Below are 48,389 nucleotides of genomic sequence, written 5' to 3' on the forward strand. Positions count from 1 at the left end.
TCCACAAATAAAACCCGGCGAAAGCCGGGTTTTTTGTTTTCACAGGTGTAATGGGAATCCATCACAGATGTATCTGTATTGGGGGACAACCACGGAATAAATTTATTTTGGGCCAATGAAGGCTTTGATTTCCCCTGTTGTTCGCGCCAATCGCACTGCACTTATTGCGCTGACAACGGTCAGTGCAGTGGTGTTGTCGATCATTGCGACTGTCCCAGTGATGGCATCACCTGAGGTCGGTGGCGTCATCACCACAGTGACGAGTATTCCGGACAAGTGCGATCCGGCTACTGCTCGGCCGATAGTCACTCCTTCAGCTTCAGGAAGTGCTACCCCGACAAGTTCTGCCAGTGCTACCCCAATTTCATCAAACGCCTCCCCTTCAGCATCGGTCAGTAGTTCTTCTTCAGCGACCTCGTCGCCACCATCTTCTGCAACACCAACAGCGACTGCAACGTTCACTGCGAGCCCAACTGCTTCAAGTTCGGCCTCTCCTTCATCACCAACGAGCAGCGCAAGTGCATCACCTACTCCCACTACGTCATCATCAGTGACATCACGTACGGGAACGATTGATCCAACACCGACTTCGAGCGCGTCACGCGAATCAGCGAGTGCAAGTCCAACATCGGCATCAACAACGCCGTCAATCCCGGCGCCAACAAGTAGTGCATCAGCAAGCACAAGTCCATCGTCTTCTTCAAGTTCTTCAGCAACGACAACGCCATCCACATCGGCGAGCGCAACTCCTAATTCAACGAGTTCGGCAACTGCCGCACCAACCACGTCACCAACGGCATCTCCAACTGCTTCACCCACGACAACCAAAACTCGCGTAACTGGAATGTGCCCAGCAACGGCGACAAACGTGAAAGCAGAGGCTGGCAACAACTCTGTGACCTTGACATGGGATGAACCAACGAATCCAGTCCCATTGTCGTATTACGTCAACGTCACACCGGACGATCGCATCCTGAATATCACGGCACCGATTTCATCAATGGTGATTTCAGGTCTGAAGAATGGTGTGGAGTACTCATTCCAGTTGTATTCCGCAACTGAATTGGGCACCAGCGCTCCAGCTGCAATTGTGAAAGCAACGCCAACAACAGGAACCGAAGGTGAAGTTGCCGGGTTGATTGTGGGCTTTGCTCCGCAAATCGCGATAGCCGATCATCAAGGTGATGTTCCCGGTGAAGAACGCGTCACTCAGGTTGGGCTCTCTGTTGACTCCAAGATCAGTGAAGGTGTGCACACTGTTGATTTCACGGAAGCTGTTTCATTGCCAGAAGCGAAAGTCATTGCGGCTGAACTCCAGGGTGATCCAAAGGTCGCATGGGCTGAACCAGATCAATTTGTCTACACCTCATCGGTAACCCCAGCACCAAATGATGAGCAGTACGCAACGAATCAGTGGAATCTCTGGGATACCTACGGCGTAGGCCTTGGAAACAACAACACGACGATGTCGCGTGCCTACACCCCAACTGCGGGAACTGGCACAGTTGTTGCAGTCATTGATACTGGCATTACTTCGCATCCTGATTTAGATGGATCGTTAGTTCCTGGTTATGACTTTGTCTCGAACCCAGAAACACTTGCTGCCCAACGCATGCCAGGTGGCAATGACGAACCTTTCGATGCAGACTCAGCAGATCCCTCTTCATACGGACCGTTGGGTTGGGATGCGAATCCCGCAGATCCAGGTGATTGGCGCAGCGTTTCGCCAAGCCGCTATTCAACGTGGCACGGCACGCATATCGCTGGTGTGATCGCAGCCGCTGCAAATAACGCACAAGGTGTTGTTGGTGTTGTTCCTGGCGCGAAGATTCAGCCAATCCGCGCGCTGTCATGGCGCGGCGGATTGATGTCAGATATTGCGGCATCGATCACTTGGGCGTCCGGTGGCCATGTTGACGGTGTCCCTGATAACCAGACTCCGGCAAATGTCATCAATATGTCGTTCGCCGTCAACTCAACTTGTTCGGTTGCTTTACAAAGCGCAATTGATGGTGCATACGCACGTGGATCTGTGTTGGTTGCAGCTGCCGGCAATGCGAACGACGATGTCGCCAACTACGCACCTGCGAACTGCAATCACGTCATTGCAGTTGGCGCGACGGAACGCGAAGGTCAACGCGCGCAATACTCAAACTTCGGTTCAGGCATTGATATTTCAGCTCCTGGTGGATCAGGAACAAGTGCCGGTGGTGTGACCTCAACGGTGAACCTGGGAGCAGCAGCTCCTGCAGGCCCAGGGTATGGAGCACAAGAAGGAACCTCTGTCGCGGCGGCACATGTTTCGTCAGCAGTCGCCTATCTCAAGGCGCTTAATCCAACCGCAACGCCTAGTGAAATAACGCGGACAATTACTGGCCGCAATGCGGTTCGCGCTTTCTCTGCTACAACATGTGATCCAGACCCAACAAAAACATGTGGTCCTGGCATCTTGAACTTCGCTCAAATTGCATCTGCTGGAACACCGGGTGTTGACGTTGCGGTCACCGTCGGTGGCAATCTCGTCGCTGATGGATCCACCATCGGTGTGGGTTCAACCATTGGACTAGGAACCTCAGGCTTGCTCAGCCCAGGAACAGGATCTCGAACCTTGAGAACCGTGCTGCATACAGGAACGGTGTATCAATCAGGGAGCGCGGTCGCTCCTGAAGGTTGGGCCGTGCAATACAGCACCGACGGAACCAACTGGGTGAGCAGTGAGCCATCCCCTGCATCAGGCGTGAAGCAAGTGAAAGCCACGGCAACAGTTTCAGCTGGTCTCATTGACGGAAACTCACAGATCTACTCAACTGAAACTTCGGCCTCCGTACCGTCAAGCACATTCACGGCGAGCACAGGTGGCGACGGTTGGGATGTCTTCTTCTCGGACAACTATGTCTTCAATATTTTCCATCATTCTGACGCAATCGTGTTGGACTGCCATTTGAAAACGACTGGTGCCCGTTGCGCTGGGTACACAAAGACCTTCAACGGATATCGAGCCAGTATGCGTTCAGGTGGTTGGGTTGACTCAACTACAGGCAAGTTATACGCCTTCACATCAAGTACGAGCACCAACCGACCTGGCGTGCTGTGCATTGACATCACTGTTGCAGGAGTAGCACCAACAAGTTGTGGCTTTATCACCTTGTCCACAACGATCTCCAGCAGCAACTACAACTATTTAACCGAAGCTGAGTCTGTTGGCCGGCGTATTTTCGGGGTAGCAACTGATGGCACGAATGGACAGTTGGTGTGTTTCGATGCAGTCACTAATGCTCAGTGTGTCGGAACACCAATCAACATTGATGGAGCTGGCTACGCTCAGGAGTCAACAGCCAACGTTCGCCCATTAAAGGTTGGCGACAAAATCGTCGTGAAAACTTCGACTCGGGTGTACTGCTACATAGCTGCAACCATGGCTCAGTGTTCTGGTTCGTGGCCGGCAACCATTAACTCTGGCACCAAAACTCCACTAGCACCGCACACAACAAGCAGCGGTTCACTTGATGGTGTCTGTTACGAAAACGGGTGTGTGAACCTCAGCGGTGTCGTACAAGCTGGCTGGACCACTCCGTTCACGTTGGGTTACAGCAACTGGGCGATGCATGCGGTTGTCGGAACTCTCTCGGGAACTCGGTACATGTGGGCGGCAGAACCATTGACGGTTCGCTGCTTTGATTACGCGACTAATGCCGCCTGTTCCGGAGCCTTTCCCAAGGATTTTTCGGGATATAACTTGCTCTATTCCATTCGCGTAGATCCGGAAAATGAATCCTGTCTTTGGGTGAATAGCGATGCTGGACGAATCAGTAACTTTGATGCGCTGACTGGTAATAACGGCTGCACTTCGAATCCGGTAATCACGTTGCAACCTTCGCAGTTCGCTCCACGGTATGTCTGTTCCACGAATGTAGGAATCACTCAATGGAATGAACTTCGTTTGGTCTCGTTGGCCGGAGGTGGCACGGCGTCAACCGTTCGTCTCACCGTGCGTGATGCGACCGGTGCTGTGGTCACAGGTTGGTCCAACAAGCCATTCACCATTACTCCAGGAGCAACACCACTTGGCACGCTTGATATGACAGGGCTCGATGTTGCGCTTTCTGGTTCACGGCCAACGTTCAGCTTTGCCTTCTCGGGAATTACCGGCTCAATCACCACGGCCGTGATTGCCCTGGATTACAAGGGCAAGGGTCCTGAATTATGTGTGAACACCACTGCGACGGCGCCGTCGCCACCGCTGGCGGCACTCGTCACGGGATACCTCACGGAGACCGTAGGTGTTTCTGAAACCTTTATGGCCACGCGCTCGTTCACGATCGGATCTTCGGCTGCGATAGTCACCCAAACAGTTCCCACCGCTCCACGAGGAATGAGCGGAACTGGCCTGAATACGTCAGCAACCGTGAGATTCCAAGCTCCAGCCTCTGATGGTGGAACTCCCATCACTGGTTACCAGATTTCGCTCGATGGCGGTTCTTCATGGACTGATGCTTCAGTTGTCGACAATGGTGATGGCACGTATAGCTCCTCACTGACCGGCTTGACCGCGGGAACTACGTACGACATTCGTGCAGCAGCGGTGAATGCGATTGGTCGCGGTGCTACTGCATCCATCTCAGTGACTGCGCAGCTACTTTCCATCAGTACCTTGCTTGATACGCCTATAAATCAAGGCCCAATTCTCCTTGCAGCAACAACTGGTGGGGGCCTGCCACTGACCTATACCTCTTCGACAAGCGCCGTGTGCACGGTCAGTGTTCGTACGGTCACTCTTGTTACACAAGGTGTGTGTAATCTCGTTGCTTATCAAGCAGGCGATGCAACGGCGTCTCCAGTGATCTTGCCGGCAACAACGCCGGGCTCATTCACGGTGTTGCCGCCGTACTACACACCTACAGTTCCAGGTGTTCCAACAAGTGTGGTGTTGACTCCGGGTAACACTCAGGTTTCCATGGCCTGGATCGCGCCAGTTGATGATGGTCACTCGACGATCACTGACTACAGCATTCAATACAAGTCAGGTTCGTCATGGATTCCATTCATTGACGGCGTCAGTACGAATACATCAGTCATCGTTACGGGCTTAACTAACGGCACCTTGTATTCCTTCCGAGTTGCCGCGGTGAACGCAATTGGAACTGGCACGTACACCTCGACAAGCACAAGTACTCCCGCAACTATTCCGGGAGCGCCAACAAGCTTGAGTGCTTCTCGTTCAAGTACTAATGGAACATTGACCTGGACCGCACCCGCTTCAGATGGCGGCTCTGCTGTGACTGATTACTTGGTTGCATACAAACTCAGTACTGATGCGGACTGGACAGTGTTCAACGACGGTGTTCGCACCGCAACGGGAGCAACGGTAACTGGGCTCACAACTGGGGCGAACTACGACTTCCAGGTCATCACAGTGAATCTCGTGGGCAGTAGTTCCGCGACGAGTACCGTGAACCTGACAGCAACACCTTCAGCGGGACAGGTTGCATTAGCTTGGAATGCACCCGCAAGTCCAGGTGGAACGATCGCTGACTACGAAATGCAATACCGAGTGTCAGGCGATTCGACGTGGGTGACATTCACAGATGCAATAGGCACTGCCACTGGCGGAACTGTCAGTGGTTTGACCAACGGTACGGCTTACAACTTCCGCGTCGCCACGATTTTGACGACCACCGTGGTGAGTAGTTACACCTCCGTTGTGACCTCGACTCCACGCACAAGTCCAAGTGTGGTGACCGATCTCGCTGCTGCCCCTGGTAACCGCCAGATTGCATTGACGTGGACTGCGCCAATTGATGGTGGTTCGGCGATCACTGACTACGCGATTCAATTTAAGGCGTCAGCTGATGCGAGTTGGACGACGTTTACTGATCCGGTTATTGGTACGACGGGTGCAACGGTCACCGGTTTGCTCAATGCGACTTCGTACGACTTCCGTGTTGCCACGACAAACGTTGTGGGCACAAGTGGGTATTCAAGTGCGGTCAGTGGAACTCCGCGTACTACGCCTGGTGTGCCAACCTCGATCACTGCAACACCAACAAGTGGTCAAGTGTCTTTGAGTTGGACAGCTCCTTCAAGTAATGGTGGTTCGCCGATCACTGACTATGTGATTGAACTGAAAACTGCGAGTGCCTTTACCTGGACCACTATCGCTGATGGACTCAACACGAGCACTTCACTTGTGGTGACTGGTCTAGCAAATGACACGGCATATAACTTCAGGATTGCCGCAGCAAATAGTGCAGGCCAAGGAAGTTACGCCACGCCAGTTGCCAGCACGCCTTTTGGCCCGATCTCTGCTCCACGATCGCTGGTTGCAACAGCACCAAGCACAAGTTTGATCCTGAATTGGCTCGCCCCATTGTCCAGTGGTGCATCGGCAATCAGCGACTACTTGATTCAGTACCGCGTCAGTGGTGCTAGTGCTTGGACAACATGGAGTCATAGCGCGAGCACGGCAACAAGTGCGACCATTACTGGATTGACAGGCCTTGCAAGTGGCACCGTGTATGAAGCACGCGTCGCAGCAGTGAATGCAACAGACACCAGCTCATACGCGTCGGTGACCTACCCACTGGTGAGCCCATCAGGCACTGGTGGAGGTACGACTCCGGTCACAAGTACAACGCAACCAATCGCGTTGCCTACTGATCTACCTTCGATCACACCGATCACACCACCCGTGATTCCAAGCAACGCCAAGGGTGTACTGCTCGTTGGAGGTGTGCCCGTCAGCATGAATATTTCCGCTCCAACATCTACGAGCGCACCATGGCGTGTTTCTGGTCTAGACTTCAACATGTCCTTCCTACCCAGGACTTCCGATAGTTCGACAAGCACGTCATCGAGTACTCCTTCGCAAAACCCAGCAAACCCAAGTTTGTCGGCTGGACCAGGTGGCTGGATCAAAATTGAGGGCGACGGGAACATGCCAAGCTCCACAGTTAAAGCGTTCCTAGTGCCGAGTTCGATGGCAGCTCGAATGAGTTATCGAGTGTCTCAAACAATTTCATATCTGGGTGAAGTGGACGTAACCAAGATTGGTTCATTCGACATCACCGTCAATATTCCAAATGACGCAGAACCAGGCGAATATGTATTGCAGATCAACGGCGTTAACTTGAAGGCTCAGGTGCGCTCAGTGAATATGGCTATCTCAATTACTGGAGCCCCGTTAGTACTTGCACCACGGTCAGCGAAGAAGACGAAGTTCTTTACATCCGGAAAATCGACTCTCACCAGCTATGGTCGAGTTCGCCTGCTATCCATAGCGCGATCTATCCCAAGAAATGCCACCAATGTTCAGCTCTCCATTACAGGTGCTTCAGGTGGTTTGAAATCGATGGATGCCAACTACCGGTTGGCCATGCGTCGCGCAAAAGTATTGATTGGCTTTCTCAAGGAGCGTGGCGTGAGCGGTACATACACGTTGACTTTGAAAACATCGCTTGGATTCGGAGGCGAAAGTGGCGCTAACTCGCAGGTCAGCAGATTGCCACTCAGCGTGGTGAATGCCAGTTTCAAGGCGCCTTCGGTCGCGAAGAAGTAATCATTAAGAAGCGACTAGGGTTCAATACTATGGCTCGACAAACGCGCGTGATGTATGTGGAAAATGATCCAACACTGCGTGGAATCATTTCGCGCAATCTTGAAGCGAGTGATCAGATCGAGTTGGTCTCATCGCATGCATCTTCGGTTGAAGCTCTCGACGATCCGGCATTGTTGAAAATTGACGTAGCGTTGTTAGATTTAGCGCTAGGCCCAGATTCCCTAAATGGAACTGAGCTTGGGATCGCAATTCGATCGAAGAATCCCAATGCGGGCATTGTCATTTTCACGCAACACATGGTTCCGGATTTTCTAGCGCAGTTGCCAGAGGAATTTCAGTGGGGATGGTCATGTATTGAAAAGCGCGCGGATCTCGAGGTCGACTATTTGGTAGATGTGCTTCGAGCAACAGCACGTGGACTCAATGTTGTTGACCCAAAGATGCAACTGGCGCGCGCGGCAATGGAACCTAGTCCGATCGATCGTTTATCTGTCCGACAACGCGAGGTGATGGCTCTGGCTGCGAGTGGTCTCGATGCCCCAGCAATTGCCGAAGCAATGTCATTGGCGGCCGTCACCGTGCGTCAGGACTTGTCAAAGGCTTATGCGGTTCTCGTCCCAAGTCCAAAAGCAGGAACGGACTTGCGCACCAGCGCAGTGTTGAAGTACCTGAAGGAAACTCGGTTGTATGCCGATGAATTCCAAATCTAAATTACACAGATTTTTTTCAGACGCTATTCGAGTCGCGTTTGGCCCTTGGCAAATCCGTCCGTGGGTTGTGGGAATTCTGTTAGCGATTCTCTTCAACTACTCATCGGTAGAAATTTTTAAGGTTGAGCGCGGCACGGAAGTCGATGGCCTTCAATGGCTAGTGCAGGTTCCCAATGCGCTGTTCGTCGGCATGATGTACGTCCTTCCTGCTCTCGCATGGAATTTCCTTGCAACATCTGTTTTCAAACTGCGACCCAACCGCTGGAATTACCTGGGAGCAGTAATTGGGCTTGCGTTACTAGGGACTGCGGGCAGGGCATATTTAATGCCGTGGTGGGATTTCAACTATCTCGATTCTCCGTCACAGATTTTTGCGATGGCGTTTCGTATTGCGGCAGGGCAATTGATTGTTTTTGCGCTGCTCGGACTGAACGACAGGCGTTTAAAGCAGCAAATTGCCCGGACTGAACGAGCACTAGCTGAAGTCCGTGACCAACGAACAGTCATGATCAATAATGAAGAGAATCTGCGCAGTTCTATATCGGCCTACCTGCATGACAATGTGCAGGCCAGCTTGGTGGCACTGGCGATGCAGTTGAATCTCGTGGCCAAACGCGCCGATACTCAACTTTCTGCAGAAATTTCATCGATTGTTGATGGTCTAGAAGAAGTGCGCAGTTCTGAAGTTCGTAAGGCGTCTCATCGCTTGAGCCCAGATATTTCATTCCATGGGCTTCCATCCGCAATCAGAGAACTTGCTGTCACCTATGAGCCATGGATGTTGACAACCGTGAATGTCACAGAAGAGTGGGCCCCTGGCGATGCAGTTCCAGAGCGGCGAGACATTGTCGTGTTGGGCGCGTACCGCATGATTGAACAAGCACTCTTGAACTCAGCCATTCACGGGCGAGCGCGACGAGTGGAAGTTTCGATATCAATGAATAGCGATGAATTGCTCGTACATGTTGTTGACGATGGGCATGGGTTCGTTGCTAGTTCTTATCAACCGGGAACAGGCTCCAAAGTGATTGATGCTTGGGTGCAATCACTGGATGGCACTTGGTCTATTGAATCCAATTCGGACTTCGGGGTACATGTCTACGCTTGCCTGCCATTGAGTGTGTAGTTCGTGAACATCACAGGTGTGAAGAGTTTCAATGAGGCGTGATTTGGGATCTAAGTTCCTATGAGTCAACGAAAGTGATTTCATGCCCAATTCTGATGATCGTCAGATCGGCGTCCTGCCGATCGTGATTGGTATTGGTGTTTTGCTGGCACTTATTGCTGTGATATCTCAGATTTTCGGATAGTCACCAGCCGCCCGCAGTTACCAGATCCGACGATTTTGGGATCAGCACGTCATGACAGGATTACTCCCATGACTATGACCGCAACCTTGCACACCTCACAGGGTGACATCAAGCTCAACCTGTTCCCTGACCACGCGCCAAAGACCGTTGAGACCATCGTGGGCCTTGCTGAAGGCACCCTGGAATGGACCAACCCAAAGACTGGCGAAAAGTCCAACACACCGTTGTATGACGGCACTGTGTTCCACCGTGTGATCGATGGCTTCATGATCCAAGGTGGCGACCCACTTGGCACCGGCACCGGCGGCCCAGGCTTCCGTTTTGCCGATGAACCACATCCAGAGCTTGTGTTTGATCGCCCTTACTTGTTTGCAATGGCTAACGCTGGCCCAAACACCAACGGTTCACAGTTCTTCATCACTGTGGCACCAACTGCATGGTTGAACTTCAAGCACACCATTTTCGGTGAAGTTGCAGATCAAGCATCACGCGATGTTGTCGACAAGATCGGTAGCACCAAGGTTGGCCCTGGCGATCGTCCACTTGAGCCAATCACCATTAACTCAGTCACCGTTACGCGCGACTAATTACTGATTCGATGAACGAGCACACAGGTTCCAAGGCGGAGCCTGTGTGCTCTTCTCATCCCGATCGCGTTTCGTACATCAAGTGCGCACGTTGCGATAATCCAATTTGCACTGAGTGCATGATCCCCGCATCTGTTGGCTTTCAATGCCCCACATGTGTTGGTAACACAAAGGTTGCCAAGGTTGTAACACCAGTAGGCGCAACCGTTGTTGAGAAGCCTTACGTCACGTATGCACTTATTGGCATCAATATCGTCGTGTTTCTTCTGCAGTTCTCCATGGGCATTGACGAGTCGTCAAAGCAATACGGAATGTGGCCTGCTGGCATTGCCATGGAGGGAAGTTACTGGACGCTCATGAGTGCCGCGTTCATGCATGCCTCACCACTACACATCGCATTCAACATGTACATCTTGTTTGTGATGGGACAAACGCTTGAGCGGATTTTCGGCCACTCGCGTTTCATCGTGCTGTATCTGCTCGCCGCACTGGGTGGTTCCGTTGCGTCATATTGGTTTAGTGATCTGCGAACGGTTTCGGTTGGCGCCAGTGGCGCAGTCTTTGGCTTGATGGGTGCATTTGTGGTCGCGGGCCGTCGATTGAAATTCGACATTACTCAGGTGTTGATTTTGCTCGGCATCAACTTGGCCTTCGGCTTCATCGGGTCAGGCATCGACTGGCGGGCGCACCTTGGGGGCATGGCCGTCGGCGCACTGGTCGCTGCGATTTTCGTATTTGCACCGCGCAACAACCGAGTGTTGATTCAAACCTTGGGCTGCATTGCTGTCTTGGTGGTCTTGCTCATCCTCGTAGCGATGCGTACATCAGCGATTCAGGAACTTCTGGCACCCTTCGTGCCGGGAATTGCGACCTAACTCGCCACCCACAACCCTCCAGTCACACAGGACACAGTTATCCCCAGGGATATCCACAGGTGTGGACGAATTACACGCGTGTAAGTAGGGCTACTGCCACTTCGTGGACAAGAAAAAGCCCACGATGATGAAGCCGAATCCGATTCCCACATTCAGGATGGGAGCCATCGCATTCATGAAACCGATCTGCGGGCCGGCGATGTAGTACACGACGATGTAAATCAAGCCCACCACGAAACAGGCCACCATCAAAGGTGCCAACCAGCGAGGGGATCCAAGCCTGGCGATCTTGTGCTCACCCATGGTTGGAGGCGCTTGATAGCCGAGGTCCTTCTTACGCTTCTTGGACACCGGCATGGCACACACCCTTCACTCAACGAGGCGGGCTAGTGCGCACACCTCAACCCTGAGAAGATACCGCTTGTGACCCGAATCTTGGTTGTGGACAACTACGACAGTTTTGTCTTCAACATCGTCCAGTACCTCGCCCAGCTCGGTGCCGAGGTCACGGTCAAGCGCAATGATGAAGTCACCACCACCGAAGCCCTCGAGTACGACGGTATTTTGCTCTCCCCTGGGCCAGGTACCCCAGAAGACGCAGGAGTCTGCATGGCGATCGTGCGCGAATGCGGTGGCAAGGTGCCGATCTTCGGAGTGTGTCTTGGCCACCAAGCAATTGCAGCCGCATTTGGCGCAACGGTTGATCGCGCACCAGAGCTTGTCCACGGCAAGGTTTCCGCCGTTCATCACGGTGAGATCGGCGTGATGGCAGGGCTACCTGATCCTTTTACGGCTACTCGCTATCACTCACTTGCTGTTGAGCCGGCAACGATGCCTGACGAACTTTTCGTTACCGGACAAACAGATACCGGAATCATCATGGGCCTTCGTCACCGAACGATGGCAATTGAAGGCGTGCAATTCCACCCTGAGTCAGTACTGACCGAAGGTGGACATCGCATGCTGGCGAACTGGTTAGCGGAGTGTGGCGACACCAACGCAGTGAAAAACAGTGAAGGATTGGCCCCTGTCGTCAATCACTGACAACAGATCGACGTGGCCCCACTCCTCAAGTAAAAGTTACGGTGCAACTGGTGGTGCAGATACGGGCACTGCGCGACCAACCGTGATTGTCACAACTGAACCTCGATCAAGTTTTGATCCCGCTTGTGGTGATTGCGCCAAAACCTTGCCCGCAACATCAGCCCCGGTGTCTTGGTAAATCACCTGAGGATCAAAACCTGCTTGCACAATGTCACTGCGTGCCTGTGCTTCTTGCTTATCAACAACCTGCGGTACCGAGACTGAGCCGGATGCGATCGTGATTGCAACCGTGCTACCCGCATTGACCTGCGTTCCTTCAAGTGGCGACTGTGAAAGCACGTAGCCCGCTGGTTGATCAGAGTCCTCTTCAGTAATGGGACCCAATTGCAAATTGGCATCAAGCAGCGCCGTGCGCGCATCATTCACAGACGACAAGCCAACAAGTTGTGGCACTGTGGCTTTTTCCTTACCGCTGCTCACGGAGACATTGACCGCTTGGCCCTCTTCAATAGTTTCACCAGAAGCGGGTTGCTGCGCAATGATGCGACCTTCAGGGCGATCAGAAACTTCGGCGCTTTGAGCACCGAGGGTTAACTTGTTGGCAAGTAACAGTTCTTGAGCACTTTCAACCGTGAGACCTTCAAGATTGGGTACAGAAACGCGAGCGACTCCACCGCCGCCCAGGACAAACTGACCAACGAGTAACACCGCGGCAACCAAACCAAGCACAACTGCCCCAGCTACTGCCCAGAAACCAAAGCCACGGCGACGCTTAGGTTGACGTGAACGCGCGTATTCAGCGATACCTGCAGCTTCAACTGGCGCAAGCATTTGCGTGTGATCGTCAGCCATCACCACCGGAACGGCTGCAGTCATTGGCCCACCCTGAATCATGCGCTCAACATCTGAACGGAATTCAGTAGCGGTTTGGTAGCGCTGATCAGTGCGCTTGGCCAAGGCTGCAAGCACAATCAAATCGATTTCAGGAGAAACCCCGTTATCGATCTGCGATGGCGGAGTTGGCATCTCAGAAACGTGTTGGTAGGCAATAGACACAGCGGACTCACCAGTAAATGGTGGACGACCTGTCAGAAGTTCGTAGAGCAATACACCCGCGCTGTAAAGATCGCTGCGGGCGTCAACGACCTCGCCGCGTGCTTGCTCTGGCGAAAGATATTGCGCCGTGCCCATCACAGCTGAGGTAGCAGTAACCGAAGTATTGAGTTCATTAATCGCGCGAGCGATACCGAAATCCATCACCTTTACATCGCCGCTGCGAGTCAGCATCACGTTGCCCGGCTTGATATCGCGATGCACAATTCCGTGACGATGCGCGTAATCAAGTGCGGAAAGAACACCAGAAATAATTTCGAGCGCACGCTCAGGGAGAAGGCGACGCCCCGACGTCAATAACTGACGCAAGGTCATGCCATCGACATATTCCATAACGATGTACGGAACGACTTCTTGAGGGCCGCCACCCTCAGCATCCAGGCGATCTTCGCCGGTGTCGTACACGGCAACAATGTTCGGATGATTGAGGGCTGCAGCGGATTGAGCTTCCCGGCGAAAGCGCACTTGGAAATCTGGATCGCGTGCTAAGTCAGGGCGCAAGATTTTGATTGCAACGCGTCGACCTAATCGCACGTCCCGTGCTTCATGGACTTCAGCCATGCCGCCGCGCCCAATGACCTCGCCAATTTCATAGCGATCACCGAGCATGCGTACGTCGCTCACCTAGCCTCCATCACGTTAAGACTTCTATCTTCGCAGGTTCAATCACGATTGCTTGAGTATGGCCTGCATAACTTTCTTAGCAATTGGTGCCGCCAAGCCGTTACCGCTGATTTCAGAGGTTCCCGCCTGCTCAATACACACCGCAACCGCAACTTTTGGGTTTTGCGCTGGGGCAAATGAAACGAACCATGCAACAGATGGCCGGTCATTACCTGTTTGTGCAGTTCCAGTTTTGCCGGCGACGTCCACTCCAGAAATCCGTGCGTTCGAACCAGTGCCGTTGTTCACCACATTAACCATGAGTTCGGCTTCAGTAGCGGCATTCGCAGCAGTCATCGCTTGCTTAAACACTGAAGGTTGTGTGGTTTGCAAGACCGAAAGATCAGGTCCGCGAATTTCTTGCACCATGAACGGGTTCATGAGCACACCCTTATTGCCAATAGCTGCACCCACCATGGCCATTTGCAGTGCAGTTGCACGCACTTCATATTGCCCAATGGCACTCAGCGATGTTTGTGGCGCATCTGGGTCTTCAGGGAAGGTTGATCGAGCGGCACGAAGAGGTAATTCAAAACGCGAATCAAAGCCCATGAGTTGGGCTTGGGTGCGAAGCGCATCTGCCCCTAATTCATTGCCCAACCACGCAAAAGCGGTGTTGCAGGAAATTGCAAGTGCCTGACGCAAGGTCACCATGCCACCGGGACCACAAGCAGTGCGATTCCAGTTATTGATGCGCTTGGTCGAATTAGGCAACTGGTAGGTCTTTGGCCCAGGCAGCAATGAATCAGGCGTAAATCTTCCTGATGCCAGTGCCGCTGCAGTGGTCACCAATTTGAAGGTGGAGCCGGGTGGGTTCAATGCCACGATCGGCCGATTCAACAATGGCTTATCTGGATCAGCAGTCAAAGATTCGTAGTACGTACGAATCTCAGCAGGCTTATGCGTGGAAAGAATGTTGGGATCAAAGGATGGTGACTGAGCTGATGCCAAAATCTTGCCCGTAGACGGCTCAATCGCAACAACAGCACCAACTTTGGTACCTAACCCTTCGTAGGCGGCAACCTGCGCATCAGGATTAATGGTCGTAACGACGGATCCACCTTGAATTTGCCGACCAGCGAAGAGTTGTTTCGTGCGATCAACAAAGAGCAGATCAGAACTGCCATTAAGAATTTTGTTTTCCGTGCGCTCTAGGCCGGTTGCTCCATAGACGAGTGAATAGAACCCAGTAATTGGTGCGTAGAGCTCGCCGTTGGAATAGACGCGCTGATAGCGAAGGGTGTCTCCCGTTTCAATGGAACGAGCAGCTGCATCAGTGGAAACCACGATCGGCCCACGTTCCCGGTCATATTGCGCAAGGAGTTGGCGTTGATTCCCTGGGCGATCGCGATAGTCAGCAGCCTTAAACACTTGAATGAAGGTGACGTTGGCAATCATGGCCAGTAGCAAGATTGCGAACACTGCACCGATGCGTCGAATTGGTCGATTCATACGCGCCTCACCACCTGGGTGAGCGCTTCATCAACTGGTGGCACAAACACATCAGGGCGTCGAGCGCGATCTGAGATGCGAATCAACAGCGCAATGATCACCCAGTTAGCGACGAGTGATGAACCGCCGTACGAAAGGAAAGGAGTAGTCAGGCCGGTGAGAGGAATAAGTCTGGTGACACCACCGATAATGACGAACACCTGAATGGCCAACACGATGGAAAGACCAACAGCGAGCAACTGACCAAAGGAGTCACGCACGGCGATTGCAGTGCGAAGCCCTCGCTCAATCAAAATGCCGAAGAACAACAGCAAGGCGCACATGCCTACGAGTCCAAGTTCTTCACCAATGGCGGCAACAATGAAGTCGGTGTTCGCGAACGGTACGAACTCTGGATATCCCTGACCAAGACCGCTGCCAAAGAGTCCACCGCTGGCAAAGCCATAGAGTGATTGAACTAATTGGTAACCGTCGCCATTGCTATCTGCCCATGGATCCCACCAAATATTGACTCGCAAACGTACGTGCCCAAAAGCGAAGTACGCCATCGTCGCGCCGATCACAAACAGCGATCCGCCAATAATCAACCAGCCGCGTCGTTGAGTTGCGATGTAAAGCATGCAGACGAACAGGCCAAAGAACAGCAAGGAAGTACCAAGATCTCGCTGAAAGATCAGTACTCCAAGTGAAATAATCCAGGCCACTAGCAGTGGGCCAACATCCTTGGGTCGAGGAAAACCCACGCCGAGGAACTTGGTGCGGACAAGTGCAAGTGAATCTCGCTTCACCACAAGATAGCCGGCAAAGAAAATGGTTAAGAAAATCTTTGAGGCTTCGGCAGGCTGGAATGACAACCCGAAGAACTGAACCCACAAACGAGCACCGTTCACGGTCTTGCCAACAAGAGGCAGTAATGGCAACAACAAGCCAAGGAGCCCGAGGAATCCAAAGGTGTAGGTAAATCGTTGGAGGCGTCGGTGATCGCGCACCAAGATCAACACAGCAATGAACAAGACCACCGCAACGGCAAACCACGTGAGTTGTGCGTACACGTCAGGGGTTGGAACAGGTGCATCGTTACGTGCTGCACGTTGCGCCGTTGCCACGTCGATGCGATAAATCATCACCAAGCCCAAAATCGTGAGCAAGGTGGCAATTGGCAAGAACAAGGGATCGGCGTACTGAGCTTTCAATCGCACAGTGATGTGCATGGCGCCGGCGAGAACGCCAACAATGAGCACGGTGATCCACAACCGTGGAGTCATGCCTTCACCCGTGGCCCAAGCAATTTGCATGGTTCCAGCAACACCGAGCAACCACGCACCAATCACCAACATCAATTCGGTGTTTCGACGATTGGGTTGCCGGGTTGGCACAGAAGTGAAGGCCACTAGTTCACAGCTCCAGGGCAACCAGCTGTGGTCGTCAACTGACATTCAGCTGCGCGAGTGGAAAGTTCATTAATAATGCGTTGCGCATCTAGAGCATCAGCAGCAGGAATCCCTTTTGACACAAGTTCTTGATCAAAGAGAGGCAACTGACCCACAGAAATTGTGCTGTCTGTGCTGATCGTGTTGAGCGAGAAACCGACGAGTGATCCGGGAACGCCGTTGTACACCGCGACCGTGCCAGTTCCTGGATTCCCATTCACGCTGACGTACCACTGGGAGGCCAACCACATGCGCCCAAGCACAGCAGCAATGCCAATCAGCAACGCAACGAGCACCACGATCGCAGTAACACGCACAAATCTTCGTCGACGAACCTCGCGAGTGCGAACTTCAAGTGCGTTGGCCGGGGTGGCCGCAGCTGCTCTCTCGGCAGCGACCAGGACATGTTCAGGATCTGGTTGTGCATCCAGCGGAAACGACACTCGTGGAAGGCGTTCCCGAACCCGCAATTCGCCCGCAGCGCCAACAACAACGGGCAGGGTCTGGGAATCCTCGATGCTGACATCAAAATCAATCACGTCGGCAACCACAACGGTGACGTTGTCTGGAGCCCCGCGTTCCAGCGCAAGATCAACAAGACGCGTCACACATCCGGTTGGTTCACTACTGGAGAGCGCGGAATGGATTTCTTCGGGTGTTAATACGCCCGAAAGACCATCTGAACACAGCAGATAGCGATCAGCAGCACGAGCTTCGCGAACAGAGAAATCTGGTTCAACAGGGTTGATGCCATCGAGCGCTCGCATCAACAAGGAGCGCCTGGGATGGTGTGCCGCTTCTTCCTCGGAAATCTGACCTGAATCAACGAGGGTTTGCACATACGTGTGATCGTGAGTGAGTTGTGACAACTCACGATTGCGCAACATGTATGCGCGGGAGTCACCAACATGCACAATGGCTAAGCGATCACCAGTCCAATAAATACCAGTGACGGTGGTACCCATACCTTGCACTTCTTCATCTTCTTGCACCAACGAAACAATGGTTTCACCAATGCGATCAACAGCATCCGTGAGTGCAGTAACAGGATCAGTCGGTGGATTGGCATCAAGCTCAGCGAGGATTGCAATCGCGGTGGCGGAAGCAAGTTCACCTGCGGCGTGACCACCCATGCCATCGGCAACAACTAATAGGCGAGGGCCGGCATAGCCAGAGTCTTCGTTGCCTTGACGTACCAGGCCAACATCGGAGCGAGCCGCATAACGTAATTGCATGACGCCTCCGCTCTACTTCTGAAGTTGCAGTGTGGTGCGACCAACGCGAAGTGCAACACCAACGGGAAGCGCTGTTGGTGCTGTAATGCGAGTGCGATCAATCCAAGTGCCATTGGTTGAACCGAGATCTTCAACCATCCAAACACCATCGACATTAAACACTCGTGTGTGACGACTTGATGCGTAATCGTCATCAACGACAACTGTTGAATCTGGTGCGCGCCCAATGGTGATGTCGGCAGTGCCAAGTGGAATCACAGTGCCAGTCAAAGCACCCTCAGTCACCAAAAGTTTTGCTCCGCGCACCTTCGCTGATTTGGTGCGCTTAACTTTTGTTGGCTTAGGCGGACGTTGCGTACGACCAAGGGCAATTGGGCGAGCTTCAGCAGGTTGCATGAGATCTCGGCGAAGCACAAGAACAGTTGCGAGAACAAATAGCCAAAGCAAGCCTAAAAACGCTAGGCGCGCGAGGGTAAGTCCGAGTTCGGACACGATTTAGCTGTTCCTAAAGACGAGGGTGGTGGAACCAATCTTTATTGCGGTTCCTTCATGCAATTCAAGTTCAGTGACGCGCTTACCATCAACCGTAGTGCCGTTCGTTGAATTCAAATCACGAAGGATGAGTGGCGCGCCCATGACAATTTCAGCATGATTTCGTGAAGCTCCTGGATCGTCGATACGAATATCAACATCAGCACCACGACCAATGCGAGTAACTGCGCGTACGAGTGGGTAGGCAGTTCGACCAACTTCAAGGCGTGGTTGGTGAGCAATGACGGCAGCACCGGCCTCTGAATCAACCGAAGCGGCATTCACTGCTGCAACTTCAGCGCGCGCTTCGCTGCGCACGCGGAAGATGCCGGTATCAAGTTCATCGTCTTGGCTAATCACGATTTGCACGCCACCCAGCAAGGTGTACCGCTGCTCTTGGGCGTAGCTCTTCACCAAATTCGTGAGCTCGCCTTGGAGCGCATCGCGGAACACGGCCAGGCGGGTGTAATCGTGTGTGGAGAGCTCAATATGAAAGACATTGGGAACGACAGTGCGTTGGCGATCGATAATCGCGGCCCGGTCATTGAGTTCACGCTGAAGGGCCGAGGCTATTTCTACGGGCTGGACTTCTGCCTTGAAGGCCTTGGCGAAGGCCCCATTGACCATCCGGTCGAGGGAATCCTCGAACCGAGTAAGCAGACTCACGACAACCTCATTTATCTCGACAGCGAAATTTCATATTACCTCCCAAACATGAGGAAACCCGTGACTGCAGCGGGGCAATCACGGGTTAACCCGATGGAAGTTCGGTCACACATTGGTGCCGGAAATTATGCGGAAAGGATCGCTGCTTCCAGGCGAGCCAGTGAGGCTTCCATGGTGCTCGCTGGAATCACTGGCCACTGCACGCGATCGCGCCATTTTTCTGGCACCCCGCTCCAGTCCATGTAGTTCTCAACCAAGGTCAAGGAGGTGTCGATCGGGGTCAGGCGAATGCCATAGACATGGCCCACTCGTGGGCGACCTGCCATGCCGACGGTCCATTCAAGAAGTTGATCCTGCTCAAAGGCCGTCACTTCATTTTCAACTTGGTACAGACCCATCTCTGGAATGTCTCCGATTGGTGCGCGATCCATGTCCATTAAAAAGGTGTCGCCAACTGCAGCGAGTTGATGATTCGATGGTGGTGAGATCAATGATCCAGATCCATCCATTGCAACGTGACCTGCAGGAAGTGTGACCATCGAGAAAATTGCTGCAGCAGATGCTGGAATCTCTCGGCTTACTGAAACGCGCATTTCTTCTGACATGAGATACCTTTGGTTGGAGTAGAATAAGCCTTGTATTGCAACAACTATTTCTAGTTGAGTTTGTATGCTCGGTAGAGAAAACCACCAGGTGCAAGTGCGCCGCGAGCAACAATCAATGAACGGTTCAGCCAGTCATACTTTTGCGAACCAACTTCGAAATCCATGAAGACTTTCCATTCAATGGACTTCAGATCAACCGTTTCACCCATGCGAGCTTTAATGATGGTGCTCCACGGCGTAATGAAACCGACATAGGTGAAGTACAGATTTTCACCGTCATCAGTTTGTGCAACGGCGCGCATATCCACGCCCAAAGTGTCATCGGGACGCACGACTGGATAGTCAACAGCTGACAGCACGGTTGCGTTAATGCCAGGGCCCTTGATCCAACCGCCGGAGGTGGTGCCCACGATGCGGTGACCTTTGGGGCTGTTGCCTGCATCAACTGAGATGCGCTTCTCGGGATCAAGCTCCATGAAGAATTCGAAGAGGAATTCAGGCTCCAGTGGCCATTCGTTCTCAAGTTGAGGTGCCATGGGGGCGATCCCGTCGCTAAAGGGGTGAAACCCGAACTTTAGCCAGCATAAATAGGCCACTAGACTCAATTTGCTTGAAAAAGCATGCGCGAGTGGCGGAATAGGCAGACGCGCACGGTTCAGGTCCGTGTACTCGAAAGGGTGTGGGGGTTCAACTCCCCCCTCGCGCACCAAGCAAGAAGGCTCCTGCCTCACCAATTGTGAGCAGGAGCCTTCTTTTTGTTCGGTGGACACATCGGTTATCTCACCAACCTCATTGATATTGGAAGATTGAGTTCGGCCCAAGAACGATCAGCCGTCCATACTTCCATTTCATCCGCGGCAGCTGCTGACAAGCAGATTGCATCGCCAAGTGAAATCATCGCCTTTGCTGGCAAAGCTTTTTCGACTCTTCGAATTTCACTCATCATTGCGATTTCACGCCAACCCACGGGCATAACCGTGAGTCCCGCTTCAACGAGATCCTCAGCACACGCTTGGCCTTGGCCACTAAGTCGTTCAACTTTTGTGATGACCTCCGCCATGTTCACCGCGGTGATGTAACTCGTCGACAACATTGGTTCGATTTCATCAGCGCCTGGCTCATTGAATAACCAAGCGATGACACAGGAAGCATCCAGCAATACAGGTGCTGTCATTCTTCTAGCGCCGCTTCGGCACGACGTTCGGCTAGGAATTCATCGACGATTGAGCGATTTCTTGGCACACCCGCAACCCTTGAGCGTGCGCGAGCGAGGGCATGAGCTGGTGTTTCAAGGATCAACATCCCAGCCTCAGCTACACGCACGCGAAGTTCTTCACCTGGGGCAAAGCCCGCAGCCCGCATGGCATCTTCAGGAAGTGTTGGGCGTCGACGCGAGTCCAAGCGAACGCTCCACACCTGCAGTGCATCGGGCAGCTGAAGTGTCATCCCACGATAGTAATATTCATGGGATAAATGCGTCAACCATGGGAAAACCCGAGCCTGTGACCTTGGTCAGCGACTACTCAAAGAGCGACCAGAATGCGCCTATGACTGAACTATCCCGCCGCTCCTTCATGGCTACCAGCGCGGCAGTTGCTACTGGCGCTGCTCTGGTCACACAGACCCAAGCCGCTTCGGCAGTGCCGACTGGTCCACGGGCTCGTGCGGGAGCACCCAACGTCGTGATGATCACGGTTGATGAGATGCGTTTTCCGCAAACCTTTCCGGCCGGCATCAAGACCCCCGAGGAATTCCTGAATGCCTTCATGCCGAATTTGGCAAAGCTATGGAAGCAAGGTGTGAAGTTCTCAAATCACTACACCGCAGGAACGGCATGCTCACCGTCACGCGCAAGTTTGGTTACTGGTCTATATCCGCATCAAAACTGGTGTTTACAAACACGCAAGGGCAAGCAACCTGGATCGTCGGGTCCGAATGCTCCTGCATTGCAACGCGAATTCCCGACCTACGGAAAATTAATGCGCGAAGCGGGCTACATCACTCCATACGTTGGCAAGTGGCACCTTTCGGATGCACCGGACACATCAACAGATCCAGCCGCACCCTTTTACTTAAGTGCATATGGATTTCAAGGATTGACGATGCCCGATCCAATCGGCACCAATGGTCAAGGAACATACGACGACGGCAACATTGCTGCGCAAGCGGCAACGTGGTTGGAAGCACGCAAATCACATGAGCGCCCATTTTGTTTGACGGTTGGTTTTGTCAATCCACACGATAAAGAATTCTTTTGGAGTGGAACTGAGGCAACTACGTACAACAATCTGTTTACACAAGCAGGAGCAACTCCTGCTGTTACCTACGACGCTGTTCCACCTCTTGATACGCCAAAGGTTTACGGATATTCGCTTCCAGCAAACTGGGAATCAGCAGCAACGCTTGCGGCAAATAAGCCCGCAGCACAAGAATTCACGCGCTCCTTTACTGATTTGATGTGGGGCGGAATTACCGATGATCCCACGCTCACATCCGGGTACTCACTCGTTGATTACCCAGGTGTTGCTGGAGCAAAGATTGCTAACGCTCCATATGGATACTGGACTCGCAGCTTGGATAGTTACACACAGGTACTCACTCTTGTCGATCAGCACATTGGTGCAGTCGTGAATGCAATTCCAGAAAGTATTCGCGACAACACCGTCATCATCATGACTGCCGACCACGGTGATTATGCGGGTGCGCATGGCTTTGCATCAAATAAAGCTGGAACGATGTATCAAGAAGCGATTCAGGTTCCGTTGATTGTCGTGGATCCACGTGAACGCATCACTGGTGATACCAGCAAGGTTCGTAAGCAACTGACTTCAAGTGTTGACATCGTGCCAATGCTGGCGACGATTGCTCATGGTGATCGCGAGTGGCTCAAGGGCGATCTTGCAGAGGTATACGAAGAGCGGTTGAACTTACTGCCGTTATTGAAGTCAAACACTGCACGCGGACGAGATCACGTGATCATGGCCTCAGATGAATGGGTGCCTGCGTTCTATGTGTACAACAACGCTCGTCGTCACATCATGGGAATTCGCACCGCTGACACAAAGGTTGCCACGTACACGAACTGGAACAAGGCTGGTGTGGCTGATCTTTCAAGCATGCAGGTTGAGTCATATGACTACAACACTGTTCGTGGGCGATTAGAACTCGACAACCAGCAAGGTCAAACGGCCAAGGCTCAGGAACAACTCAAGTTATTAATGGGTCGTTTCAACCGCGGAGCCATGGCTGCACCACTACCAGCGCGATACCGCGGTGCTGTTGCCCGAGGCAAGGCTGAGTACTTGGCGTACATCGCATTGCTGGACAGCCTCAATGCGAATGGAACGTCGAATATCACGCGTCCAAATGGCATCAAGGAATACATGCATCTTGGCTAAACCGATGCGCGCTCGATAAGAAAAGTTACTGAGCGCGCTCGATCAGGTTCCACTGCACGCCATCAGGCGTATCCCGAACCTCAATCCCAGCAGCCACGAGCGAGTCGCGCACGAGATCACTCATCGCGAAGTCTTTGTTTTCACGCGCCACTCGACGAACATTCAACGCGACCTCAACAAGGGGCGCAAGAATCGTGCGCGGATCTTGTAAACCACTTTGCGCTGCATCGGCAAGTTCAACCAACATCGCGCGTAGATCGGCATTTGCGGATGCATCTGCTGCGAACACTGCATCTTCAGTGGCGAGTGCAGCCTCAAGGGCAGTATCAGCATTGCCGGCCGCCAGCGATGCACGGAACGTTGCAAGTAAGTCTGAGTGTTGTGCCTGTGCACTCACTTCAATTGGTGCGACGTTTGTTCCATGCAGAGCAGTTCGCATTGCATCAATGGTTGTGGTTTCACCATTTGGGATAACAACTGTGCGACCGCCCTGGCGCAGGGTTAAACCGCCAGCACCGTGAACTGAAACTGATCCAGATTCAAGTTCAATGACGACAGCCGTATGTTCATCAACGCCAAGCACTCCCGTTCCATCGGTGATCTGCGCTTCAAGAATTTCAAGACGATGCAGGCCGATGTAGCAGCAGCTGGTGTCGTGTCGCCCGCCCTCTTTGTTATCAAAGTGTGGAACCACAACAGCTCGAATTCCGAGCAAATCACCAAGCAGATTGATGCCATCTAGCCAATAAGGATCAACGCCTACCTTGTAAATCTCATAGACGGGAATTGCATAGGCACCGATCGTTGCCGCTGCAGCACTACCCGTGATCAGTGTTCCGCCACGTCGCACGACATCTGCAAAGGCTGAAGGGATTGGCGTACCTGCCCATTGATTCAAGGCATACGACGGTGAACCAGGCCCTGCCAATACCCAAGACGCTTGTTGCAATTGCGAAAGGGTGCGCTCATGCTCCACAACCGATGCATCTTTGCGACGCCATTTGGCAAGTTCAATCTTGGAACCGACAGACTCATCGAAGTACTGCTGATATTTCGCACCAAGATCATCGGCGTTGACCTGAAAACCATAGGGCGTATCGATCATGTATTTCGGTGCATCACCAAGGCCATCCATAAGGGTGCGATGCAATTTGATCATTGCCGGGGCATTTTCACCCGAACCCATAATGACGAGGCGACCACTCACGCGCCCATCATCGCCTAGTCCGTACACATTGCAAAACTGGCAAAAGAGACGTGAGCCCCAACCTTTGGGTCAGGGCTCACGAATGAAAAACGCAATTGGAATTACGTGGTGGTCAGCGCGACGGCTGTTTTGCCTCCAACACCCACTAATCCTGGATCGCCATTGCCACATAAGCCTGCATCACCCTGACATGGGCCCATCTCAACGCCGAAGTAATGCAAACCCTTGGTGCCAAGCTCAGCATTGATGGTGAACTTGCCGGCTTTATTGACCGGAGCGCAGGCACCATCAAGAGTTGTGCTTGGCCATCCGTCAGCCAGTGGCTTGGCGTTGAAGCGGGTCAAACACACGATGTTGTCCTTCAGTGTCCAGGCTGCAAGGTTCTTCATTGCCACTTTGCTCAGTGATCCTTTGAAGATCACCGTTTGACCAGCTGGAACCTTGGTTTGATTGACGGACAAGCATGCATAGTTGTCTTGACTACACACGGATGTGGCTGGCGTCGGCACCGCGATCGCGCCAAAAGCCGGTGAAGTGGTCAGACCGGCAATTGAAGCAACTGCAACAGTTGTCAGTGCAACATTTCGAATACGCATAGAGGTGCCTTTCGATCGGGGATTTTTAGCCAGCGGAACGAGAAACATCTTCCCATTCCTTGAAGTGAGCAAGGCGTCGGTCATACATGCCGTGGAGTACATCAACGGCTTGGTTACCTAGTAACAATCGCACAGGTGGCTTTTCGGCATCAACAACCTTCATCAGCGCGTCAACACTTTCGGTGGCGTCTGATCCGGCAGAAGTAGCAAGCAATTTGCCCAACTTCTCATGGGATTCCACATAAGCGGGATGCTGAGCCGAGTTCTTGCGACCTGCTGTGCCAAACCCAGTTGCGTAACCACCAGGCTCAATCAGGGTCACGCTGATACCGAACTTGCGCACTTCCTGAGCAAGAGCTTCTGACATTCCTTCAAGTGCCCACTTGGATCCGCTGTAGAGACCCATGCCGCCCGAAGCAGTCAGACCACTCAAACTGCTCACCTGGATGATGTGGCCAGATCCTTGAGCGCGCATGATCGGCAGTGCTGCCTGAGCAACCCAGATTGGCCCGTAGACGTTGGTCTCGAACTGGGCGCGAATTTCATCTTCGGTGAGTTCCTCGAGGTAACCCATGTGTCCGTAACCAGCGTTATTCACCACGACATCAAGGCGACCGAAGTGCTCATTGGCCTTGTTCACGGCGGCAGTCACTGCTGCTTTGTCGGTTACATCAAGTTTTAAGGTGAGAATTGAATCGCCATATTTGGCAACGAGATCATCAAGGGGAGCAAGGTCGCGGGCTGTTGCCACCACCTTGTCACCACGCTCAAGGGCTGCCTGGGTCCAAATCAAGCCAAAGCCGCGGGACGTACCAGTGATGAACCAAACCTTCATGAGCCCTCTTTCGATGATTGGAGATCGAAAGGTAGCCCAATTCACGGATACGGGATATGGGTTTCGCCTGTCGCGTAGGAATAAACCATCTAAGTTTCACCACATGGCGACGTACTCATGTGTGGTTGGGCCACTTGCGCGCGTCCATGTCACGTTCGTCGAGGAATTAAAGACGTATACCGAAGAGGCTGCCAAAGAGATAGCCGTAAAGCACTTGACCTCATCTGAATGCGAAACGTGGATGACGATGCAGGCAAACACGACGCGCAAAATGGAATGGTTACTTGGTCGGGTGGCACTGAAGGAAGCCGTATGCGACTTCATGTTGGAAACCCAACTCACCACCGTGCATTCAAAAGACTTAGTGATTTCACGTTCTGAAGAAGGCGCGCCATTTATTTCCTGGGCGGTTCCAAATGAACTACCACTTCCGGTGATTTCACTTGCGCATACTGAAGGCGTGATTGTTGCGGCTGTTGCGAGCGCTGAAGCAGTAGGCGTTGACGTTGAGAACGCTGATCGTCAAGCGCCAACCGTTGCTCGTGTGCTGACGGAAACTGAAACGAAACTTCTTGAGACTGAACGCATCACGTTGCTGAGCGCGGTTGTTGCAAAAGAGGCGGCATCAAAAGCAGTAGGCACTGGTCTGGGTGGCGATCTACGCCGCTGGCCAATTGTGCACACCGAAGGCGATCAACATTTTGTTACATGTGTTGATGATGAAGAAATTGCATTGATTGTTGATTTCCTCGATGTACCAAATCTTGTGCTCGGCATTTGTGTTGTGGTGTAGCAAGCAGCTACGAAGCCAAATCAGGAACTTCCATCTTCTGAGGGCAGCCGCGCAACAACTGAATGATTGAAGACTTCTCAACCGAATCAACTGCTAAACGCCAGCGATACTTCACGCCAATCCAAGCTTTGACATAACGGCAGGTATCAGCTGTGTTAGGCGGCATCCACTCGGCCGGATCTTGATCACTCTTGGATCGATTCGATGATGCCGAAACAGCGATAAGTGAGTTCACATAACCAAGATCATTAGCAAAAGCAGTTCGCCGATCAGGAGTCCATCGCCAAGCTCCTGAATCCCAGGCTTCTTTCAATGGAACTTCGTGATCGATATCGAAGGTGCGGGCATTAGTCGTGGTGACGCCGTCGTATGCCGAATACCAACGTGAATCAACCATCGTGCACCCGTTGAGACGACCACCGATTGCTTCGCGAATGAGAACGTCTTGACGTGTCGTGCATCCATTTTGACGAATCCAGTGTTTAAACAGCGAGCGGTCATAGCCGCCTGCATGTTCAGGTGACACGGGCAGCGAGGTCAACAACGTTTGTGCATTTTGGGTTGTGGCATCAGCTGGAGAAACAGCAACGACCCCGCAGGTCATTAATAGACCCGCGAGGCCGATAGCTATTGCGCTCCCCCGATGCATGCTTGCAACGGTAGAGCATCGGCGCGATGAATCGCGCCTGAGTTTTTACAGGGTGTCGAGCACGCACTCGGCAGTTGATGCCAGCACGTTGAAGCCGTCTTCTTCAGGAAGGAACTGAGTAACAACGCCGTCTTCAATCACCATGGCGTAGCGCTTTGAACGAAGACCACCGAGAGCTGGAGCGTCAACGTCCATGCCAACAGCAAGTGCGAACTTGCCCTGTGGGTCAGCAGCCATCACGAATTGCTCGCCAACGCCTTGAGCCTTGCCCCAAGCGTCCATCACGAAGGCATCGTTGACGCTGATGCATACGATTGAATCGACGCCCTTGGCGGAGAGTTCAGCTGCCTTGTTTACGAAACCAGGCAAGTGCATCTTGGAGCAGCCTGGGGTGAAGGCGCCAGGAACTGCGAACAGCACCACGCGGCCCTTGCTCAGGATGTCCTTTGAGGAAACAGGGGTTGGGCGATCCTCTGGGATCACGAAGAGTTCAACGTCAGGGACGGTGTCACCAATAGCAATAGTCATAAGGGCACCCTAAGTGAGGCGACCCTCACCTGAAAAGAGTTGTCTTTTAGATACCCCCGGGGGTATATTCATTTCAACGAATTCTGTTGGAGGAACTATGTGTAGCCCAATTACCTGCTCAAAGTGTGGCAAGGCCACGTGGACCGGTTGCGGTGCACATGTGGATCAGGTTAAGTCAATGTTCAGCAAAGAAGAATGGTGCACCTGCCAGCGCTAAACGCTGCAGTAGTACTAAAAACTTCGGGCCGGCACTTCCCACAAGGAAGACCGGCCCGAAACTTTTATTGCTTAGTTGCGCGCAAACTTATGCGCATCAAGCTCAAGGTACTTGCCCTTGGCCGGAGCGCTTAGTGCAAAGTCTGCGCCGATTGGCACTGAACCTGATACCCACACGGTGATCTTGTTGCCACTCTTCTTCACTTGGCAGTCAGCCATGGCATCCATGAACTTGCTGCGAAGCAACGGGCCACAGGTCACGACAATGCTTGCTTTCTGGCCAGCATTGGTCTTCAACACTTTATTCACGATCACGTTGTTGCCAGGCTTCAACTTTGTTGGAGCCTTCCAGTTGATGACAACCTGAGGCGTTCCTACTTCAATAGTTTCCTGCAGTGTGGTGATCTTGCCGCTCTTGTCTTTCACAACAATCGCAACGACATCGTTACCGACATAACCGGCATCAGGTGTGTACTTAATGGTGACTGAGTCAACGATCACTGCGGTGCCGTGCGCTGGATCCTTCACCTCGGTGACCGTTGCGCCATCAGGTGCACCTGGAACGTCAGCAATATGAATGATCACAGGCTTATCAATCGGTGTGATTGGTGCGCCACTATCTGGATTAACGGTGGGTAGCCCAGAAGCTGTTGGTGTTGCTGAGCTACTGGCTGTAGTTGATGCACTTGCCGTCGGCGTTGCAGATGAAGTAACCGTTGCCGTGGGTGAAGCGCTCACGGTTGCCGTTGGTGAAGCAGAAGCTGTTGGCGTCGCTGTCATGGTCGCTGTTGCGGTCGGTGTGGCAGATGCCGATGGAGACGCAAGTGGTGAACCAAGATCAGCAGCCATCCACAATTGATAGGTAGGAAAACCTGACAACTTGGTCTGAGTCAACGTGATCGTGGTGACTGGTTGCGTAGCTTGGAACCAACCGGCTGCACCGTTGGTGTCGTTGGTGTTGCCTTTCAACGTTGCAGTGCTGGCATTCCACACTGGTTGATCGGTGTTACCGCTTTGGTAGTTAAAGGAAGACTTGTACCAACCAGAAACGTCAAGGCTTTGACCCTTGTCACCTTTAGCGGCGATCGTGATCTGTTCAGCGTCAACATCACCCAATGCAAAGCCCCAGAAACCGGCAGGGATCACTCGGTTGAAAGCAATCGTGATGCTGCCCGTTGTCTTACCGGATACCAACGAAGTTGAGAGGTAAGTCTTGCCACTTGAGGTGCCGTAGACCTGACCAAATGGCGTGGACCCAGTCAGCGTTGCTGAAGTTGCCACAGAAACATCGCTGTCGGCCACAGTGATCTGCGCTGTTGGGAACAAGTTTCCCGGCATGGTCGCGGTTGCCGCGGTGCCAGTGTTGTTTCCGGACGTGCCGAAGGTGGCGTAGGTCAGCTGCGGAGCTGCGGTGGAAAGTGCAGCGAAGCCGATCGAGCCAGCCACCAGGGAAATTCCAAGGACAGAGAAAAGTGCGCGTTTCATGAAGAAAACCCTAAAGCCAGTCATGACCAGTCTTAAACGAAGTGTGTCCCCCATTCCCCAGACTTCTACCCAAGCGCAGGCCATGGGAAGCAACCCATGAGAATTACCTCGTGCCCGCAACCGTTCCCACTGAGACCGACGTCTTAGTTATTGGTGCAGGCCCAGCTGGCTCGGCTGCTGCTGCTTGGGCGGCGCGCTTTGGCCTTGATGTGATCCTGGCCGATGCCAAAACCTTCCCGCGTGACAAAACCTGTGGTGATGGCCTGACCCCTCGCGCGGTCTATGAACTGCAAAACCTGGGCTTGGGCGAGTGGCTGGAAACTCAGCCACGCAACCTTGGCTTGCGGGCAGCTGGGTTTAAGCAAACGTTGTTGCTGCCATGGCCTGGTGGGTCGCTTCCGAATTTTGGTTCTGCGGTGCCACGCATGGAACTCGACGCAAAGATCCGCGAGGTCGCACTTGATTCCGGTGCAATTCCTGCAGACGGTTACCGCGCAGTAGATGTCGTGAAAGACGGTGATCGCGTAGTTGCCGTGACCTTCGAAATTCGCGAAGACGGCAAGCGCGTCACCAAAGAAATTCGGTGCAAGCGACTTGTTGTTGCCGATGGTGCGAAATCTCAACTTGGAAGAAGCCTTGGCCGCGAGTGGCATAAAGACACCGCTTATGGCGTTGCCGGGCGCGCATACATTGCCAGTGGCCGATCCAATGACAAGTGGATCTCGTCGCACCTTGAATTGCGCGGTGAAAAAAATGAAGTGCTATCTGGTTACGGGTGGATCTTCCCACTGGGTGATGGCGAAGTAAATATTGGTGTTGGCACGCTTGCAACGAATAAGCGACCTGCCGACATCAACCTGCGTTCGCTCACGGAGCTTTACACAAACCAGCAGTATGAGTTGTGGCAGCTTGAAGGTGAATTACAGAATTTCTCTTCTGCACTATTACCAATGGGTGGAGCGGTCAGCAACATCGCAGGCAAGAACTGGATGTTCATTGGAGATGCAGCTGGTTGCGTCAATCCGTTGAACGGTGAAGGCATTGATTACGGTCTAGAAACTGGCCATCTTGCGGCCGAAATGCTTGCTGACACCGCAAACAACCCCAATGCAGATCTCACCCATTTGTGGCCTGGTGAACTCAGTGTGCAATACGGAACGGCATTCTCAATTGCTCGCAGAATTGCTGGCTTACTCACTGTCCCAGGGTTTATTAACACCTTTGGCCCAGTCGGCATGCGTTCAAAGTTCCTCATGACGATCGCGCTTCGCGTGATGGGCAACTTGGTGACAGAGGAAGATAAAGACGCCACTGCAAAACTCTGGCGAACCGCAGGCAAGTTCAGTCTTAAACTAGATAACAGACCGCCGTTTTCGTAACAGTAGAAAGGCTTCCCCCATGCCTCGTCGTCAACTGAATCGTCAACCGTCTATGAAGCGCGCACTTGCACTTGCTGCAGTGTCAATCGCTACTGCGGGCACCCTTGCTGCGTGTGGTTCTTCTGAAGAAGCAGTGCCACCAACGCCAATGCCAATGATGAGCAGTGTGTCGCCAAGCCCGTCGGTTGATACACAATCTCTCGACATCATGTTTGCACAGATGATGATTCCGCATCATCAACAAGCCATCGAGATGTCAGACATGGCCCTTTCCCAAGCGTCGACAAATGAAGTAAAGACTCTCGCTGAACAAATTAAGGGCGCGCAAGCGCCTGAAATAGCGGTGATGCGGGGATGGTTAGCAAACTGGGGTGCACCGGAAACTGCAGTGGATGACCACTCGGGTCATTCCATGAGCACCGGGATGATGACCGACGATGACATGGCTGCTTTGTCGGCAACGACGGGCCCAAATTTTGATCGCCTCTGGTTGCAGATGATGGTGAGCCACCATCAAGGAGCTGTTTCGATGGCGCAAGATGTTCTCGCAACCACAACAAATCCTGAAGTGAAGACGTTGGCCGAAGCAATTATTGAAGCGCAGAAGAAGGAAATCGCGTCAATGGAAGTGTTGCAAGCAAACGGCGAGTAATCGCGAGTAATTGCTACAACACCAAGGGTTATTTACAGTTCGAAGTCGTCTTCAAGCACGGTCTCTTGCAGCGCTAACCGAAGTGGCGACATCCGAAGGATTGCCGGCGGACCATCAAGCAAGTTCTGCATTGCCGGAATGAGATCAGCAAGCGCCATGGCTTGCTGATGTTCTAGCTGGGCTTCTTCGTTCGCAAAGATTTCGTACAACCACACCAGGTTGTCGCTATCTGGATCAATTGAAAGCGTGTAGATCTCTGTGCCTGGCTCTTCACCCAAGCGATCCATGTAGTTGTTCAATACATCAAGCAATGCTGGGCGCATTCCTGGCTTGCAGGTTAAACGCACTAGGGCAGCAGTGCGACCTGCAAGGAGAACCTGAACAGGTGGAATTGCGTGGGCGTTGCCTGCCACCGTTCCTCCGAAAGTAGAACGCAGTTATGCGTTGTTAGCGAGGTACCACTGGTAGGTGCTGGCAATGCCATCTGCCAAAGAAATCTTTGGGAACCAACCAAGATCGTTGATGCGACTTGTGTCGAGCAACTTACGTGGCATGCCGTCAGGCTTGCTGGAATCCCATTGGATGGTGCCTTCGTAACCCACTGCGGCAGCAACGGTTTCGGCTAGTTCCTTAATTGGCATGTCATCGCCAAGACCGACGTTGATGGTCTCGTGTGAGTCGTACTTCTGCAGCAACATCAAACAGGCTGCTGCAAGATCGTCAACATGCAAGAACTCGCGACGTGGTGAACCAGTGCCCCACACCGTGACTGTTGGCGCACCAGACATTTTTGCTTCATGGAAGCGGCGAATGAACGCAGGCAACACATGTGAAGTTTCAAGATCGAAGTTGTCACCTGGGCCATACAAGTTCGTTGGCATCGCTGAAATCCAATGACGGTCATATTCAGTGCGGTGCGCTTCGATGTAGAAGATGCCTGAGATCTTTGCCATGGCGTAAGCCTGATTGGTTGGCTCAAGTGGGCCAGTCATCAATGACGATTCGCGAATCGGCTGCGTTGCCGCACGTGGGTAGATGCAAGAAGAGCCAAGGAAGAGCAAGCGATCAATATCGATCGCATGAGCTGCATCCATGATGTTGGTCTGGATCAAGACGTTGTCGCGAAGGAACTCAACTGGGTAGGTGGAGTTGGCCATGATGCCGCCGACCTTTGCCGCAGCGTCGATCACGATGTCGGGCTTGGCCTCGCTGATGGCGGTGAAGGTGGCCTCACGGTCGCGCAGATCGAGCTCGGATGAGCGGTAGCCGATGACCTCGCCCACTCCGGCAGCCTCAAGGGCTCGCACAATTGCCGAACCCACGAGTCCGTTATGTCCAGCGACGTAAACCTTGACGTCACCCCAGGCGAATTCAGGCAGCATTTCGCCATTCTGTCACAGAACAGACATCTTCCCGATGCTCCGTCGCCGGGCAAACAGGTAAAGAATGAAGGTATGCGAGTCATCACCCAAGAGCAGTTAGCCGGCATTTTTTCCGCACTGCCCCACAATCCTCGGGTGGTTGCCTCGGGCAACTTCGCTACTCCGCACGTGCTGCTCAACGCCCTTGATGGCCAGGTCGAGCTCTACCGCCTTCATATGTTGAATGCGCAAAAGCCGCTGCCGAATAGATCTGGCGTCACCTATGAAACTGCCTTTGTTGGTCCCGGCATGCGTGGCGCAGAAAATCTCAACTACATCCCAAGCCGCCTGAGCTTGGTTCCCGTGCTCTTTCGCGATCACTATCAACCAGATGTCGTGCTGCTTCATACCTCGACTCAGCGCTTTGACACTGTGAGCCTTGGTACCGAGGTCAACATCCTTCCTGCAGCGATCGAAGCGGCAAGAGCTCGCGGCGGCATCGTGATTGCGCAAGCAAATCCGCAAATGCCTTACACCTACGGTGATGCGCAAATTTACGAAAACGAAATCGACTACCTCGTTGAAGTTGATGAGCCGTTGCCTACGCATGATCCGGGCCCGATTAGTGATCTCTCAATGCAAATCGGTGATCGCATTGCCGCGGTAGTCAATGACGGATCAACAATGCAGCTCGGCATCGGTGGTGTTCCTGATGCGGTGCTTGCCGGATTGACGAAACATAAAGGTCTGCGCATCTGGACTGAAATGTTCAGTGATGGTGTGTTGAACCTGTTTAAAGCTGGTGCACTCAACGCTGAAATCCCTTTAACTTCAACCTTTATTTTCGGTACGCGCGAGTTGTATGACTGGGTTGATCTCAATCGCTCTATTCGCATGATGCGTACCGAACGCGTCAATGATCCCGGCGCAATTGCGCGGCAAGCGCAGATGACAAGTGTGAACGCAGCGCTGCAAGTCGACCTTCTTGATCAAGCAAATGCCAGCCGCATCAACCACAAAATTTTCAGCGGATTTGGTGGATCAACCGACTTCATTGTTGGTGCATTGCATGCGCGTGGCGGCCGCAGTTTCATAGCGCTGCCAAGTTGGCACCCAAAGGCAGACGTATCGACGATCGTTCCGGTGCTCACTGAACCGGTCACGAGTTTTCAACACAGTGCAGTTGTGACCGAAAACGGCATGGCCGAAGTGTTTGGTCACTCCCAAAAAGACCAAGCCACCAACATCATCAATCAGGCAGCGCATCCAAGTGTTCGCGACTTTCTGACCGAACGGGCTCATCACCTTGGCCTCATTTAGCCGTTAGGGTTACCAACATGCTTAAGCGCGGCAAGAAGACTCCTTTACCTCCCGGCAAATACCGCATGGGCGGCAAACACTTTAAGAACGACAAGGCATTCATTAAGACTGCCGTTGGCGATGTGACGCGCTTGGAGCAATATGCCGGCTTGAACAAAGATTCGTCATTGCTGGACTGGGGCTGTGGTGCTGGACGCCTTGGCGTTGGTGTGCGTGAGTACTTCGGTCAGATTCGCGACTATCACGGCGTTGACATTCAAAAGGAACTCATCGATTGGGCCGACGAAAACCTTGCTGGCCCAGGCATGCGCTTCACCTATGTGAATGTCAGCAATGAGCGTTACAACCCAGACGGTTCACCAGAGCGCACCCTTGCTGCTGATCCAGGCAGTGTTGATGTGTTCTACGCATACTCAGTCTTCTCACATATGAATGACGAAGACACCCCTGCCTACCTCAAGTTGATCGCAGAAGCACTGAGCGAAAACGGCAAGGCATTCGTCACCTGCTTCGTTGAAGAAGATGTTGCTGGCTGGGAAGAAAACCCAGAAGGCTACGGACCACTTGATTGGAAAGGCCGGTTGCACTGCACTCGCTTTGCGCGCTGGCACTTTGAGGATCACGTGAATGCAGCGCGCCTTGCTGTTGATCGTTTTGAGTACGGGCAAGAGACCGATGGTCAAAGCTTGTACGTATTGCGCAAGCGCTAGCGGTAAATATCTCGGCGATGGCCGATTCGCAGAACGGTAACGGTGACAATCTCGTTATCGATTTCGTAGACAACTCGATATTCGCCCCGCCTTGCTGACCAAGAACCTTCTAGGTTTCCAAGGAGTGGTTTGCCAACGCGTCGAGGATTCTTGGCAAGTGGGCCATGTATGAATTCCCACGCAGCTGCAGCAATTGATTCGGGCAACTGTGTTTCAAGTGCCCTTCGAGCCGGTGGAGCAATTCGTATTTCGAAAGCCACTAGGCCGAGCGCCGTTTAACTTGTGAAAGTGCAACAGTGTTGCCTTGAGCAATTGCTTCCCGCGCTTCTGCAATTTCGGCCATAGCCTCAGGATCAGATAAAATTGCGATGGTTTCTTCGAGCGATTCAAGATCGTCAGGAGAAATCAGCACTGCAGCTGGTTCACCGTTACGCGTGATGACAACTCGTTCATGCGTTCCGTGCACTGAGTCGACGAAGGCTGAAAGTTGTGCCTTCACAGTTGCCAAAGAAGTTGTAGTCATGACCAGAATTATAGTCTTCTTTGGGGAATCGTCAAGAGTTGTCGATGGGAAACCTTGGAAAGCTAGAGGCGCGAGGAGTTGTCAGTCATGAAGAAACCCACACATCCAGGAGCGATTCTTCGCGAAGACGTTCTTGCTGAGTTCGGCTTGTCAGTGAGTGAAGCGGCAGATCGCCTTGGAGTTTCGCGAGTGACACTTAGCCGTGTCATTCATGAGCATGCGCGCATTTCTCCCAACCTTGCGCTTCGTCTAGAAGCGGCAGGCGTGAGCACCGCACGCGCTTGGCTAGCAATGCAAACCGCGTGTGATTTGGCAGAAGAACGTGCAGCGGGAACTCCGAAGGTTCGTAAACTCAAGCCTGTTGCATAATGCGGAAGGCCTTACGCACCAACCAATATCGTCGGTACGTGTTCGCCGCTCGCACCGGCGAGTTTCACATCAGTAGTCAGTAATGCGCCAGCAGAAGAAACAACCGCAGTCGCAACAATCGTTGCGTCAGGCAACCGCATGCCAGGAATAGTTGCGCGCAACACCGCAGCCTTCATAGAGATCGCACGATCAAGATCAATTACAGCAATTGGTAAACGGTCAATCGCGTTGAGACATCGCGAAACTGCGTGCTCACCAACGGAATATGGCCGCACCAGAATTTCAGCAAGTGTTGTCGCCGCGATTGCAAGTGAGTGACCTTCACGTAATGCGGAAACAATTGCTGACGAGCTCGCAGCGTGATGCACGTCTGTGTCGTCAAGAAGTGCGATCAGCACGCTGGAATCAACGAGCGTGGTTGCCATGTCGATTCAGTTCCACTCGTTGCGAAGTTCATCAATGCTGAAGCCTTGGTAAATCCCACTCATGGAACCAGCGATTGCTTCCAAAGTCGCCTCGGGGCGTTCGAGAACGATGGTTCCAGGGCCAGCGGCGCGGGCAAAGAGCAGATCCCCCACCTCAATGCCACTCGCGCGCAGCACATCGACGGGCAGGGTCACCTGATTCTTGGAACTGACCCGGCTTGCCCCGCGAACCCGACGTGAAGGCAATACCTTTACAACTGCATTCATAAGTAAAGGTTATGAGGAGATAACGATTTACACAATGTGCACCTATTCGTGACCTTTGAGGCAGGTGTCATTCAGCCAGATCCGACGTATGGTCAGTTAGGGTCCAAAAACCTTTGTTATCAACAACCTTGGAGTTTCTTCATGCGTCGTGCCCTTATTGCAGCTGTAGCTGGAGCGATCACGCTCGGATCAGTTGCTTTGGCAGTCCCTTCCCAAGCAGTGTCTGTGGGCAACCCACTACCTGTGACCCAGTTCGGCCAGCACGTCCCTGGCATCGCTGCCGGCGTGAAGCCAACCGTGCCATTTGGCACCATCCGTCTTTGGGACTCAGGCGTGGCCTGGGGCCAGGTCAATCAGGCCAAGGGCAAGTTCTGGTGGAACGGTCTTGATCAGGCCATCGGCAACGCAAACTCCCAAAAGGTTTCATCCCTCTACGTCCTTGGTTCAACCCCAACGTGGGCAGCAACCAATAAGAAGCAAGGCACCTATCCAAATAAGGGTGCAGCTTCCATGCCAGGCATGGCGAACTGGAAGAACTGGGTCACTGCAGTTGTGCAGAAGTACGCCAACTCAATTGACTCCTACCAAATCTGGAACGAAGCAAACCTCACCAACTTCTTCGCAGGTACTCCACAGCAGATGGCAGATCTCACTGCCGCTGCATACAAGATCATCAAGGCTGGCGATCCATCAGCCAAGGTTGTTTCAGCATCAAGCACTGTTCGCTTGAAGGCACGCTACGACAAGTTCTTCCCTGCGTACTTGAAGGCATTGAAGAAGAAGGGCTGGCCAGTGGATGCTGTTGCAATCCACAGCTACCCAGCTGCAAATGAAGGTCCAGCAGAGCGCGTGAACTACATCAACACCACCAAGGCTGACATGACCAAGGTTGGCGTTCCTGCAAATATTGAACTGTGGGATACCGAAGTCAACTACGGCATTCAAGGCCCAGGTTCAATTCCTGCACAGAACATCGCACCTGCAACTGGCGCTGGCTGGGTTGCAACCACGTACCTCGACAACCTCACCCTTGGTGTGGCTCGTAGCTACTGGTACTTCTGGGCACCAGCTGATGGTCGCGTTGGCATCGTTACCAACGATGGCACTCCAGCAGCCACCGCCTACGGCACAGTTGAGCGTTGGATCGGCAATGCGTTCTACTCATGCCAGCGCGGCACCAACGGTGCAGCAAATACTTGCCAGATGGGCGACAACAACAACCCAGAGGTTGTTGCTTGGGTGTCATCAGGTTCCGGAAAATTCACTGTTCCAGCGGGGGCAACGGTTCAGTGTGACGTCATGAATTCATGTTCCGCAGTAGCTCCAGGAACACCAGTAACGATTGGAAGTAGTCCTCTATGGTTCGGTTCAGCAGCGCGCGCAGCAGTAAATCAGCAAGGCTCGGGCTTCTAGCTCTTGCCGCTGGTTTAATCCTCACCGCTTGCGGTGGTAGTACCGACTCAGACACCGATAACGGTGGCGGTGGCGGCGTTGATCCCAACGCCGTCAAGCCAAGTCTGGTCGGCATGCAAATTGAAGGCGAAGAAGTTGAAGCCTGGTCTTCAGCACCATTTGGCGCCCTTCGTTTGTGGGATAACGGCACTGCTTGGTCACAGATTGAACTGAGCAAGGGCAAGTACAAGTGGAAGAACCTTGACGGTGCGTTGAAGAATGCAGAGTCAAAGGGAATGAACGACATCCTCATGGTGTTGGGCACCACGCCTACTTGGGCAGCTTCAAAGAAGACCACCCCGGTCTATCCGCCGTATCCAGGTGCCAACAGTGCACCCGCAAATATGGCTGACTGGGATAACTGGGTGACTCAGGTTGTTCAGCGCTACAAGGGCCGAATTTCGTCATATGAAGTGTGGAACGAAGCCAACCTGAAGATGTTCTTCAACGGAACGCCAAAGCAAATGGCCGAGATGACGAAGCGTGCATACGACATCATCAAGGCAAATGATCCTGAAGCCAAGGTTGTTTCGGCTTCGCCTTCACTTCGTTTGCAGTCAGCGTTTGATGGCTTCTACGTGAAGTACTTGGCCGAGTTGGCAAAACTCAATTGGCCAATCGACGTCCTTGCGATGCACACCTATCCAAAGGCTGACGGAGATCCGGTTGCTCGCGGCGCCTTGATCAAGATGGCAAAGGACGCAGTGACTGCTGCTGGTGCACCAGCAACGTTGCCAATTTGGGACACCGAATTGAACTACGGACTTGCCGGCCCAGGCGCGCTTCCTGCTAACAAGATCAAGGGTGACAAGGCTGCTGGTTGGGTTGTTCGTACCTACATCGACAACCTTCGCTACGGCGTTGAGCGTTCGTACTGGTACATCTGGACCCAGAAGCCATATGCGCTTCTTGGTATCCAGGCCTACCCAGGCGCTCCTGCCGAACAAGGGTTCTTCGCAATCGAAAACTGGGTCGTTGGCTCAACCTTCGAAGGCTGTACCCAGACCGGCAACACCGTGGTCTGTAACTTCACGCGCGCTGGTCAAAAATCAGTAGTTGCTTGGGCCGAAACTGGCACGGCCAACTACACCGCGCCTGAGGGATCCACGCTTCTGTGTGATCCAGCAGCCAAGTGCTCACAGGTGACCGCTGGTACTGCAGTTCCACTCACTGAGATCCCAGTGCGCATTTATCTCCAGTCGTAACACCTGATCAAAAGCGGGCGGTTTCCTCACGGGAGCCGCTCGCTTTTGCTTTGCGCTGTTAGCCTTTGATCTCCAAGCAAACAGCGCCAGGGAGCACCATGAGTCACGAGGTAACCGAGAACGGTTCCTTGTCGACCGACGCCTCCGCCCATCAGCGCACCCCAGCGCGTATTGGTTGGTCGGCAGCACATTCGCGCCGCGACCGTCCGCATCTGCGCCGCGATCCATTGCGTGTGTATGCCACCCGAGCAGTGATCTGGGATTTCATCGCCATCACGGTTGCAGGCATTACCGGTTTCACCTTGCGTTGGGCCATTCCTTTTAACGTGGAAATTAACGACCCCACCTATGTCTCACTCGTCGTCATCGTGGTGATCGCCTGGATGGGTGTGATGGCACTGCGTGGTGCCTATGACACTCGAGTGCTCGGCGTTGGCTCTGAAGAATTCAAACGTGTGGTGAGTGCATCAGCAACAGTGTTCGGTGCAGTGGCGATTGTGGTGTTCGCCCTCAAACTTGATCTTTCGCGTGGCTTCGTATTAATCACCTTCGTTGTTGGTTTAACGTTGTTGTTAATTGTGCGTTGGTCACTTCGCGCGTGGTTGCGTCATGAACGACGCTACGGTCACTTCCTGCATCGCACCGTTGTGATCGGTGCAGAACCGCAGAAGTCAGAAATCATCGACATGCTTGATCGTGACCCGGTCGCGGGCTTCACTGTTGTTGATGATGTGCAAGAACCAGCCGCGGATATTTCTGAAGATGCGCTTGATGCGTGGCTTGATGAAATCATGGCGGTAATTGCCCTCGAAGACGCAGATACCGTTGCAATTGCTGGCTCTCCGGCCATTGGCCCTCGGGTCGTTCAACGCTTGGCTTGGCGTTTGGAAGGCCCACGTGTTGACCTTCTTGTTGCACCTGCTGTGGGCGATGTTGCTGGTCCGCGAGTAACGATGCGTATGGCCGCAGACCTTCCGCTTTTGCATCTTGATGAACCACACTTGACCGGACCAAAGCGTGCAATCAAACGTGCCTTTGATCTTGTTGCGGGTTTCTTTATGTTCTTGGTGTTCTTGCCATTCATGATCGTTGCTGCAATTGGTGTGCGCTTCACCAGCCGGGGCCCGATCTTCTACATGCAAGAACGCGTTGGTCGCGGTGGTGAACTCATTCGCGTTGCGAAGTTCCGTTCGATGTATGTCGGTGCTGATAAGCATCGCGAGGCGATCATCGGTAACCCGGATGAAAACATCACCACGCGTTACCGCCGAGATCCACGCATCACGCCGTTTGGTCGCTTCCTGCGCCGCTGGTCGATCGACGAAACCCCACAGGTCTTCAATGTGCTGATTGGCTCAATGTCGATGGTGGGCCCGCGCCCAGTACTCGTCGATGAACTTCCGCTCCTGGGAGACGCCGACCATCGCCGCCACCTCACCAAGCCAGGGCTTACCGGCCTATGGCAGGTCTCGGGCCGCAAGGAAGTGGACTGGGATGAGCGCATGCGCCTAGATCTGGACTACGTCGAACACTGGTCGCCAGCCCTTGATCTGGTGATCATGGCCAAAACAGTCAAGGCCGTGCTCGTGGGCGACGGCGCTTACTAGCCAGTGTTCAATCCGACTTGTTCACGATCGTAAATTTGTTGTGAAGTAATTAATTTCCATAATCCTCAACAAATTCCTATCGACAATTTAATGTTGTTGTGTTTAACTTAATTTAAAGAAATCACAACAAATTGTCTCGGGTCGAAGAAACGGCAGGCACCATGAAGGTTGGTCGTCCCTCTCGGCAGTCCATCTATACCCAACTCGACGAGGCAGTCATTGATTTGCGCTCGAGACTGGGCGGATTACCTGCACCCGGCGAAGCCGAACAGATTTGGGCCGACATTTGGCATAAAGAGGCGCACCACTCGACCGCACTTGAGGGCAACACGCTCATTCTTAACGAAGTGCGCAGATTGCTTGCTGAAGGTCAGGCGGTGGGAGACAAGCAGCTCGCTGAATATATGGAAGTCGTGGGCTATGCGGCTGCGGCCAAGTGGGTGTACGGACAGGCGCTCGAACCGGGCGAATGGTCGACACATGAATTGATCAACGTTCAAGAAATTCGCACGATTCATCATGAAGCGATGACTCCGGTATGGGGTGTAGCACCGCATCCGCACGCAACATCCATGGAGACACCAGGCAATTGGCGACAACACGATATTCAGCCGTTTCCTGAGGGAATGACGCCACCGTCCTTCACTGAGGTGGGACATCTCATTGCCGATTGGGTTGAGCAAGCCAATGCCTTTCCTCAAACGGGTGAGGTGCCATTCCCTGAACGACTGGCGAAAATTCACAATGACTTTGAAAAGATTCATCCATTCCTTGACGGCAACGGCCGCACTGGCCGACTGTTGATGAATCTGATTCTGGTGCGTCTTGGGTACCCACCAGCCATTGTGTTTAAGAATCAAAGAACCGCGTATCTGCGTGCCCTTCGAAAAGCCGACCTCGGCGACTACGGCCCGTTAGGGGAACTAATCGCGCGAGCAATCACAAACAATCTCTATACATTTGTGGTGCCCGCCCTGGCCGGGCCTGCTCGGCTTGTTCCGCTGGCAAGCCTGTGCGACGAGAAAGCGGGTGTGACCATGACATCACTACGTGCAGCTGCAGAGCGAGGACGGCTCCGTGCACAAAAAATGGACAATGGAACATGGCAAAGTTCCAAAACCTGGGTTTCCGAGTACCTGGCAAGCAAACATAAGCGAACTGACTCGTCCGAATGATCGAGTTCAACAAGAATCACAGGAAGATATCGATCTGATCAAGTAGGCCCTTCGCCTCATAGAGCAGGGCATTTTGTTACCTATACTCACCAAGTGTCCCGACTAACTCCACGCATCTGGCTGGGCGTGGGCGTGGGCGTCATCGTGGGCCTGTTCGTCATTTGGCTCCAAGTCTCCATTTTCACCTCCTTGGCCTCCCTTGGCGTGGGAGCTCGCAGTTACCAAACCAGCCTCCAGGGCGTAGCCGACCAGGTTTCTGCCGGCGAATATGAAAGTGCTCAGAACGACCTCAAAGATGCCCAAGCAGCTGCGACCACGATCATCGATTCGGCTCACGGCTTCAACATGACCGTGTTGGGCAAGATCCCAGGCATTAATACGGCCGTGAATAACTGGGAACGCCTGACCGGCGCAGTTGAGAACATCACTGGAAGCACCGACGACATGCTCACCTTGTTCGGTGATCTCTCGGGCAAAAGTGGCAACGGCAAGATTTTCAATGACGGCGCCATTGATATTGCGGCGTTGACAGCATTGCCACCACGCGTGAAGTCCATTGACCAAGGCATTAGCGCGACCTACAAAAACCTTGAAAGTGTGCAAGCCAATGGTCCACTTTCTGGCCCGCTGGCATCGGTACAAACAAAAGCATTGACCACCATCGCGCCGATTCAAGATGCGATGAAGGCACTTGTTGATTTAGCTCCGCAACTTCCTGATGCGCTTGGTGCCAATGGCCCACGTCGTTACTTGATCGCCATTGGTAACCAAGCTGAGATGCGCGCTTCGGGCGGCGCACCGCTGACACTGATTTTGTTGGAGTTTGATCAAGGTCGCATCACCATCCCAATTAAGGGTCAGACCAGTACTGAACTTTTCCCACCGTTGAATGCTCCGGTGAAGTGGTGGGGCCCTGCCAAGAACCCATTCTTTGACGCGAATCCGCGCTTTCAGCCGATGGTAGTCACCGACACACATCCCAATTTCCTTTATAGCGCAAGGGAAATGGCCGGTGCTTGGCAAGGTGGTGGATACCCAGTTGTTGATGGCGTCGTCACCATTGACCTCACTGCGATTGGTTCAGTGCTCAATGCGATGGGTCCAATTCAGTCACCTGCTTACGGCGAAGTCACTGGCGACAAGCTTGGTCAGATTCTGTTGATTGATGCGTACGCAAAGTACGGTCAAGAAGATGCGGTGAAGCGCCAGGCAGCAAACCAAGCATTGCTTGATCAGTTGCTTGCGAAGTTACTCAGCGGTGATGAACTGGTGAGTGCCGCAAAAGCTATGGCGAGCACCGCACCAGGGCGTCACTTCCAGGTGTGGATGGCGAAACCAGAATTCCAAAACGTCATCGTCAAGAGTGGTGCCAGTGGCGATGTGCAAGCGCCATCAACTGGTGACTGGTCTGCGGTCTATACGCAAAACGGAAACCAAAGCAAGGTTGACGTATTCCAAGAGCGCAAGGTTGTGGTGAATGCGGCAATTAATCCCGATGGTTCTGCTCGCGTCACCCAAGATGTCATTCTGACGAACGCCACACCACAGGATCGACCAGAAGGCCCACCTGAGCGCATTGGTTATGAAACAAGTTGGCTGAAGGCCGCGTACATCATGTATGTGCCAGACGCAGCAACCAATTACCAAACGATCTATCCCGCAGGCTTTGCTGTGCGACCGTTTAAGAATCATCCCCAGTTGGGTAAGGGCTATGTCGACGACGGCTTTGGCCACAAGCTGGTGCGCGTGGTTGGTTGGACCGCTCCGCAGGCTTCATCAACGGTGTCACAGAGTTATGACCTGCCTGCTGGCACCTTCGGTAAGAACGGCAACCTGATCTACACCCTGCAAGCAGATCCGCAGTCACTCTTCAAAGCATCAACGATCACCGTGCGTGTGACCGCACCAAATGGTTACTCACCAGTTGAAACCGACGGCATGGTGGTTGACGGACAAACTGCTGAAGTCAGTGCCGTGCAAAACGGGCCAGTGAATGTGACCGTGCGCATGGCGAAGGGCCGCTGATGCAGCGAGAAACAACGGTGAAAAGCAGGTCAACAAGCCAACTCCTCCTTGGCGTATTAGCGGTCATCGCTGCAGCACTGCTCTGGATCAGCCCGCCGGTTGGCTTTTTACTGACTGTTGCACTTCTTGCAGTCTTGCCGCCGTGGGGCAAAAGCATCACTGAGCGCGCAATCATCAGCGTCACAGTGATCGCTGGTCTCGTTGCGCTGACGATTCCCCGTGGCAGCGATGTTCCTGTTACCCAGGAAAGCGCACGCATTGGTTTAGTCGTACTTCTCGCTGCAGCCTTCGCTTTGCGATTCCTACCGAATCTAAAGAAGTACGCACCGATTCCAAAGCCAACAGCTATTGATATATCAATTGCTGCGCTGATTGCAGTGATCGTCGTGTGGCTGGTCAGTGCCTATCGCGGTGCTGGGCCGTACGGCACGGTAAGCGGTTTGTTCTTCACTGGTTGGGATAACCAGGGTCACTTCGTTCCATTTGCAAATACCTACGATGTGGGCAAGACCGCGTGGCCAACCCTTGATGGCTCAGTGGGTTGGAATCAGTGGTACCCAAGCCTGCACACGACTCTCTTTGCTTTGGTGACGCAAGCAAGCCATGCGGTACGACTTGATCGCATTCAACTGCTTGGTCCATATGTGCAAACCATGGCCGTGAGCTTTGGCCTGTGCATGGGCGCCTTGGCGTGGATCACAAGTGATCTGACCAAGCGCATTGCGAAAGCTATTCGCCCAGAAGATACTGAGACGAACCACAAATCGAAGTACGGCACCTTGGCCAAGGTGGCACCGTTTGCGGCAATAGCAGCGTTCGCTCTGTTCGTACTTGTGGGAACACCCACGGAACTCTTTAATGCTGGCTTCACAAACTTCTTGATGGCTGTAACCATCGTTGCTGTGGTGGCCTACATCGGTAGCCGCAGTTTGAAGAGTGCAGCGCGCATCGGTTGGTTGCTGGTTCCCCTAGGTTCCCTTGCAGTGATTGGCCTGTGGACTCCGCTCGTCCTTGGTATCGCTCCTGCAGGTGTGGTTGTGTTGATCGCACTCAGCAAGAAAAAGCGCTGGCTCGGTATCGGGTGGGCGATTGCCACGGTTGCACTCGTTGGTGGCACCACTTACTTACAAACCAAAGCCATTGTGAATGTGTCAGGCAAGGATGCTGGCGGCTTCACCCAAGATCTTGGTGCAGTGAACTCGGGAATGATCGAGTTCAACTCATCTGCTGCATTAATCGCGCCAGTGATCGCGATCATCGTCGCCATCTACCTGATCAAACGCAAACATGTCACGACCGCGGTCGCTGCTGCAGGTTCAACAATTGCGGTGGTGCCGTTCTTACTCATTGCGATCATGGGTGCAGTGGCAGCAGGCAAGGGTTGGCTGGAGAGTTACTACGTTCTTAAAACCCTCTACGCAATTCTTCTGTTTGCTGCACCGCTCTACGCAGCGATCATTGCGATCGGTGCAACCGCCGTCACGTTGAAGTTTGCGAAGGGCACCCGAACCAGAGCAGTTGTTGGCGCAGTGATTGCAGTGGTGCTCGCAGGTGCATTCATCATCAGCAGTGGCAACCCTGGATTGCAGGCTTCAAAGAAGCGCACTGAAAGTGTGCAGAACTCACTCGTTGGCGAAGCCATTGTGAATTCAGCAGAAGCTGCGAAGCCATATTCAGACAAGATGCCGCTGATGTGGGATGGCGCAGGAACGTTGCCGAACCTCTGGTTGGCATCGTTGAGTGGTGTGATGAGCAAAGAACAACAGACCTTCTACTTGAGCCTGCCGCCGTTCCCGTATGAAGCAGCAGCGCAGCAATATGTGTTTGATTTCTTGGCGAGCCATCCAAATCAACATCTTGCATTGATGTGGTTCCGCGATATCAGCGGTCAACAACTACAGAAACTGCAAACCCAATTACCCAATCAAGTCACGCTTGTGAAGGTTCCAATGCGCTCATCGCTGTTATGCCAGGAGTGCCACCTGTAATGAAGATGAAGCCCATCCGCAGCACCACACGTGCACGCGGGAACAAGAAATTCACGCGCGGTGCGATCAGTGCCGTTGCGATCACCACAGCTGCAGGGTTAGTGCTGACTTTGACGCCTGCTGATGCAGCACCAAATATTCGTATTCAGCCTGCGCCGACGATGCCAACCCCGCAATTGGTCAGCAAATACGTCGTGCGCAAGAACATCGTTTCAGTTCCTGCCGCAGGAAACCTAGGCACTGGTGTATTTGTCGTGGGCTCAAGCCCTCGTATGCGCGCTGCATCCATTCGCTCAACAGCAGCAACATCAAGTGGCACGCCATTGATGGCTGACTGGAATGGCGATGGACTTGCAACGCCGGGGCGCTATGACTCAGGTGTTTGGTATGCAACAGATACCGCGATTGGTAAAACACCAGCATGGAAAGCAGTTTCGAGCTTCAGCGGTCAACCTGGTGACATTCCTGTGGTTGGTAATCTCACGAAGGATCGCCAACCAGATGTCGGTTTCTTCCGTAATGGAACGTGGCTGTGGCAACTCAACGGCGACAAAGCCCAAACTGTTCAGTTCGGTGCCCAAGGCGATAAGCCAGTGGTGGGCGACTGGAATGGTGATGGCATCGATGATCTTGGCGTCGTGCATCCCGACGGCACGTGGAGCCTGAAGGTTCCCGACGTTACGAAAAAGAAAGATATTGCGCTCGATCAAGGTGCAACATTGGAGATTCATAAAGACGAGAACTACGCATTAGTGAATTTCGCATTCGGGTTATCAACGGACATCCCTGTTGTTGGTGACTGGAATGCCGATGGCAAAGACTCACCAGCAGTGGTGCGCGGTAACACCACGTGGATTTTTAGCAAGTCGCTGAAAAATCTCACGAAGACCACGAATGTGGAATTTCCCGTGGCTAGTGGTTTCACGGCCCTTGTGGGCACGCGCGCAACTGGCATAGAAAGTTGCCCAACAGCAACTCCTGGATCAGAAGCTCGAGCCCTTGATCTGGCATCGCGCGTCGTGCCACCAGCAAAGCTCAAGGGCAATGCCAAAGCCCAAGGTATGCCGGAAATTTTGGCAACTGTGCAAGACGGATTGCGTTATGCGATTACTAACGACTTGACCTCGCGATTGAAAGCTCAGGTTGGGTATCCGTATTACGACGTGCTGAGCGTTCATAAAACGATTGAAGAGTCTGTTCGCCGTTCTGCCAACGTTGCTCTTGCGGGCGCAATCATGTTGAGCACGACGAACTGGAAGAAAGAACAGAACATCACTCGAGGCCAACTCATGGCGTATACGAAGTGGCAGATTCGTTCTATTGCGTGTCAACATGACGCAGTGACTCCTGGTGGGTGGGGCACCACGTGGCAGTCCGCTCTTTGGGCAACGACCACAGCGCAAGCGGCATGGATGATTTGGCCAAGCTTGAGCCGTCAAGAAAAGGCTTATGTTGCCGCGATGATTGATCACGAAGCTGATGCCGTTGCTGCGCGTGGTCCGCATTACTACAAGAACCGCGAAGGCGTTGAATACTCAAAGGGCAACTCGAAATCCGATGAAGTCTCGTGGGATTTAACTTCCCTTGCGTTAGCGCAAGCCATGATGCCAAGCAGCAAGAAGCAAGATAAGTGGAAGAAAGCGTTGATCGGTTTTTCAATTGCAGCGTTCGCACGCCCAAGTGATTTGAAAAGCAATGACATTGTCAACGGCATCAACATTTCCAAGGAGCTGCCCGGCACCAACGCCAATGAAGATGGCACGATCACCAATCACAACATCATTAACCCGGACTACCAACAAAATGTGCAGAACCTGTGGTGGGCCGCAAGTATGTTGCGCGTTGCCAAGCTTCCGGTGCCTGAAGCAGTGTTCCTCAATGCCGACATCATCTACCGCTCATTAGCTGTGGTGGATTTCCCAGCACCGCCGTATGCAGCCCCTGGTGGCATCGTCTATAAGCCAGGCGGTCAGATCTATTACCCGCAAGGGGTTTCTTGGGGCACGCGTCGCCCAGCAACTTTCACTGGTGTTGATTCATTCGCGGCGATCTATTCCGCCCCTGACACGAATGCCGCGCAATACCTTGCCGACCATGCGCGTGACACTCGAGGCATGCAGTTGCGCTACAACACCGGAAAGATTTATGCGCGCGGCAACGCTGAAGATTCCTATGCGCTGGGCAAAGAGGAATACGCGCTGCAACAAACGGCGCTGGCTTGGTGGGCAGGTGCGGTGCCAAGTGGCCCGGGATTCAAGCTCGATAAGAGCAAGGTCACGGGCGTGAATCTCAATCCGACTGGGGCAGTGGCGTAGAGCCTTAACTCACGAGTCGGCGTTTTGTTTCATTCTTAGGAAGTTTCGGCACTTTGACTGAAACCAAATGCATGACTGGAATTTCCTGAGTGATAGCCATCTGGAATTCCATTCCAAGGACACGCGCAAGTCG

At 53.1% G+C, this 48,389-nt stretch carries 44 protein-coding genes and 1 tRNA gene; 21 read left to right on the forward strand and 24 right to left on the reverse strand.

All coding sequences use genetic code 11. The features are described 5' to 3' along the window. Positions 1–102: 102 nt before the first annotated feature. Positions 103–891, reverse strand: a complete 789-nt coding sequence (locus tag PHN51_12125; GenBank protein ID MDD2819527.1) for a hypothetical protein — start codon at positions 889–891, stop codon at positions 103–105. Between PHN51_12125 and PHN51_12130 the strand changes: the two genes are divergently transcribed. The 5 genes from PHN51_12130 (at position 869) to PHN51_12150 (ending at position 11,037) form a co-directional block, all read left to right on the forward strand. Beyond that, positions 869–7,555, forward strand: a complete 6,687-nt coding sequence (locus PHN51_12130) for a fibronectin type III domain-containing protein (protein MDD2819528.1) — start codon at positions 869–871, stop codon at positions 7,553–7,555. The genes PHN51_12125 and PHN51_12130 overlap by 23 nt on opposite strands. A 29-nt stretch (positions 7,556–7,584) precedes the next feature. Next, entirely contained in the window at positions 7,585–8,265 is a 681-nt protein-coding gene (locus tag PHN51_12135; GenBank protein ID MDD2819529.1) for a response regulator, read from the forward strand. After that, positions 8,243–9,391: a histidine kinase gene (locus tag PHN51_12140; protein ID MDD2819530.1), complete on the forward strand. Its 1,149-nt coding sequence runs from the start codon at positions 8,243–8,245 to the stop codon at positions 9,389–9,391. Before PHN51_12135 ends, PHN51_12140 begins: the two co-directional genes overlap by 23 nt. Before the next feature lie 252 nt (positions 9,392–9,643). Continuing rightward, on the forward strand, positions 9,644–10,162 hold the full coding sequence (locus PHN51_12145) for a peptidylprolyl isomerase (protein MDD2819531.1): 519 nt from the start codon (positions 9,644–9,646) through the stop codon (positions 10,160–10,162). A 119-nt stretch (positions 10,163–10,281) separates the two neighbouring features. Further along, positions 10,282–11,037 carry a rhomboid family intramembrane serine protease gene (locus tag PHN51_12150; GenBank protein ID MDD2819532.1) on the forward strand — a complete coding sequence of 252 codons (756 nt, stop codon included), beginning with the start codon at positions 10,282–10,284 and terminating at the stop codon, positions 11,035–11,037. A gap of 90 nt (positions 11,038–11,127) precedes the next feature. Here the strand turns inward: PHN51_12150 and PHN51_12155 are convergent, their stop codons facing one another. Then, the gene (locus tag PHN51_12155) at positions 11,128–11,394 is read right to left on the reverse strand and encodes a cell division protein CrgA (GenBank protein ID MDD2819533.1); all 267 of its coding nucleotides are present in this window, start codon (positions 11,392–11,394) and stop codon (positions 11,128–11,130) included. A gap of 66 nt (positions 11,395–11,460) precedes the next feature. Here PHN51_12155 and PHN51_12160 point away from each other — a divergent pair, with 66 nt between their 5' ends. Further along, the gene (locus PHN51_12160) at positions 11,461–12,081 is read left to right on the forward strand and encodes an aminodeoxychorismate/anthranilate synthase component II (protein MDD2819534.1); all 621 of its coding nucleotides are present in this window, start codon (positions 11,461–11,463) and stop codon (positions 12,079–12,081) included. Between the two features lie 36 nt (positions 12,082–12,117). On the opposite strand, the gene pknB is transcribed toward PHN51_12160, so the two are convergent. The 8 genes from pknB to PHN51_12200 all read right to left on the reverse strand — a co-directional run bounded on the left by pknB (position 12,118) and on the right by PHN51_12200 (position 20,312). Then, the gene (gene pknB, locus PHN51_12165; GenBank protein MDD2819535.1) at positions 12,118–13,818 is read right to left on the reverse strand and encodes a Stk1 family PASTA domain-containing Ser/Thr kinase; all 1,701 of its coding nucleotides are present in this window, start codon (positions 13,816–13,818) and stop codon (positions 12,118–12,120) included. Positions 13,819–13,860: 42 nt separating this feature from the next. Next, positions 13,861–15,309 (reverse strand): penicillin-binding protein 2, encoded by a 1,449-nt coding sequence (locus tag PHN51_12170; protein ID MDD2819536.1) that lies wholly within the window; start codon positions 15,307–15,309, stop codon positions 13,861–13,863. After that, positions 15,306–16,700 (reverse strand): FtsW/RodA/SpoVE family cell cycle protein, encoded by a 1,395-nt coding sequence (locus tag PHN51_12175; protein MDD2819537.1) that lies wholly within the window; start codon positions 16,698–16,700, stop codon positions 15,306–15,308. Before PHN51_12175 ends, PHN51_12170 begins: the two co-directional genes overlap by 4 nt. Further along, a complete protein-coding gene (locus tag PHN51_12180) occupies positions 16,700–17,974 on the reverse strand; it encodes a protein phosphatase 2C domain-containing protein (GenBank protein MDD2819538.1) in 1,275 nt (424 codons plus the stop codon). The genes PHN51_12175 and PHN51_12180 overlap by 1 nt, the downstream gene beginning before the upstream one ends. A gap of 12 nt (positions 17,975–17,986) precedes the next feature. Further along, positions 17,987–18,466, reverse strand: a complete 480-nt coding sequence (locus PHN51_12185) for an FHA domain-containing protein (protein MDD2819539.1) — start codon at positions 18,464–18,466, stop codon at positions 17,987–17,989. Positions 18,467–18,469: 3 nt separating this feature from the next. Then, positions 18,470–19,171, reverse strand: coding sequence for a DUF3662 and FHA domain-containing protein (locus PHN51_12190; GenBank protein ID MDD2819540.1), 702 nt, complete (start codon positions 19,169–19,171; stop codon positions 18,470–18,472). Positions 19,172–19,296: 125 nt separating this feature from the next. Continuing rightward, positions 19,297–19,776 (reverse strand): hypothetical protein, encoded by a 480-nt coding sequence (locus PHN51_12195; GenBank protein MDD2819541.1) that lies wholly within the window; start codon positions 19,774–19,776, stop codon positions 19,297–19,299. Between the two features lie 50 nt (positions 19,777–19,826). Further along, positions 19,827–20,312, reverse strand: coding sequence for a DUF3237 domain-containing protein (locus PHN51_12200; GenBank protein ID MDD2819542.1), 486 nt, complete (start codon positions 20,310–20,312; stop codon positions 19,827–19,829). Positions 20,313–20,398: 86 nt separating this feature from the next. Between PHN51_12200 and PHN51_12205 the strand changes: the two genes are divergently transcribed. After that, positions 20,399–20,485, forward strand: a tRNA-Leu gene (locus tag PHN51_12205). Positions 20,486–20,551: 66 nt separating this feature from the next. On the opposite strand, the gene PHN51_12210 is transcribed toward PHN51_12205, so the two are convergent. Next, on the reverse strand, positions 20,552–20,950 hold the full coding sequence (locus tag PHN51_12210) for a PIN domain-containing protein (protein ID MDD2819543.1): 399 nt from the start codon (positions 20,948–20,950) through the stop codon (positions 20,552–20,554). After that, the gene (locus tag PHN51_12215; GenBank protein ID MDD2819544.1) at positions 20,947–21,222 is read right to left on the reverse strand and encodes a hypothetical protein; all 276 of its coding nucleotides are present in this window, start codon (positions 21,220–21,222) and stop codon (positions 20,947–20,949) included. The genes PHN51_12210 and PHN51_12215 overlap by 4 nt, the downstream gene beginning before the upstream one ends. Before the next feature lie 101 nt (positions 21,223–21,323). Here PHN51_12215 and PHN51_12220 point away from each other — a divergent pair, with 101 nt between their 5' ends. Next, positions 21,324–23,174: a sulfatase-like hydrolase/transferase gene (locus PHN51_12220; protein MDD2819545.1), complete on the forward strand. Its 1,851-nt coding sequence runs from the start codon at positions 21,324–21,326 to the stop codon at positions 23,172–23,174. A 25-nt stretch (positions 23,175–23,199) separates the two neighbouring features. Here PHN51_12220 and PHN51_12225 read toward each other — a convergent pair whose 3' ends face one another. From PHN51_12225 to PHN51_12235, 3 genes are all read right to left on the reverse strand, one after another. After that, positions 23,200–24,381: a hypothetical protein gene (locus tag PHN51_12225; protein MDD2819546.1), complete on the reverse strand. Its 1,182-nt coding sequence runs from the start codon at positions 24,379–24,381 to the stop codon at positions 23,200–23,202. Positions 24,382–24,482: 101 nt separating this feature from the next. After that, entirely contained in the window at positions 24,483–24,977 is a 495-nt protein-coding gene (locus PHN51_12230) for a hypothetical protein (GenBank protein ID MDD2819547.1), read from the reverse strand. A gap of 25 nt (positions 24,978–25,002) precedes the next feature. After that, a complete protein-coding gene (locus tag PHN51_12235; GenBank protein MDD2819548.1) occupies positions 25,003–25,812 on the reverse strand; it encodes an SDR family NAD(P)-dependent oxidoreductase in 810 nt (269 codons plus the stop codon). A 103-nt stretch (positions 25,813–25,915) separates the two neighbouring features. Between PHN51_12235 and PHN51_12240 the strand changes: the two genes are divergently transcribed. After that, a complete protein-coding gene (locus PHN51_12240) occupies positions 25,916–26,605 on the forward strand; it encodes a 4'-phosphopantetheinyl transferase superfamily protein (protein MDD2819549.1) in 690 nt (229 codons plus the stop codon). Positions 26,606–26,612: 7 nt separating this feature from the next. Here the strand turns inward: PHN51_12240 and PHN51_12245 are convergent, their stop codons facing one another. The 3 genes from PHN51_12245 to PHN51_12255 form a co-directional block, all read right to left on the reverse strand. Beyond that, a complete protein-coding gene (locus PHN51_12245) occupies positions 26,613–27,254 on the reverse strand; it encodes an HNH endonuclease family protein (GenBank protein ID MDD2819550.1) in 642 nt (213 codons plus the stop codon). A gap of 45 nt (positions 27,255–27,299) precedes the next feature. Beyond that, a complete protein-coding gene (locus PHN51_12250) occupies positions 27,300–27,782 on the reverse strand; it encodes a peroxiredoxin (protein MDD2819551.1) in 483 nt (160 codons plus the stop codon). A gap of 288 nt (positions 27,783–28,070) precedes the next feature. Continuing rightward, positions 28,071–29,483, reverse strand: a complete 1,413-nt coding sequence (locus tag PHN51_12255) for a hypothetical protein (GenBank protein ID MDD2819552.1) — start codon at positions 29,481–29,483, stop codon at positions 28,071–28,073. Positions 29,484–29,593: 110 nt separating this feature from the next. Between PHN51_12255 and PHN51_12260 the strand changes: the two genes are divergently transcribed. Both PHN51_12260 and PHN51_12265 read left to right on the forward strand, forming a co-directional pair. Further along, complete coding sequence (locus PHN51_12260) at positions 29,594–30,862, forward strand: geranylgeranyl reductase family protein (protein MDD2819553.1); 1,269 nt, start codon at positions 29,594–29,596, stop codon at positions 30,860–30,862. 19 nt (positions 30,863–30,881) lie between these two features. Further along, positions 30,882–31,514: a DUF305 domain-containing protein gene (locus tag PHN51_12265; protein ID MDD2819554.1), complete on the forward strand. Its 633-nt coding sequence runs from the start codon at positions 30,882–30,884 to the stop codon at positions 31,512–31,514. Between the two features lie 32 nt (positions 31,515–31,546). Here the strand turns inward: PHN51_12265 and PHN51_12270 are convergent, their stop codons facing one another. Both PHN51_12270 and PHN51_12275 read right to left on the reverse strand, forming a co-directional pair. After that, on the reverse strand, positions 31,547–31,927 hold the full coding sequence (locus PHN51_12270) for an antibiotic biosynthesis monooxygenase (GenBank protein MDD2819555.1): 381 nt from the start codon (positions 31,925–31,927) through the stop codon (positions 31,547–31,549). Positions 31,928–31,951: 24 nt separating this feature from the next. Next, positions 31,952–32,896, reverse strand: a complete 945-nt coding sequence (locus PHN51_12275; protein MDD2819556.1) for a GDP-L-fucose synthase — start codon at positions 32,894–32,896, stop codon at positions 31,952–31,954. Between the two features lie 72 nt (positions 32,897–32,968). On the opposite strand from PHN51_12275, the gene PHN51_12280 reads away from it, so the two are divergent. Together PHN51_12280 and PHN51_12285 are read left to right on the forward strand one after the other, a co-directional pair. Continuing rightward, positions 32,969–34,195, forward strand: coding sequence for an acetyl-CoA hydrolase/transferase C-terminal domain-containing protein (locus tag PHN51_12280; GenBank protein MDD2819557.1), 1,227 nt, complete (start codon positions 32,969–32,971; stop codon positions 34,193–34,195). A 17-nt stretch (positions 34,196–34,212) separates the two neighbouring features. Beyond that, positions 34,213–34,905: a class I SAM-dependent methyltransferase gene (locus tag PHN51_12285; GenBank protein ID MDD2819558.1), complete on the forward strand. Its 693-nt coding sequence runs from the start codon at positions 34,213–34,215 to the stop codon at positions 34,903–34,905. Here PHN51_12285 and PHN51_12290 read toward each other — a convergent pair. After that, entirely contained in the window at positions 34,902–35,165 is a 264-nt protein-coding gene (locus tag PHN51_12290; GenBank protein ID MDD2819559.1) for a type II toxin-antitoxin system RelE/ParE family toxin, read from the reverse strand. The genes PHN51_12285 and PHN51_12290 overlap by 4 nt on opposite strands. After that, positions 35,165–35,428 (reverse strand): type II toxin-antitoxin system Phd/YefM family antitoxin, encoded by a 264-nt coding sequence (locus PHN51_12295; protein MDD2819560.1) that lies wholly within the window; start codon positions 35,426–35,428, stop codon positions 35,165–35,167. Before PHN51_12295 ends, PHN51_12290 begins: the two co-directional genes overlap by 1 nt. A gap of 87 nt (positions 35,429–35,515) precedes the next feature. On the opposite strand from PHN51_12295, the gene PHN51_12300 reads away from it, so the two are divergent. Beyond that, positions 35,516–35,797, forward strand: a complete 282-nt coding sequence (locus tag PHN51_12300) for a HigA family addiction module antitoxin (GenBank protein MDD2819561.1) — start codon at positions 35,516–35,518, stop codon at positions 35,795–35,797. A gap of 11 nt (positions 35,798–35,808) precedes the next feature. On the opposite strand, the gene PHN51_12305 is transcribed toward PHN51_12300, so the two are convergent. Further along, positions 35,809–36,222, reverse strand: coding sequence for a PIN domain-containing protein (locus PHN51_12305; protein ID MDD2819562.1), 414 nt, complete (start codon positions 36,220–36,222; stop codon positions 35,809–35,811). Between the two features lie 6 nt (positions 36,223–36,228). Then, positions 36,229–36,489 (reverse strand): AbrB/MazE/SpoVT family DNA-binding domain-containing protein, encoded by a 261-nt coding sequence (locus PHN51_12310; protein ID MDD2819563.1) that lies wholly within the window; start codon positions 36,487–36,489, stop codon positions 36,229–36,231. A 141-nt stretch (positions 36,490–36,630) separates the two neighbouring features. On the opposite strand from PHN51_12310, the gene PHN51_12315 reads away from it, so the two are divergent. The 7 genes from PHN51_12315 to PHN51_12345 all read left to right on the forward strand — a co-directional run bounded on the left by PHN51_12315 (position 36,631) and on the right by PHN51_12345 (position 48,256). Further along, entirely contained in the window at positions 36,631–37,902 is a 1,272-nt protein-coding gene (locus tag PHN51_12315) for an endo-1,4-beta-xylanase (GenBank protein MDD2819564.1), read from the forward strand. Next, positions 37,848–39,146 carry an endo-1,4-beta-xylanase gene (locus PHN51_12320; protein ID MDD2819565.1) on the forward strand — a complete coding sequence of 433 codons (1,299 nt, stop codon included), beginning with the start codon at positions 37,848–37,850 and terminating at the stop codon, positions 39,144–39,146. The genes PHN51_12315 and PHN51_12320 overlap by 55 nt, the downstream gene beginning before the upstream one ends. Positions 39,147–39,244: 98 nt before the next feature. Further along, on the forward strand, positions 39,245–40,753 hold the full coding sequence (locus PHN51_12325; GenBank protein MDD2819566.1) for a sugar transferase: 1,509 nt from the start codon (positions 39,245–39,247) through the stop codon (positions 40,751–40,753). 161 nt (positions 40,754–40,914) lie between these two features. After that, positions 40,915–41,928, forward strand: coding sequence for a Fic family protein (locus tag PHN51_12330; protein MDD2819567.1), 1,014 nt, complete (start codon positions 40,915–40,917; stop codon positions 41,926–41,928). 93 nt (positions 41,929–42,021) lie between these two features. After that, positions 42,022–43,953, forward strand: coding sequence for a DUF4012 domain-containing protein (locus PHN51_12335; protein ID MDD2819568.1), 1,932 nt, complete (start codon positions 42,022–42,024; stop codon positions 43,951–43,953). Then, positions 43,953–45,941, forward strand: a complete 1,989-nt coding sequence (locus PHN51_12340; GenBank protein ID MDD2819569.1) for a hypothetical protein — start codon at positions 43,953–43,955, stop codon at positions 45,939–45,941. Before PHN51_12335 ends, PHN51_12340 begins: the two co-directional genes overlap by 1 nt. After that, positions 45,941–48,256 carry a hypothetical protein gene (locus PHN51_12345; protein ID MDD2819570.1) on the forward strand — a complete coding sequence of 772 codons (2,316 nt, stop codon included), beginning with the start codon at positions 45,941–45,943 and terminating at the stop codon, positions 48,254–48,256. Before PHN51_12340 ends, PHN51_12345 begins: the two co-directional genes overlap by 1 nt. Positions 48,257–48,389: the final 133 nt, after the last annotated feature.

The sequence above is a fragment of the Candidatus Nanopelagicales bacterium genome (genome assembly GCA_028687755.1).
Classification (GTDB): Bacteria; Actinomycetota; Actinomycetes; order S36-B12; family S36-B12; genus UBA11398.

Excerpts from the sequence above, each read along its gene's own strand:
- PHN51_12135 (MDD2819529.1), top strand. The coding sequence starts at position 7,585 with ATGGCTCGACAAACGCGCGTGATGTATGTGGAAAATGATCCAACACTG.
- PHN51_12140 (MDD2819530.1), top strand. The coding sequence starts at position 8,243 with ATGCCGATGAATTCCAAATCTAAATTACACAGATTTTTTTCAGACGCT.
- PHN51_12145 (MDD2819531.1), top strand. The coding sequence starts at position 9,644 with ATGACTATGACCGCAACCTTGCACACCTCACAGGGTGACATCAAGCTC.
- PHN51_12150 (MDD2819532.1), top strand. The coding sequence starts at position 10,282 with ATGATCCCCGCATCTGTTGGCTTTCAATGCCCCACATGTGTTGGTAAC.
- PHN51_12155 (MDD2819533.1), bottom strand. The coding sequence starts at position 11,394 with ATGCCGGTGTCCAAGAAGCGTAAGAAGGACCTCGGCTATCAAGCGCCT.
- PHN51_12170 (MDD2819536.1), bottom strand. The coding sequence starts at position 15,309 with ATGAATCGACCAATTCGACGCATCGGTGCAGTGTTCGCAATCTTGCTA.
- PHN51_12180 (MDD2819538.1), bottom strand. The coding sequence starts at position 17,974 with ATGCAATTACGTTATGCGGCTCGCTCCGATGTTGGCCTGGTACGTCAA.
- PHN51_12195 (MDD2819541.1), bottom strand. The coding sequence starts at position 19,776 with ATGTCAGAAGAAATGCGCGTTTCAGTAAGCCGAGAGATTCCAGCATCT.
- PHN51_12200 (MDD2819542.1), bottom strand. The coding sequence starts at position 20,312 with ATGGCACCTCAACTTGAGAACGAATGGCCACTGGAGCCTGAATTCCTC.
- PHN51_12210 (MDD2819543.1), bottom strand. The coding sequence starts at position 20,950 with ATGACAGCACCTGTATTGCTGGATGCTTCCTGTGTCATCGCTTGGTTA.
- PHN51_12215 (MDD2819544.1), bottom strand. The coding sequence starts at position 21,222 with ATGACACTTCAGCTGCCCGATGCACTGCAGGTGTGGAGCGTTCGCTTG.
- PHN51_12220 (MDD2819545.1), top strand. The coding sequence starts at position 21,324 with ATGACTGAACTATCCCGCCGCTCCTTCATGGCTACCAGCGCGGCAGTT.
- PHN51_12230 (MDD2819547.1), bottom strand. The coding sequence starts at position 24,977 with ATGCGTATTCGAAATGTTGCACTGACAACTGTTGCAGTTGCTTCAATT.
- PHN51_12235 (MDD2819548.1), bottom strand. The coding sequence starts at position 25,812 with ATGAAGGTTTGGTTCATCACTGGTACGTCCCGCGGCTTTGGCTTGATT.
- PHN51_12240 (MDD2819549.1), top strand. The coding sequence starts at position 25,916 with ATGGCGACGTACTCATGTGTGGTTGGGCCACTTGCGCGCGTCCATGTC.
- PHN51_12245 (MDD2819550.1), bottom strand. The coding sequence starts at position 27,254 with ATGCATCGGGGGAGCGCAATAGCTATCGGCCTCGCGGGTCTATTAATG.
- PHN51_12250 (MDD2819551.1), bottom strand. The coding sequence starts at position 27,782 with ATGACTATTGCTATTGGTGACACCGTCCCTGACGTTGAACTCTTCGTG.
- PHN51_12255 (MDD2819552.1), bottom strand. The coding sequence starts at position 29,483 with ATGAAACGCGCACTTTTCTCTGTCCTTGGAATTTCCCTGGTGGCTGGC.
- PHN51_12265 (MDD2819554.1), top strand. The coding sequence starts at position 30,882 with ATGCCTCGTCGTCAACTGAATCGTCAACCGTCTATGAAGCGCGCACTT.
- PHN51_12275 (MDD2819556.1), bottom strand. The coding sequence starts at position 32,896 with ATGCTGCCTGAATTCGCCTGGGGTGACGTCAAGGTTTACGTCGCTGGA.
- PHN51_12280 (MDD2819557.1), top strand. The coding sequence starts at position 32,969 with ATGCGAGTCATCACCCAAGAGCAGTTAGCCGGCATTTTTTCCGCACTG.
- PHN51_12285 (MDD2819558.1), top strand. The coding sequence starts at position 34,213 with ATGCTTAAGCGCGGCAAGAAGACTCCTTTACCTCCCGGCAAATACCGC.
- PHN51_12295 (MDD2819560.1), bottom strand. The coding sequence starts at position 35,428 with ATGACTACAACTTCTTTGGCAACTGTGAAGGCACAACTTTCAGCCTTC.
- PHN51_12300 (MDD2819561.1), top strand. The coding sequence starts at position 35,516 with ATGAAGAAACCCACACATCCAGGAGCGATTCTTCGCGAAGACGTTCTT.
- PHN51_12305 (MDD2819562.1), bottom strand. The coding sequence starts at position 36,222 with ATGGCAACCACGCTCGTTGATTCCAGCGTGCTGATCGCACTTCTTGAC.
- PHN51_12310 (MDD2819563.1), bottom strand. The coding sequence starts at position 36,489 with ATGAATGCAGTTGTAAAGGTATTGCCTTCACGTCGGGTTCGCGGGGCA.
- PHN51_12315 (MDD2819564.1), top strand. The coding sequence starts at position 36,631 with ATGCGTCGTGCCCTTATTGCAGCTGTAGCTGGAGCGATCACGCTCGGA.
- PHN51_12320 (MDD2819565.1), top strand. The coding sequence starts at position 37,848 with ATGGTTCGGTTCAGCAGCGCGCGCAGCAGTAAATCAGCAAGGCTCGGG.
- PHN51_12325 (MDD2819566.1), top strand. The coding sequence starts at position 39,245 with ATGAGTCACGAGGTAACCGAGAACGGTTCCTTGTCGACCGACGCCTCC.
- PHN51_12330 (MDD2819567.1), top strand. The coding sequence starts at position 40,915 with ATGAAGGTTGGTCGTCCCTCTCGGCAGTCCATCTATACCCAACTCGAC.
- PHN51_12340 (MDD2819569.1), top strand. The coding sequence starts at position 43,953 with ATGCAGCGAGAAACAACGGTGAAAAGCAGGTCAACAAGCCAACTCCTC.
- PHN51_12345 (MDD2819570.1), top strand. The coding sequence starts at position 45,941 with ATGAAGATGAAGCCCATCCGCAGCACCACACGTGCACGCGGGAACAAG.